We start from the raw sequence: 53,989 nt of genomic DNA, 5'->3' as shown, positions 1-53,989 counted from the left end.
GCCCAATGGCCGAAGTTGGTGTCCCTCGCGCGCGCGACCCCCTCCTGAGAGGCCCGGGGAGAGAGGAACACTCCCCCGGTCGGTGTTCCTCCCCCGAGGCCATCCCCGGATTTCTCGACGGGGGGCCTCGGGGGCGATGGTCAGGCGCGGACGATGCTCGCGTCTGGGTGGGAGGAGAGAGTCATGCGGAGCTCTTCGCTCACGCGATGGTCATGTAATGGGTTGCGGGCGATGACCGCGACCTTCTTATCCGCCGCCGCTCCGACCTCGCGGGCGTGGCCCTGCATGAGTTCGAGGTGCCGTTCGCTGGTGGGAGCAGAAGACCGAGAGCTGCGTACTTGTTCATTCCCCTCCCTCTCCGGCATGTAGCCTTCGTTCATGACTGATGCCCAGGCGACACTTGTTGCTGCTCAGATCGCAGCGATCGTCGCATCAGGCGGGCTGATCTGGTCGGTCGCGAGTTTCTTCATCACTGGACACCAGACGAAGGTGACCGCCGCCCGCGTCAATTGGCAGAGTCGTTTCGAGAAGGCGTACGCGCTTGCCCTGAGCACCGACAACGCTCAAGCACGAACGGGCGCCCTCCTGCTCAAGTCCCTCGCCACAGAAAAGTGGGTAACGGACGAGGACCGGGCAACGGCCGCAAGCGTGATGAGGTCGCTCCCCGCAGAAGTGATCCCGCCTCAGCAGACGCAGTCGATCGTTGCGACAATCACGAACAAGGATCTTGCCGCGTCCGTCACCGGTACCGCTCCAGGCCTCAAGGGTCGGTACGAGCTGTACGAAGACTCAGACGGGCTGCACCGCTGGCGAAGAATCGCCAGCAACGGTGAATTGCTTGCCCTCTCCGCACGGGGTTACCCCACTAAGAACGCTGCGCTTGAGGCTCTCGGGCGAACGCGTGGCCAACCCCTCTAGTCACCACCAGGCGGGGAGCTCCTCGTCGAGTCCCTGCTGATAGCGCTTCCCCCTCTAGGGTGTGAAGCATGGACTGGGGACTCGCTGTCGGCATCCTGGGCGTCGCAATCTCTGCCGTGACGCTCTGGTTCGTGCTACTCGATCGCGCCGAGCGTAAGCGGACCATGAGTCGCGTGTCCTGGAGCTTCGGCGTAACCACGACGGTGCATGAGAGCGCCAATGGACGCCGCGAGCACACCGCGACGTACCTGAGACTCACCAACAGCGGGGGAAGCTCAGGCCAGATCCAGGCATCTGCCCTCGTCGGCGCGACCGTGATCGCCACCGACAATGCGCTCGTTCCGGCCACCGTGCTTCCCGGGAGCCATCACGACTTCAAGATCGACCGGATGCCCGCGTTCCTCACGCCCGACACCTGGGACGCCTGGCTCACACCGGAGAAGCTCACCGGTGATCGGAAGATCGAGACCTTAGCGATGCTCGAGCACACCTCGAGCGACGTCGCCTCGACGATCCGTGAGTACATCGTCGACCGGAAGGTCAGCAATAGTCGCACCGTCGATCCGGCTGACCCGACCCTGCTGGAGCCGGTCGCCTGAGCAGCGATCTGCGCGTATTGCGGTCGGTGTAACTAGGGTGGCTTATAGGGTAGCAAGGAGGTAAACTGCTCTCATGGAAACCCTGACCCCCACTACAGCGCACAGCCGCACGATGCGGATGGACATCCACGACATCGTGCGCGAGCTCAACGCGGCCCTCGGACCGACGCTCGTCGCTGGGCTCGCGGGTTCCAAGGACCGCAAGCTCCCGATCCGCTGGGCCAAGGCTGACGGCCCCGAGCCGCGCTCGGACGCGTCGAACCGTCTGACGTTCGCTCACCGTCAGTGGAGTCTGCTGTCTGCAGCGGACGGTGATCATGTCGCCCGGCAGTGGTTCATCGGTGGAAACCCGCACCTGCGGGAAGACACCCCGATCACGGCGATCCGCGAGGGCCGTCATGGTGAGGTCGCTGACGCGGTCGAGTCGTTCATCGCCGGGACCGCCGACGCGTGACGACTGCGCGGACCTGCTCTGTCACCGGCCTCCGACTCATCTCGGACCCCGGCGCCTACGGCTTCCACGTCGGGAAGAACGACTATCCCGCGCTGTCTGGCGCGCCCCGTGACGCTGCTGCGAAGTGGCGCCAGGCATGGGGTCGCTACGACGTACCCGGTCAGACCTTCTACGTCGCCGAGACACGCTCTGCGGCCTATGCCGAGGTGCTCTCCGGCTTCAAGCGTGCCAACGGTGCGACAGACACGCTCACGAAGGATGCCGAGTTCGCTGGGCTCTCCCTCGAGGAGTACATCGAGGAGATCGCTCGCGAGTGGTCGGAGCGCGACTTCATGGGTCTGGGTGCCATCCCCGCCGGCTGGCGATACGACCGTGGGCTCATCCCCGTGGTGCTCCCCGATCCCGGCTGGCTCGTCGACGTCGAGCACCCCGATTCCATCTCCGTCATCGAGGGTGCGATAGGGCCGCTGCTGGCGAGCTTCAACGTCACGCACCTGACCACCGGCACGCTCCGCAGCGAAGAGCGTGCCGTCACCACCCGCATCGCCGAGCACCTGCACGGCCTCACTCTCGACACCGGCACCACCCCGCTCGGGGTGCACTTCGGCAGCAAGCACGGCGCCGCCTGGTGCAAGGCGATCTGGCTCGATCACCCCGAAGCCCGCGACGTGCTCACCCTGGCCGCTGAGCCGATCCTCGTCACCGACGACGACCTCAAGACTGCAGCGGACCGCTTCCGCATCCGCGTCTTCTGAACGGCGCTCCCGCATGCAACTCGAGATCACCGTCACACCCCGCGAGACGCTCGTGTGGGCGGCGAAGGCTCAGACCGCGTGAGAGCTGCGCCACGAGCTCGAAGAGTCCGGCTATCTTGTGCGCGACGCTGACCCGTTCGAGCTGACCAGCGCCGGCCTCATCCCCGAAGGCGAACACCTCGAGTTCGATCCCGCGCGCATCTTCGACGTCGGCATCGGTCCGAACGCGAACGCGTCCCTGCATGCGCTCGTCGACTCCGGGCACTCGCTCATCTGGCATCGCTGGCAGACGCGGCTCGCACGGAAGGTCTGGGGCGTGCCTGTGGCGATACCGCGCAAGGGTCGGCCGCGCGCTGACGGCATCGAGAGAGCCACCCACTTCAATACGAAAGTGCGCAGTCACTTCGGACTCGGACTCCGCATCTCTCGCGAGACGTACGCGACAATCAACAAGCGCTCATCGCTCCCGCGGTGGCACCGCGAGGACAACCCCGAGTTGTGGGATTCCCTTGACTGGTCGTACGAAGACGCCGAACACCGCTTTCACTCCGACGAATGGTGCGCAGAGCATCGCGAGAGAGCGCTGCAGAACTTCGACCTGAACATGGCGCACTTCGCCTCCCTCGATCGCGAGGAGTTCGAGACTGCTCTGCAGTCGGCTGTCGCCAGCCGGCGCGGCATGGTCGAAGTCACGGACCTTACGAAGTGGGACGGCGTGCCCGGGCTCTACATCATGGTGCTCGACGAGTACTGCCAGGTGTACGTCGGGGTCGCCAACTCGTCGACGGGAATCGCGAAGCGCATCCGCCAGCACTGGACCAACCAGAAGCAGTTCGACCGACTCATCTGGGGTGACGTCACCTCATCGATTCTCTCGATCGACAGCTTTCGGGCCCTCGACACAACCCGCATCTTCGCGGTCAAGACTGACCAGTTCTTCGCCGGTGAGAACCCACTCCTCGAGAAGTTCCCGCGGAAGTTCACGCTGAACCGTGTCATGGGTGGCAGCGACGTCGTCCACCTCGCCGGCTTCCTAGGCGTAGGAGCCGTCATGAGGACGCGCGAGTTCGAAGGTCCCGTCTCCGAGCCGCCGGCGCCATGACCCGCGAGATCCACGCCCTCCGCGACGATGCTGCCGCTTGGTACAGCGACGTGCTCGACGCGGTCACAGCGGCGATCCCGTCATCGGTAGATCGTGCACGTCAAATCCTCGAGCCGATCTCCGGGGAAGTGTGGATGGGCAGCCTCACCCTTCACGGCGTGACCGCTCCCGGCAACAATGACCGCACCTCTCGCCGCGTCGCCGATCGCACGCGCGCCGAGGTGTTCCTCCGTGACGGTTTCCTCTGCACGTACTGCGGCGGCCGCACGATCCCCCGATGCATCCTCGTCGCGATCAGCGACGTGTTCCCCGACGAGTTCCCGTACTACGCCCACTACCGCCGTGGCACTGTGCATCCCGCGTACTGGGCGCTCGCGCCCGAAGCCGACCACGTCCTCGCGCATGCCGGTGGCGGATCAAGCGACCCGCAGAATCTCACGACCCTGCACGCGATGTGCAACACCCGGAAGTCCAGCCTCGCAGCCGACTCTCTGCCGTTGGCCTCCTCGATGCCCGCGCACGATCCCGAATGGGATGGACTGCTCTCCCGATACGCCGACGTCGTCACCATCGGCGAGACGACTGGACGCCGGCACTCCTCGCCTGGATACCACTCGAGCTGGCTTCGCCGCTTCGGCCGAGGTCTCAGCTGACGAGCCACCGGACCCCGACGAACCGCAGAGCGCCGACCGCCAGCTCTGAGGCCCGCAACCTCAGGAACCTCAGTAGCTGCGTGCCCTGCCCCTCAGCGTGATTCCGCGGACCAGTGGCTCCCACCTCAGAAACCTCACAACCGACGAGAGCTACCGCACGCGCGCGATCTTGGGGAACGACACTGTGTCTCCTGCCCTGAGACTCAGCGTCACGCCATCGCTCAAGGTCACGAGCGTCCCGGCGCGGGTGTGCTCGATACGCTCGATCGCCCCGTCGACAGTGACACGGCCGACGTCGGAGGCGCCCAACGTCGCAGCCTTCTTCCGGTTCACCTGCATGGGCGGCGGACCCTCCGGCGCATCAGGAGCGCACGTCTTGCAGCGCCGATACCGACCGACGCCGGCAAGCTGTTCCACGGTCACGTAGGACGCCGCGTAGTAGCTCCGATCCACGCCCTCGACAGGTCCGATCAGTGAGAGCCCGTCCTCATAGGACTCGAGGATCTCGTACCCACCGCGTGGCAGCTCCTCCCGTACATCCCCACGGACCTGATGCTGGATCGTCGGGCAATCCTCGCGGTGGAGTACACGCGGGGGCTCACTGGTGTGGTTCAGAATCAGGCGGACGTCGTCAGGCACAACGTCATCCTCCCGCAGATCGGCTGCTCCCTCGAGGTCTCCCCGCAAAGAGATGCCTGTCGGCTATACGGCCAGGCGCACTCCTCCTTGCGCCCTGATCGTCAGCGGCGACTGACCAGGACGTCTCACCCCGTGCATACACTGATACTTCGGCGGTCTGGACCGCCACGCTCCGAGTCTGACTCCCCACGCGGGTCAGGCGTAGAGGACAACCGAGGCGGATCCAGAGCTGCAGTACCTGTCGAGTCACCTTCTCTCTCATGAGGGCCTCGCAGGCGTGGGGTGCGACGTCCAGAAATGAGTTCGAGATGACCGATTCCATCGGGATTCCTGGTTGTCGGTGTCATCGCCACAACCTACCCGACTACCAGCACCTCGAACAGCACTAGCAGGCACGAGGCCGCAGCGCCGCCGAAATCGTCTGCCAAAAGCCGCTTCCGGCAGACATTACTGGCACCTACTCCGGAGCACGAAGCCTAGCCGCACCAAAACGATCGTTTCCGGCAGGCCAGGCGCGCACCTCTCTGACATCGGTGGTTGCGGGCTGCGCCATTCGGAACTGTGGCCTCTGGGGCGCGGTTCACCCTAGGCTTCGAGGTACCAGGGAGCCAGGGGGATACTTAATGTCGCAGTTCGATCTCAGCAAGGTTGCCGTCGACGCGTACCTGTACGCGTACCCGCTCGTGACGATGGAGTTCACGCGGCGCCAGATGACGAACGTCCCGGACGCGAATACTGCGTTGTTGCGGGCACCGGCGAACCAGTTCGCACACGCCCGGGAATACCCCGCAGCAGAATCCAAGGACGTCGTGCGTTTCAATTTCGACACGCTCTACTCGTTCGCGTGGCTCGATCTCCGAGACGGACCTGTGATTCTGCACACGCCCGATGCGCCTGACCGGTACTACCTCACGCCCATGCTCGACATGTGGACGGACATCTTCGCCGTTCCTGGCAGCCGAAACACCCTCGGTGAAGCTCGCGACTTCCTCATTGCGCCACCCGCGTGGAGCGGCGAAGTCCCCAGCGGACTCGACCTGATAGTCGCACCGACGCCGAACGTCTGGGTCATGGGTCGCACACAGAGCAACGGCCCCGACGATTTCGCGGAAGTCCACCGCATCCAGGACCAGTACGGCATTACCCGTATGGACGCGTACGGCCAAGAATCAGGCACGCCTTCTGCAGCACCCGTTGACCCGAGCGTGGATGATGTGACACCGCCACTGGACCAGGTGAACGCGCTCAGCAGCGTCGAGTTCTTCACACTCTTTGCCGAGTTGCTGAAAGAGAATCCGCCGCACGCTAACGACTACCCAATCCTGCATCGGATGCGCGCCATCGGAATCGTGCCGGGCGAGGACTTCAACCCTGCGGTGCTGGACGATGCTGCTACTGCCGCCGTCTCGGCAGCCCGAGACACGGCCCTGCAGGATCTCGTGAAAGCGATGACCGAAGCCAGCATCGGCATCGTGCGAAACGGGTGGAACTGGGAGCAGTCGTTCGGGACGTACGGCACCTCGTATCGCGTGCGCGCTCTTGTCGCAATGGCCGGGCTCGGAGCAAACCTCCCCGAGGACGCGATCTACCCCAACGCCTTCGTCGACGCTGACGGTCAACCGTTCACCGGGGAGCACAACTACGTGCTCCACTTCGACGCCGGCCAACAGCCGGGCGTGGACGCCTTCTGGTCCCTCACGATGTACGACGGCGACGGCTTCCAGGTCCCGAACCGACTCAACCGCTTCGTGATTCGCGACCGAGACCCACTGAGCATCAACCCTGACGGTTCACTCGACATCTACATTCAGCACGCATCTCCAGGGACCGAGCGCGAAGCGAACTGGCTACCCGCACCACAGGGAGCGTTCGCCCCGATGCTCCGGCTCTACTCGCCGACCACCGAAACCCTTGCCGGAGACTTCACCCCGCCGAAGATCATCAAGAGATAGGCCAACCGAACTACCGTGCGGCGCTGGGTCAACGCCGGTCACGAGCTGACCGAACACCCCCGCCGTATCGGGATTCCGGTGAACGTTAACGGACCCCGTTCCGGGACGCCAGAACGGATCACGCCGGAAACGATCGTTTTTGGCGTGCCTCTGCTTAGTTCGGTGAAGCTCGCTCAGGGCTTCTGGGCTCCCGCCTTCTCTGCAGCGAGATGAATCGTCCCCATGCGCGCCTACTTCGAGTGGACGGGCGACGAGACCCCGAAGATCCCTCACTTCTTGCATGGCGACGGGCTGCACTCGGCCGCGGGGCTCACCTGGTCGATGGAGCTGCCCAACGGCGAGAAGTCCCGCTGCTTCGTGGTCATCACCTGCGAAGCGTGACGCCAGCGGCGAGGTGCATGACCGGATGCCCACCTTCCTGATGCCCGACACTTGGGACGCCGGCTCACGCCGGAGAAGTTCACCGGTGACCGGAAGGTGAAGAGCCTAGCGATGCTCGAGCACACCTCGAGCGACGTCGCTTCGACGAACCGCGAGCATATCGTCGACCGGAAGGTCAGCAACTCCCGGACCGTAGACCCGACGGATCCGACTTTGCTTAAGCGGGGCGCTAAATGGAGACACGGTGCCCGACCCCAATGACAAAGCTCGCCTCACCCGTCTCCTAGAGCTCAGAGCCGACATGGAGGCGCTACGAATCATAGTTCTCGCCGAACACGGAGGAAAAACCTTCACGACCGAAGAGACGCTCGAGTTTCATCCGGCGTTAGGATCTCGTCGCCGAGACCGTGGCGATCAAAGAGCTGATCGAACAGGCGAAGCGTCGCGCCAGCCCGGGGTCATAAGCCTGGGCACCCCGAGGGTGCTTGTGACCCCGACTCGACTTCCACGGAACACGCGGATCCTGTGCGCTCCCGTGGACTCGGTTGGTGGGGCACTTCGGCAATGCAGCATTCATGGACCCATGTCACAATGAGGTCAACCACGAAGCGGACGTCGTCAGCCGCGCCTCTTTCGAGGACCTCGTGGCAGAGCAGAAAGCACCCGATGGGCAAGTTCATCTACGAGAACGGCGTCAAGACCGAGATCGAAGACCGTGCACTGACGCACCTCCAGCTGGTCATCACCGCAAAGCTGCGCCGCGGCGAGCCGTTCCCCTTCACCTGGCGTGAAGACACCAGCGTCGGTGGTGGACGAGTGACCGTGTGGTTGCACGGGGGCAGCTCCCTCGTGTTCAAGTACTTCGGCAGTCGCCAGCCCGCGATCAACCGCGAATGGGTCGACGCCCTCGCGTTCACCGCGAACTCGCCGAGCGGTCTGTACCTCGTTCCCGAGCCAGCCGAGAACACGTCCACTGATCGCATAGCGGTTCCCGCGCAAGCCTGATCGGTCCTCAGGGGGGCGCGGCAGAGGGTCGATCGCTACAAATCGTCGTCGTCGGATGCAAGCCCCTACGCGTGAGACGCCGGGCAGGAGCTACCCTCGCGGGGTGACCGAGACGCGAGTGGACACGAAGACACAGGTCACGATTGACGGATGGTCGTTCCGGTTGCAACCGGATCATGATCTCGGCGACCTCATGGGCCGTATCGAGTTTGCCTCCACCACGGGCCCGTCCTTCGTTCAGCTGCAGGACGAAGAGAGCATGGTGAGTGTGCTGGTGAGCCCTCAGTCCAAGGTCCTCACCACCGTGTCGCCGCGAGAAACGAACGGCATCGGAGACACTCCAGCGTTCGAGCCCACGCTCGCCACGGACATGAGCGACTGGGAGCTGTGATCGCTGCCGGCGGGGTCGTAGGCTCTGACGCGCGAAGTGTCGCTACCCGACCTCGGCTTGAAGTCGTCTCGGAGCAGCACTCGTCATCACAGTGTGGTGAGCCTGTCACCGCGTGCGAGCCCCATCGAGATGTATGCACTGAATCCCGCGCGCTTCGCATAGCGAATACGCCGACGCGCTACCTCGGTGAAGCCGAGCTTTGCGTACAAACGCAGAGCGGGAATGTTTGTGTCCTTGATGTCGCGGAGGATGAACTCGTCGGAGGGCAGCTCCAACACGTGCCGCATGAGCGCGGTAGCGACACCCTTGCCTTGGAATCGTGGAGCCGTTGTGACGAATGCAATCTCGGTGAGTCCCTCGCGGGCGTCGCTGTAGGTTCCCATGAACTGGCTCCGGATGATGCGGTCGCTGATCATCCCGTGGACGGTGCCGAGCACTCGCTGGAGCTTCCGCCGATCGGGCTCGAAGCACTCCTGTCGCCCCTCTGTAACTACGGCGACGGCCGCAGGCTCACTTTCAACCAGCGCGACGTGGAAGCGTTCGAGGATCAGCATGCTCGCGAATGCGTCCGCCAGCACTGCCACGTCCTTCGAGAAGAAGACAAAGTCCTCTGCAAACCCTCGGACGAGAACGTCGGCTATGCGATGCCGATACTCCTCGCCGAGCTGGTCTGCACGCATGATCTCGATCTTCATCGGGGCCCTCCAGTGAGCATTCGCAAAATTAGTCCAGCATCCGGTTCCTGCCCTTTGTCTCGCAGAGCGAGCCGCATCGTCGTCAAGCCTGCGAGCATGGCGAAATAATGAGCGGTCATCCGCGCGGGGTCTCCGCGTGCAATCTGCCCCTCCGCTTGACCCCGCTCCAGGAGGGCAGCAAACGCGTTCCAGAGCATCGCCCGCGTAGCCTGCAGTCGAGGCGTGGTTCCCTGGGGAATATCGGTCTCGACCGCCTGATTGATCACCACGTAGAACTCGGCAGCACCGTCGTCCGACGTGAGATCCGCCAGATAGGTCTCGGTGAACGAGCGAATCATGCTGACGGGATCACCCGGGCCGGAAAGGCCTGCAGCGGCGGCCTCGAGTCCGCGAGCGGCCTGCCCGAGTAGGTGATCGAACAGTTCTTCCTTGCTCACCCAATGCCGATATATAGATCCAACGCTGAGCCCCGCCTCGTCGGCGACCTGCCGGATGCTCGCTGCCGCGAAACCGCTTCGCGCAAACACGCGTACGGCCGCAGTCTCGATGGCGGAGCGCGTCGCGGTGCGCAGCGCACTGTTCTGTGCTTCTGTCCGTGGCATGATGCTCCTTGAAATGAACTTATGTTCACTTTATTGTCATTCGCGCTGCATCGCAACCATCAGTGCAGAAGTGTGCGGGCCGCTGGCGGCCCTCGACAGATCCAAGGTGCTCCCCGGGTTCCTCCCTCACACCACTCGACAGGTGGCTCCCGCGGCCCATGCCACGTCGTGAATGGGACCTGGTGAAGGCTCCATGCTCCGCTGGCACTTGATCAGGCCGGTCTTCTACTTTGCAGACGCACGCGCCCCCGCGATCCCGCTCGAGCACTGCTCAGACGCCGCTCACTTACTCAGCCCCATCTCACTTCAACGTCTGGCCCATTGGCCACGATAAGACCACTTATCCCGGCTATCGGCGCCAACCCCGCGATTGAACTGGGATAAGCGCGTGCTCTGTTTTCCCCTCGAGCGATGCTCGATCTCGTCTACCCACCGGTTGCTTGCGAACGGGCGGGCTGCCTTGGAGAGCGACTGATAGTAGTACTTATGTCAGTCGAGACTCGGTCAGACTCTTCCTAAACCGTGGTGCACGAGCGTGCGCGCGGACGTCGCTTCCGCTGCTCGCAGCGGACGGTGAGTTCGCACATGCTTGACGTGTTAGAACTCGCTGTCATACTCAGGACATCTATGGGGAATCAAACGAGCAACGTTCAGACGGCCGCTAAAACGCAAGCAGCAGTAGACAGCGCGGAGGCGCAGGCTGCCGAATAGGATCTCGTCCCCCTCACACCTTCGTTCATCGCATCCGAACACGGAGCGTACGCGAACGCGATCGTGCACGCCGTCGAGAATCCCCTCGTCCGCAACATCGCCCTTTCGGGCAACTATGGCGTTGGCAAAAGCAGCATTCTGCAGGAGGTGTCAAGGCTCAAGAAAGACGAGGTTGTCGAACTCTCCCTCTCGACACTCGCACCTATCGAGGAGTCAGATCTCGACGACTCGGTGCCCCGCCAGGCCACCACGCCCACGAACCGCATCCAGCAAGAGATAGTCAAGCAGCTCCTCTACCGAGAGGAGCCGCAGAAGACTGTTGGCTCTCGCTTCCGGCGCATCGAGCGGTTCCAACCAAGACGGGAAGCAGTTGTCTCCGTGCTGGTGGGCTTCGTCACCATGATCATCCTCATGATCACTGGGTGGGGCGCCACGGTCGCGCTCACGCTGAAGCCCCTTTGGGATGCCGGGTTGTGGATGTACCTCGTCATCTGGCTTGTTGCTGCTGGAGTCGCGTATCTCGCCCGCTCACTTCTCCACGGCCGCATCCACATCAAGCAGTTTTCAGCCGGTGCGGCTGCAGTAACGCTCGACGAGAAGTCAGTCTCCTACTTCGACCAATATCTCGACGAGATCGTCTACTTCTTTGAGACCTCGAAGTACCGAATCGTCATCTTCGAGGACGTCGACCGCTTCAACGACTCGCACATATTCGAAACGCTCCGCTCACTCAACACGCTGCTGAACGCCGCGCCACAGATCGAGGACAGACCGGTCCGTTTTATCTACGCGATCAAGGACAGCATCTTCGATCGAATCGGCCTGGAACAAGAGGGACGTAAGCCCGACCCCGCAGGCATCGACCTCACTGATCCTGCTCAGGCTGAGATCGTTCGCGCGAACCGCACCAAGTTCTTCGACATCGTGATCCCCGTCGTACCCTTCATCACGCACCGAAGCGCACGCAGTCTAACCACTCAGATTCTGCGCGGCATCGAACACGAGGTATCCGACGACCTCGTCGACCTTGCGGGACGGTTCGTCCCGGACATGCGGCTTCTGAAGAACGTGCGCAACGAGTTCGTGGTGTTCCGCGACCGGATCTTCTCCGGCGATGGCGGGCAGCTGAACCTCAGCGAGACCGATCTCTTCGCGATGATGCTATACAAGAGCACTCACCTCAGTGACTTCGAGGCGATCCGGCTCGGTCGGAGCAACCTCGACTCGCTATATGAGTCCAGCCGTTCGTTGGTCGTTGCGAACGTGGCGCGCATCGAGGGCCAGGTCCGTGTCGAACGACAGCGGCTAGCGAACGCTGGGGACCTCACAACCCGAGCCAAACGACTTGGCGATCGCCTCATCGAGCGCATCGACTTCATCATCCGCGCGGCGCACTTTCAGAAGGCCAACGAGCACTACGAATACGCCAACGCCGTGCGAACGGCGGACTACTTCCGAACGAAGGCGTTCTGGGCGGAGTTCGTCAAGGGCGATGGTTCCACTTCAGTTGTCTGGCGGAATCCGTACTACGGCCAACAAGTGATTACGCTCAGCCGGTCCGACGTTGAGGTATTCCTCGGCTCACTCCGGCAGTCGCCGCGACCTGCGCGAGCGTGGGGCTGCCTCGTCGCCAGTTCTGATCATGCGTCCCTCCGCCACCCGCACGGCGATAGTTCATCCTCAGTCCCGAATCGCTCCGATTCTTTGACAGCGATGTCTGGGAATCGGAGCGTGGTGGCCCGCTCAGGCGTCGCGACCCTTGAGCAAGACGATCGCGGGGATGAGCAGCGCGACCACCCAGACGACGAGGCCGAGCGCCCCCTGCCAGGGCTCGAGAACCCAGAGTCCCTCCGGCGATTCGACCGGCGACCCGGGCGAGGAGAACTCGGCGTAGCCCGGATGTGTGGTCATGGCGCGGCCCAGGTTGAAGGGAAGCAACGCCGTGAGGTTTCTCAACCAGATCTGCGACTCGAGAACGCCGGCCAGCAGGCCGACGGCGAGCGGCAGGACCAGTACGAGGCCGATGGCTGTGGCGATGCCGCTGACCACGTTGCGGAGCAGGGCACCGATGCCGAAGGCCAGGAGTCCGATCAGCACGAGGTAGACGAGGCTGCCGACCATGGAAGCCCAGTAGTGCGGGTCGTCCAGACGTACGTCGATTCCGTTCGCAGCGAGCAGCGCGATGGAGAACGGAATCGTGATGGCCAGCGCCAGTGCGCCGATCACGAAGGTGAGGGCAGCGAACACCAATGCTTTGGCGAGAAGGGCGGATACGCGTCGGGGAACCGCCGTGAAAGTGGATCTGATCATCCCGGTGCTGTATTCGCCCGCGATCACCAGCACACCCAGCACGCTCACGACGAGCACGTTGACGTCGGTGCTGATGTTCACGACGTTCACTCCGGCGGCCTGCTGGCCGATCTGTGCGACCTCTCCGTCGAACCACGCGAAGCTCGTCGAGGACGACATCTGGATTCCCACCCCGACGGCGATCACGACCAGGACCGCGTACGTCCACCACGTGGAGCGGATGCTGCGGAGCTTGATCCACTCGGAGCGGATGGTGCCCCCGAAGCTGACGTCGTGCCCGGTGGCGGTGAAGATCGGGGTGGTCGTGCTGAGGCTCATCGGTCGCCCTCCGGACGGGTCTGCGTGGTCGTGAATTCGAGGTCATCGCGCGTGAGGTCCATGTAAGCCTCCTCGAGCGAGGTGGTGACCGGCGTGAGCTCGTAGACCGCGATACGTGCGTCGGCGGCGATCTCGGCGATGCGCGGTGCGGGAATGCCGGTGACCGCGAGCTGGTCGTCGTCGACGGCGGTGACGCCGGCACCCTGCGCCGAGAGGAGCGCACCGAGGCGTACTGCGTCGTTCGCGCGCATTCGCACCATGTCGCCGGACGCTTGGGCGAGGATCTCGTTGATGGGCGCATCGGCGAGGACCCTCCCCCGGCCGAGCACGATCAGATGGTCGGCAGTCTGCGCCATCTCGCTCATCAGATGCGATGACAGGAAGACCGTGCGGCCCTCCGCGGCGAGCGCGCGAGCGAGACCGCGCACCCACACGACGCCCTCGGGGTCGAGTCCGTTGACCGGCTCGTCGAGGATCAGCGTCGCCGGGTCTCCGAGAAGTGCGGCCGCGAGCCCGAGGCGCTGCCCCATACCCAGCGAGAAGCCGCGCACGCGCTTGCGCGCCACCGTATCGAGACCCGTGAGCCCGATGACCTCGTCGACGCGCTTCGCTCCGATCCGGTGCGTCGCCGCCATGGCGAGCAGGTGGTCGCGGGCGGTGCGACCCGGGTGCACGGCCTTCGCTTCCAGGAGGACTCCCACCTGGTGCAGAGGTGCGCGATGGTCCTGATAGCGCCGCCCGTTGACCGTCACCGTGCCGGCGGTCGGATGGTCCAGCCCGACGATCATGCGCATCGTCGTCGACTTTCCCGCGCCGTTCGGGCCCAGGAATCCGGTCACCCTGCCCGCGGCGACCGAGAACTCGATGCCGTCGACGGCGGTCTTCGGTCCGTAGCGTTTGGTCAGGGACTGAGCATGGATCACGAGGGAGATTCCCTTTCTGCGAAGAGTGGTCTGCATCAGTCGACACGGTGTTCAGGGAACAGGGTCAAGCCGAGGCTGCCTGGAGGGTGATCTCCATTCCACCCGGCGGGGCGAGACGGGAGCAGTGCTCGCTTGTCACGACAGAAGGTGACACGGTGTCACTACCGGGAAGCTCGGGGGCGGCGAAGGATCGTAAACATGAAAGCCTTCGATCTCCTCCTCAACGCAACGGTCGCGTTCTCCGCCGCGGTGTTCCTCGCGTACCTCGGGTTGCTGTGGGACTTCGGACTCTTCACCACGCTCCCGGCGGGGATCACGGGATTCTTCTTGGACCGTCCGGTGTTGCAGTACGTGGCTCTGGCGCTCGTGGTCGGCGCGCTGATCGCGAAGGTTCCGGTCAGGAAGGCGATAAGACAGCAGCATCCGGCGGAGAAGGGATAGTTATCGACAGCGACAGATCGACGAAGGCGCCCGCGATTCCGCGCATGCGCCGCATCGTGATGGGCTCGGTGATCCTGGCCATCGCGCCGCTGTCGGTGATCGGCGTCGTCCTGACGAGCACCTCATGGTGGGAAGCTCTGTTCCTCGCCCTCACGCTCCTCTTCACGACGACGCTCATCAAAGAGTGGCGACTCGACGGGTACACCCCTCGCGCGGTGTTCCTCTTCGTCTTCGCCGGCGCGGCCTATCTCTATGGCGCGTTCTCCGCGAACAGCCCGATCAGCTTCATGCCCTTCGCCCTCGTCGGCGCACTCCTGGTGATGAAGGTCAGGACGCATCGCGTGTGGGCGGTGATTCTGCTGGCGACCGGTGTGGCGGCACTCGGCGCGGCGGCACTGCTGACGAACCCCCTGACTCCCGCATTGGTGATCCAGTTCGTCGTCATCCCCGCCCTCGGAACCCTGTACATCGCCGCGGTCGTCTTCGTGGGCGAGCTCGCGTGGAGGCTGGTGCGGGAGGCGGAACGCGCGAAGGAGATCGAGTCGGCGCTCGCAGTCGCCGAGGAACGCGCGCGCTTCGCGGGCGATCTCCACGACATCCAGGGCCAGTCGCTGCACGTCATCAAGCTCAAGGCCGCGCTCGCCCAGCGCCTCCTGAACCAGGATCCGGTGCAGGCGAACGCCGAACTCGCGGAGATCCGACAGCTGGTCGACGACACGATCGCCAAGACCCGCGAACTCACGTATGCGCGGTACGAGATCGATCTGATCGCCGAACTGGAGAACACCCGGGCCCTCGCCGAGGCATCCGGCATGCGGGTCAGCATCCGCCCCGATCTCGACGGCGACGTCGAGCCGCACCCGCTCCTCGCCCACACGCTCCGGGAGGCGACGACCAACCTCCTCCGCCATGCGGACCCGACCTGGGTCACGATCACCGCGAGTCCCGTCGGAGTCGAGATCTCGAACGACGGCGTCCCCGCCGCCGACGAGATCCATCCGCGCGGTCTCGCTCGGCTCGCACGCCGGATCACGGATGCCGGCGGCGAGCTCGACTTCGCACAACAGGATGACATCTTCACGGTCCGCGCACGGATGGCTCCCCGTGTCGCTGTGCCTGAGGCCGCAGGCGCCGACGAAGGAGAGCGACGATGACCGAGGGCGACAGCATCCGGATCGTCCTCGCCGACGACGAGCAGCTCCTGCGCTACGCGCTCGGGGCGCTCTTGTCGCTGGACGGCGTGATCACCGTCGTCGGGGAGGCGGCGGACGGCGCCGAGGCCGTGACGGCGGTGCTGCGCGAGCGACCGGACGTTCTCGTGATCGACCTCGAGATGCCGGAGACGGACGGCCTTCACGCGGTCGAAGCGATCCTGCGTGATGCTCCAGACCAGAAGATCCTCATGCTGACGCGGCACGCGCGGCCCGGTGTGCTGCGGCGAGCGCTCAAGGCCGGCGTGCGCGGGTTCATGAGCAAGTCGGCGGACCCGGAGCTGATCGCTGACGTCATCCGTCGCCTGCACGAGGGCGGCCGGTGGATCGATCACGACATCCTCGAGGCATCGGTCATCGATGACTCCCCCCTCACCGAGCGCGAACTCGACGCGCTCCGTGAGACGCAGGAGGGGCACTCGATCAAGGAGATCGCCGCGCGGCTTCACCTGGCTCCCGGCACGGTGCGCAACTACCTCTCGAGCGCGATGCAGAAGACGCATACGGCATCGCGGCAGGATGCTGCGCGCAATGCCCGGGCGCGGGGCTGGCTCTGAGAACCGAGATCTCGCCAGGAAAGACCGTGACGTCACGTCGGGGTCAAGGCGGGAGTTTCGCACCCTCGGATGCTGCGACCCTCGCCAGCGCGATGGCGGGGCCCCTCGTCGTCTGCTCCATTCTCGCGCTCACAGCGCGCAGATGGCCGTATCGACGAGATCGCGCAGGCGCTGCTCCGCCGCCGCTTCTGTTCCGTTCTTGGTGACGACGATCGCGGCCGCACGGCCGTCCTCCGTGGCGGCGACCCGGCTCACGGTGCCCGGCGCGTCACCGCCGTGCCCCCAGGCGGTCACTCCGCAGCTCAGCTCGAAGGCGATGAGACCGAGGCCGTAGGCCGCTCCCGGCCAGATCGAGTCGGCCGGAATCGTCTGCTGCATCTCCGCGAGAAGAGACGCGGGAAGGAGTTCTCCCTCGGCGAGCGCCGAGAAGAACGTCGTCATATCCTCGGCCGTCGAGACCATCGCGCCGGCGGCGTGCGCCCACGAAGGATCGAAGACGGTGTAGTCGGTCGGCGGATCCGCGAGCGGGATGTAGCTGTGCGGGTGCTTTCCCCGGATCTCCTCCTCTCCCTGCTCCGGGAAGTAGGTGTAGTCCAGCCCGAGGGGCTCGAGCAGACGTCGTTCGAGCTCTTCCGCGAACGGCCGTCCGGCGACCGTCTCGACGAGGAGACCGGCGAGGATGAAGTTCGCGTTGCTGTAGCTCAGCGCCTCTCCCGGCGCGTTCTCGACCGGATGCGTGAAGGCGAGATCGAGCGACGCCCGCGGCGAGATGTAGCGATGCTGCCAAGAGATGAGGTTCTGCCCGATGTCACCCGACATGTCGGGGAGTCCGCTGGTGTGCTGCAGCAGCTGGCGCACGGTGATCTCCGCTCCCGTCACGTCGGGGTGGCGGACGACGCCGGGAAGGTACGTCTCCACCGGCTCGTCGAGCGAGACGAGGCCCTCATCGACGAGCTGCAGGACGATGACGGCGGTGAATGTCTTCGTGCTGCTGCCGATTCGCACCTGATCTCCGGCGCGCGCCTTCTTCGTCTCGCCGAGCTCGAGCACTCCGGACGCCAACGTCTTCACGCGGTCGCCTTCATCCCGGACGGCGACGAGCGCGGCAGGCCACCCGTCGAGCTCCATGGTCTCGGCGAGGGCGGCACGCACGGCGGAGGTGGGCATCGAGGCTCGCGCCGACGATCCGGCGACGACACCGCTTCCGGCGATGAGCCCCGCAGCGGTCAGGGCACCGAGAATCCTTCGATATCGCATGTTCATCTCTCTGTCCGGAATGTTCGCCGACTCCGCATAGCAGCCGAGTCCTGTGGTACCAGAAGACACCGTGTGGTGAGCACAGGGTCAAGTCCCAGCTGGCGACCGCCTTGACCCTGTGGTGGGAACAGGTTCTTGACTGAGGACAGCCGCCGTGGCCTCCGGAAGAAGGCGAGAACCAGATGACCGGTATGGGGCAGGAGTTCCTGCTGGGTCTCGCCGGGGTCTCGGCGACGCTCTTGGGAACGTTCATCGTGGGGGTGTTCTTCTACATCGACTCCGCCACGCATCGCCGCTTGGCCGGTTCGGAAGCGACCGACATGTACCTGCGCAGCGCCACCCGATGGGTCTTCACCGCGTATTCGATTCCGCTGTTCGTGCCCTTATTCCTGATCGCGATGGAGCCGTTCTGGGGAGCCATCGTCTTCGCTGCCCTCGGCCTCCTTCTGACCCTGCTGACCGTCGGAACAGGGCGTCGCATCCTGGCCGGGGGCAGAGCCGGGACGTCGGGCGCATTCTGGGTCAACGAGTGGATGACGAGCGCAGCTCTGCTCGCAGCGATGATCCTGCCGTGGGCACTGGGCGGCTGGGTTCCGGAACCCTCCGACTTCGCCCCGTCCCTGCTCCTCCTCCTCGGCTCCGGATTCGCCAGCACGGCCGCGCTGGTCATGGCGCAGTTCGACGCCACCAGGGGTAAGTGACCCTCGCGGGCGGCGTCACCCTCGGATGACGGCACCCTCGACATCTCGAGGACGCACGGGGTGCTCGCTGAGTATGGAGATGCGATTGAAGGCGTTGATCGTCACCGCGACCCACTCGGCTGCCACGAACGTCGGCTCTCCCAGAACCGACAGCGCACCGGACAGATCCGCCGTCGACTCCTCCGTGAGGGGAAGCACCGTGGCGGCCTCGGCCACCGCGAGGATCGCCTTCTCCCGCTCGTCGAACAGCGAGCTCTCCCGCCACGCGGGGAGCATGTCGAGCTTCTGCTGAGGGATCCCGGATTGCCGGGCCTCGCGGCAATGCAGATCCAGGCAGAAGGCGCACGCATTGATCTGAGACGCCCGCACCTTGATGAGCTCGGACTCCTGCGCCGCGAGGCCGCGCTGCGCCGCCGCCTCACGTATTGCCGCGGAGAATGCGACGGCCGCCGCCCACGCGTCGGGCATGACCTTGTCCACGTACGGTCGCATGTGACTCCTTCTCGGCGAATGTCTCTCACTCGTATGTCGCCATACCAGTATCGGCGCAGTCAACTCCCTGTTGTCAGCACATGGTCAAGGTCGGCGATCCTCGCCGGCGGAGTTCCCCTATCGCTTTGACCCTGTCGCGGGAACACGGTGTTCCCTGCTGAGCATGAGCCGATCGAGCAACAGCTCTTCACCAGAATCCGTCCGGGCGAAGCGTCGAGCGCGCGGAGGGTGGCGCGCCGCTCCGGAGGTGGCCATCATCGCAGCACTCGCGGCGGTGCTCGCGGCCTGCACAGCACCGGGCGGGGTGCCGGCGGACGACCCGCGCAGCACGCCGATCCCGGCACTCGAGCAGTTCCACACCCAGGAGCTGGCATGGGAGGACTGCGCCGACTACGCCATCACCGCTCAGGATGAGAAGTACTTCCCGCTCGTCCCGGAGGCCGAGTGCGCGCGGATGCTGGTCCCGATGGACTACACAGATCCGGATGGAGACACGGCATCCGTCGCCGTGGTGCGGGTACCTGCACGGGGCGAGTCCAAGGGTTCGCTCTTCTTCAACCCCGGCGGCCCCGGCGGCGCCGGTCTGCTCGGCACGATCGGCGCATCCTCGCTGATGACGAAGAGCGCGGTCACCGAGAGCTTCGACCTGATCGGCTTCGACCCCCGCGGTGTCGGGGCGACAGAACCCGCGATCGACTGCAAGCTCACCGACGGCTCCGCTGAGGGTGAGGACCTGCTCGCGAGGATCGGCTCCCCGATCCCGACCCTGACCGAGGATGACACGAAGGAACTCGCCGACCGGTGCGCGGAGGGCTCCGGTGGCATGGAGGCCCTCGCGAACGTGGGCACCCGCACCACGGCGAAAGACATGGATGTGCTGCGCGCGGTCCTCGGAGAGGACCAGTTGAACTTCCTCGGCCAGAGCTACGGCACTCGGCTGGGCGCGATCTACGCCGAGGAGTTCCCCGAGAACGTCCGGGCCATGATCCTCGACGGCGCCTTCGACCCGGCCCTCGGCTCGCCGGAGCGGCTGCTCGCGTCCTACGGCGGATTCCAGGGCTCGTTCGAAGACCTCGCCTCGTTCTGCGCCACCCAGGCAGACTGCCCCCTCGGGACCGATCCGAGGGGATGGACCGCTGCCCTCCAGAGCATCCTTCGTCCCCTCGTCGACAACTCCGTGCCGGCGGGTGACACCGAACTGAACTTCGATGCGGGGCTCGGGGGCGTACTGGCCAGCTTCTACAGCCCCGACCTCTGGCCGCTGGCGATCGAGGGGCTGCGTGAGGTGCAGCAGGGTCGCGGCGATCAGCTGCTGCAGCTGGCGACCGGCATCGCCGGCATCTCCGACGAGGGGCAGAGCTCGAACATGACCGACGCATCCCTCGCGATCAACTGCGCCGATGAAGACCTGCCCGACGCGGACGAGCTCGCCCAGCTGCGCGAAGACACCTATGCGCAGGCGCCGATCATGGACCCCGGCACGTCGGTTGACGATCCCACACGCGACAAGTGCGCGGACTTCCCGGTCACGGGCGAGCTGGGCATCCCCTACGCACAGGACATCGAAGGCCTTCCGTCGACATTGGTCATCTCGCTGACGGGCGATGCGGCGACGCCGTATGAGGGAGCCGTCGAACTCGCGAAGACGCTCGAGGGAACGCTCCTGACGGTGGAGGGCGAGGGACACACGGTGATCGGCAGGGGTGTGAGCGCCTGTGCCGACGCGATCGCCGCCACCTATCTCCTCGACCTCGAGCTCCCGGAGAACGCGCCGGACCTGACGTGTGCGGCAGAACAGTGACCCTTGACCGTGTTGTCACCACAGGGCCTTGAATGAAGCACCATCACTCGACGAAAGGCATCCGATGACCGTGCAGCTCAGCCACCCCGAAGGTCTCCTCGAGCAGGAGGAGTACTCGCCGGTCGCCAGCGCGATCGGAACTCGACTGGTACTGCTCGCCGGGCAGGCATCCGTCACACCGTCCGGGGCGGTGACCGCGACCGACCTGGCAGGACAGGTCCACACCGCACTGCAGAACGTCGCCGTCGGCGTTACCGGAGCCGGTGGCTCCGTCGCCGACGTCGCTCGGCTCACGATCTACGTCGTGGGCTGGAGACAGGAGATGGCGGAGCCGCTCTTCGACGGCCTGGCGCGAGCCCAGGCATCGGAGGGATATGCCACACCGCTGCCGCCGATCACCGTGATCGGCGTGCAAGCGCTGTGGACCCCGGAGCTGCTGGTCGAGATCGAAGCGATGGCCGTTCTGCCCTGAACTGAGGGCAGCGTCGCATGCGCTCACGGCGAGAACGCAGATGGCGCGAATGCATAGCTATGAAAGGATGCTGACAGGAGAGGCGCGTGCCACTCGACACGGAGGTGGACCAGTGGATGATCCGCACAAGGTGGTCGTTCTCGTGCTCGAGGGTGCGCTGCCCCTCGACGTCGGAATCCCCGCAGAGGTGTTCCACGCTGACACCGGCTTTCCGTACGAGGTGTCCGCCTGCGGCGTCGTCGCGGGAACCGTCCCCTCGAACGGCGGCTTCGGATATGCGGTCCCGCTCGGGCTCGAAGCGCTGAAGGATGCCGACACGATCATCGTCCCCGGATACGCGCCTCCAGGGAGACCGATCCCGGCAGAGGTGTGCGAGGCGCTCCGCGACGCAGCGTCTCGTGGCGTGCGCATCGCTTCGATCTGCTACGGCGCCTTCGCTCTGGCGGATGCCGGCCTGCTTGACGGCCTCCGTGCGACGACGCACTGGGATGCTGCGGAGAAGCTCGCGAAACGGCATCCGCAGATCGCCGTGGAGCCGAACGTGCTCTTCGTCGATGAGGGATCGGTGCTCACCTCCGCGGGGGCAGCCGCGGGCCTCGACCTCTGTCTGCACATCGTCCGCTCCGATCTGGGTGTCGGCCCGGCGAATGAGATCGCGCGGGGACTCGTCACTGCGCCGTATCGCTCAGGCGGACAGGCCCAGTACCTTCCGAAGACCGTGGACGCCTCTCAGGGCGAGACGCTCGCGGCGACCAGGGAATGGGCGCTGATGCAGCTCGCCGAGCCGCTCACGATCGCCGAACTCGCCGCGCACGCACGGATGTCGGCGCGCACGTTCCTGCGACGGTTCGCCGAAGAGACCGGTACGACACCTCTGCAATGGATTCTCCGCGCGCGAGTCGACACCGCCCGGGAGCTGCTCGAGAGCACGCGGATGCCCGTCGACCAGATCGCGGATCAGGTGGGCCTGGGCACCGGGGCGAACCTCCGACTGCACTTCCGCCGGTTGCTGGACACGTCGCCCTCCGAGTATCGCGCCACCTTCGCGGGACGGAGCTGACCCCGCGGAGGTGACGCAGCAGCTCAGGCCTGCGCGGCCACCCCGTCGACGAGCACTGCGCGGTAGGTCGCGCCGCGGAAGCGGTCCTGCGCCACCTTCTGATACGCGTCGCTGAAGTACCACTTCTTCGCCGACTCCCGGTCGGGGAACTGCAGAACGACCACGCCCTCGATCGGAGGGCCCTCGAGAACTTCGTGGGGGCCGTAGTCGACGAGGGCGGTGACGGGGTGTCCCTCGAAGGTGCCGTCGGCGTGTGCCGCATAGCGGTCGAGGGCCTGCTGATCCTCGGTGGTGTCACGCTCGAACACGATGTACGCGGTCATGCTGCCGAACCTTCCTCTTCTGAATGCGCCGTGCGCGCGGGAAGCGAGACAGTCGTGCCGGCCACATCGATCGCGACCTTGCCGTGGAGCACGTACGACCGCCTGTTCTCCAGGAGCTCATGGGCCTCACCCACCCGATCGAGAGGGAGGATCGCACCGACGACGGGCTTCACGAGTCCCCGCTCGACGAGGGCGGTCAGCGCATCCAGCTTCCCGCGATTCTGCCGCGTGAAGACGAAGTGATAGGCAGCGTTCACCCCCCACGCCTCGATGAGATTCTGCGGCTGCGCGATATCGACGATGGTCACGACCCGTCCGTAATCGGCGAGTGCGAGGGGACTCCGGGTCAGGGCGTCGCCGCCGATCGTGTCGAGGACCACGTTCACACCCTGCCCCTGGGTGATGTCGGCGACCGCGTCGACGTCGTCCGTCGCGGCATAGTCAAGTGCGACGTCCGCGCCGAGAGAGCGCACGAAGTCCAGATCAGCGGCCCGCGCGGTGGTGATGACCCGCGCGCCGATGGCCTTCGCCACCTGGATGGCGATCGAGCCGACCCCGCCGGCTCCGCCGTGGATCAGGATCGTCTCGCCGACGGTGAGCTGCGCACGAGTCACGAGCGCCTCCCAGACGGTCCCGCCGACGAGCGTCAGGCTGGCCGCCTCGAGGTGGCTGATGTTCGCCGGCTTCCGGCCGACGAGGTCGACATCGGCGACGTGCTGCTCTGCGTACGATCCCGGGCCGCCGAAGATCTGAGGGGTGTAGTACACCTCGTCGCCGACACGGAATTCGGTCACGTGGGAGCCGATCTCCTCGATCACGCCGGAGATGTCGTGGCCGGTGATCGCCGGCAGGGGCACATGATCGGGGTAATCGCCTCGTCGGATCTGGAAGTCGAGGGGGTTCACGGCTGTCGCATGGACACGGACCCGCACCTGGCGCGGTCCGACAGGCGGCACGGGAACGTCTTGCAACTCGAAGGCGTCGGCTCCTCCGAAGCGGGTGAGCACGACGGCTTTCATCTGATCGGTCATCTCTGGTCCTTCCGACTCGGGGCGAATGATGAGCCGCGACGGTGAGGCATTGACCCAGTGTGGTCGTCGGGGAGTCTCTCCACCAGTGGCGAGAATGCCAGTATCCGCGAGGATAACGCCATGCTTTCCATTCGCGATTGACCCGGTGCTCACCACACGGTCTTCAGTGGTCGTACCGGTACTTCAGCAGACCGCGAGGGAGCGAACGAGAGGCAGCACCATGACGGAAAACCGACGGGAGAGAGTCGCCATCGTCACGGGCGCGGGAAGCACTGCGGGGATCGGATTCGCATCAGCGCGTCTGATCGGCGCCGCAGGAAACCGCGTAGTGATCACGTCGACCACGGATCGCATCTTGGATCGCGTCGCGGAACTGCGCGATGTCGGCATCCGCGCAGAAGGCGTAGTCGCAGACCTCACCGAGCAGGCCGGAGTCGACGCGGTGGTCGCGCGCGCGACAGACGCTTTCGGCGACGTGGACATCCTCGTCAACAACGCGGGAATGACCGCCGTGTCCGACTCCCACGGCTCAACTAGGGGCGGAGGCGGGTTCCTCGGCCACTGGCACGCCTCGCTCGATCGCAACCTGACGACGACGTTCCTGATGACGCGCGCGGTCACGGGGCTCATGGAGTCGTCCCGTTACGGCCGCATCGTGAACGTGTCGTCGGTGTCGGGACCCGTTGCGGCGTACCCCGGCGATACGGCCTATCACGCGGCGAAGGCGGGCATCGTCGGATTGACCCGCTCGACAGCGATCGACCTGGCGGCGGCGGGTATCACGGTGAACGCCGTCGCTCCAGGTTGGATCGACACCGCGTCCGCCTCCGAGAGAGAACGCCGCATGGGCAAGGCCACACCCGTCGGTCGGTCCGGCACCGCAGAGGAGGTCGCGTACGTGATCGCGTTCCTCGCCGGTGAAGGGGCGTCCTATATCTCGGGGCAGCTCATCACCGTCGACGGAGCCAACTCCATCGCCGAGGAGCGCGGGCGGTGACAATTGCCCTTGAGTGTGTGGCAGGAACAGGGGCTTTGCTGGGAAGGTCCGTCCGAACGAAGGGATTCCTGATGACTGTCCATCACCGCACCGTGCTCGTCAACGGCTACGAGGTCTTCTACCGGGAAGCGGGTCCCGCCGAAGCACCCGTACTGCTCCTGCTGCACGGCTACCCGACCAGCTCGCACATGTTCCGGCATCTGATCCCCGCCCTCGCCGGCGACTACCGGGTGATCGCGCCGGACCACATCGGATTCGGGCGGTCGGCGACGCCGTCACTCGACGAGTTCCCCTACACGTTCGATGCATTGACCCAGGTCACACGCGGGTTCCTCCGCGAGGTCGGCGTCACCCGCTACACCGTGTATGTGCAGGACTACGGCGCCCCGATCGCGTGGCGCCTCGCGCTCGCCGATCCGGATTCCGTCGAAGGAGTCATCTCGCAGAACGGCAACGCCTACGAGGAGGGCTTCGTCCCGGAGTTCTGGGCGCCTATCTGGGCGTATCACGACGATCCCTCTGACGAGAACGAGCGCGCGTTGCGCCCGGCGCTCGAGCGGGAAGCCGTCGAATGGCAGTACCTGCACGGTGTGCCCGATGCGACCCTTGTCGACCCCGACGCGTGGGAGCACGACCTCGCCCTCCTCGCCCGACCGGGAATCGATCGCGCACAACTGCATCTCTTCGGCGATTACGAGAACAACCGGGCGCTCTACCCGTTCATTCAGGAGTGGCTGCGCACCAGCGGAGTGCCGGTGCTCGCCGTCTGGGGCCGCAACGACGAGATCTTCGCCGCGGCCGGCGCTGAGGCCTTCCGGCGGGACTCACCCGACGCGCGCATCGAGCTCCTCGACGCCGGGCACTTCGTGCTGGAGTCGAACCTCGACGACGTCGTGCGGATCATCCGCGACTGGTTGAGCACCCGCGCAATCTGAGTCGCGAGCGCTCGGCCCATCGAAGTCATGGCACGATGACCACGACTTTGCCGCCGCCCGCGGCCAGCTCGTGCGCCTTGGCGATGGAAGCGAGTGGGAGCACCTGATCGACGCGCGGCGAGTAGAGGCCCCGGTGGCCGAGATCGGCGGCGCGTTCGAGAAGAGCCGAATCGTTGACAGCATCCACGGCACGGATGCCGAGCTTCGAGGCACCGCCCTTGTCGGCGACGGTGACGACGCGCGCCGCGTCCCCCACGATCGCGAGCAGCTCGGGAAGCGACGGCGACGGGGCGGCGTGCAGCGCCGCGTGCACTCCGTCAGGCGCCAAGGCGGCGACACGATATGACACGGTGTCACCTGTTCTCATGACACCGGCGCACTACTCGCTCGATGAGGGACGGAGTGTGATGGATGCATGACCACTCCGCAGACCTCCATCGTCCATCCCGAGCGCGTGCGCTTCTGGCGACGACCCTTCCGGGTCGTGCGCGAGAACATGCGCGTCTACCTCATCCTCAACGCGGCGGCCTACGGCCTCGCCCTCATCGGGTTCGTCGCCGGGCTTCTCTTCCCCGACCTCGTCGCTGCCAAGGCCGCCGGGCTGGAAGCGGACGGCACCGGCGAACTGGTTCGCTGGCTCTTCAACACTCCCCCGCTGTTCGCCCTGGCGATCCTCGGCGTCAATGTCTTCCGCCTGAGCGCCCTGACCATCGTGCTGCCCTCGCTCATCGTGCCGTTCGCCGGGCTCGCGTTCTTCGGGTACTGGGCGGTGACCACCGGAATCACGATCGTCCAGACCACGCCCGCGGGATGGGTCGCCATGATCCCGCATTCCCTCACCTTCGCGATCGAGCTGCAGGCATACATCCTCCTCCTACTGGGCGCGTTCCTGATCGGCAAGTACTGGCTGCTCCCACGCACCGCGCCGGCGAAGAACCGGCGCCAGGGCTATCTGCGTGGCCTCCGCCAGCTGGGCCTGCTCGCGCTCCCGGCGCTCGTGCTGCTGATCATCGGCGCCGTCTGGGAGGCGTACTCGCTGCGCTACCTGGTGGGTCCACTCGGGCAGCTGCTGCTCTGAGACGCGCACCTGCGCGCCGTCCCGGCCGCCCTGCGCAGCACCTGAGAACCGCGCCGTCAGGCCGGGTTCCGGCATCCCGCCGCTTCAGGGCGCGGCTGAGGAGGATCTTCCCGATCGCCGCCGCGATGAGCAGACCGATCGCCACGTGCTGCAGAGCGCCGGCGCTGAGGAAGAACCCGGACACTCCCCAGGGGAGCGTCTTGAACAGACCGAAGTCGAAGTAATGATATCCGACGTATGCGAGGAACAGCATCGCGGAGAGAAGGATCACGGCGTTGAGGACGAGGTTGAGGATCTTCATGCTGCCAGCCCGCTCAGCCCAGTTCGGCGATCGCCTCGCCGATGAGGTCGGCGACGGCTTCCGGGTTCGAGACCATGACCGAGTGCGACGCGCCGTCGATCTCGACGGTCTTCTTCGAACCCGCCCGATCGGCCATGAACCGCAGCCCCTCGGCGGGGATGTTCTTGTCTCCGGTGCCGAACATGAACCACGACGGAAGCCTCTTCCAGGCCGGCGTCACCGACGGCTGAGCCTCGCCGAGTGCGAAGTCGCGGATGGGGCGCTGCGTCGCCGCGGCGATCCGAGCATCCTCGATGTCCACGTCGGCCGCGAACTGGTTCGGGAACAGTTCGCGGTCGACGACGAGGTCGTTGGTGCCGTCTTCGAGCGGATAGGCGCGAACTGTATCGCCGAGGGTGCTGCCCTCGAACTGCCCGGTCAGTCCGAGCGCCGTCTCCCCCTGGTCGGGAGCGAACGCGGCGACATAGACGAGGCCCTTCACCGCATCGCTCCCCACGGCGGCTTCGGTGATCACGGCGCCTCCATAGGAGTGACCGACCAGGAGCACGGGCCCGCCGACCGACTCGACAGCGCTGCGCACGTTGGCGGCATCGGTTGTCACGCTTCGCAGGGGATTCGGCGTCGCGAACGCGGAGACTCCACGCTTCTGCAGGGCGCGGATCACACCGCTCCAGGTCGACGATTCGGCGAAAGCGCCGTGGACGAGGACGACTGTGATCTCGGTCATGAGTTCTCCTTCGAAGGGCTGCGCGAGGCAGAATGCAGCCATGGAACACCGTGTTGCTGCCACATGGTCAACTCCTACTGCGAACCGAGGCGGGTGGTTCGTTCGCCGCGACACGAACGCTTGACCATGTGGCAGCAACATGATGTGAAGTGACCTCATGACGAACAACGACGGTCAGCACTGGTTTCAACGCTGCAGCAAGTCCGCGCAAGAGTGGCTCCTCCACAACCCCGGGATGCCCCTGACCACAGACGCCATGGACGCCGTGATCGGAGCCGGTGGATCGCTGGTCCGTCGGTCGGCATCGGGCGACCCGCAATCGGAGGTTTACTATCTTCACCCTTCCGACAGCGCCTATCTCGTCGAGCTGCGAGCGGCCGGCGTCGCGGTGGGTAATCGATAGACCGGGGAAGTTCCCGAGTCGATCACGCGGCGGGGTCGTCGGTTCCCGAAGCCAGGACTCCCGAGATGAGCAGCTGCACGAGGGCATCCGCGTCGTAACGGGGGTCGGCGGCCGCACCGATGCAGAGATTGCCGATCCCCTTGAGCACGCTGTACGCATCCACTGAGTCCGCCGCCTGCGCTGGATCGAGCGCAGCGTCGAGGAGCGAGCCGCAGACCGGAACCAGACGGTCGACGAAGTAGGTGTGCAGGGCGCGGGCGTCTGCGCCCGTTCCCTGCAGGGCGCCGGCGAGGCCGTGCTTGGTGACCAGGAAGTCGACGAACAGCGCGACCCAGGCTCGAAGCGCCGCCTCGGGCGTCGCGCTCTCTGCCAGCAACCGGGGGCCGGCATCGGCGCACGCCTCCACCTGATGCCGATACACGGCGACCACGAGGTCGGGCCGCGTCGGAAAGTGCCGGTAGATCGTGCCGACCCCGACGCCGGCGCGCGCCGCGATCTCCCGGACCGGCGCATCGACACCCGATTCCACGAAGACGGATGCTGCAGCGTCGAGCAGCAGCTGAGCGTCACGGCGCGGTCGGCCCACCTGGCGTCCGGCGTCCCCGATCTGTTCGTCCGACATGAACTCTCTTTCCGCGCGCACCATCGACTTGCATTACGGATCACCGTTCCGTAATGTTATGGATCGTTGTTCCGATATCAGTATCGCAGGTCAGTCAGTCCGGAAAGGCATTTCATGAGTTCCTCTGTCGCGCACACCCTCGACGCCATCCTCGGCGCGGGGGCTCCGGTCGTGTCGGTCGCCCCCGTCGAGCTCTCGGCCCCCGGCCGCCCCGTCCCCCTCGAAGTGCGAGTGTCGGCACCGGCATCCGGCACCGACCTCCCGATCGTGCTCTTCTCGCACGGCAACGGATGGAACCTCGACGGCTACGCACCACTCACCGCCTTCTGGGCCTCCCGCGGCTTCGTCGTCATCCAGCCGACCCACCTCGACTCCCGACGGAACGGGTTCGGGTTCGACCATCCGGTCTTCCCTTCGATCTGGACCGAGCGGATCTCGGATCTCACCCGTATCCTCGACCAGCTCGACGCCATCGAAGCGGCCGTACCGGGCCTCGCCGGCCGGATGGACCGCAGCCGAGTGGCAGCGACCGGACACTCCTGGGGCGGACAGACTGCTCAGGCCCTGCTCGGTGCGCGGATCCTCGACGAGACAGGAGAGCTCGGTGACGACATGTCCGACAGTCGTGTGAGTGCGGGCATCCTCTTAGCGGCGACCGGCCTCGCAGGCGATGACCTGCACCCGTTCGCGCAGGCGAACTTTCCGTTCATGCGTCCGTCGTTCGCTGAACTCACCACACCGACCCTCGTCGTGGCGGGCGACCACGACCAATCGAAGATGTCGAGCCGCGGACCCGACTGGTTCACCGACGCCTACACGCACAGTCCGGGTGCAACCGACCTCCTCACCTTCTTCGGTGCCGAGCACGGACTCGGTGGGATCGTCGGCTACGAGGTCGCGGAGACGACGGACGAAGACCCGCAGCGCGTCGCCGTCATCCAGCGACTCAGCACCGCCTACCTCCGAACCGCGCTGCACGTCGATGAGAGCAGCTGGCCCGCTGCCCGCGCCGCATTCGGCGACGGCGTCGAGCCGATCGGTCGGGTCGAGAGCAGGCGCTGAGCGCTGCAGCGCCGCGACTCGTCACGTCAGGGTGCGGCTCCGCCAGGGATGCACCACTCCGGTGGGGACGATGACGACGGGGCGCGACTGGTGGCGGGCAAGCCTGAGCGCGACCGAACCGTTGAGGAATTCGCGAACGGCCGCGCCAATCTCGTCCCGACGGGTCCCGATCACGATCATCGATGCTTGTGTCCGCTCGGCGAGATCGTGCAGTGCCATGGCGGGGTCGCCGACGCGCTGGAGAACCGTCCAGCGCGCCGGCGAGTCCGTCAGAGCCAGGTCGGCCTCGGCCTGGACGACGGCAAGATCTCTTCGGCCGCGCCGCAATGCTTCGCTGACCGCCGTGCCGGGAGCGGCGCCGTCCGGATCCAGAGCGTCGATCACTCGGCTCGTGTCGATGTGGGCTACGATGAGCGGCACACCCGTCGCCACCGCGAGCGCGCTCGCGTGTCGCAGGACTGCGGGGTCCCCTCCGGGAATGTGCCCCACGATCACTGCACCGTCATACTCGGGCGTCACGATGTCGTCCCTCTCATGTCTTCGGGGCGCTCGACGCGGATCCGCTCCACCGCGCGCGCATCCTCCTCATCCACGCGGTGCGCTTCGGCGAGGATGTCGTCGATGCTTCCTGCCGGGATGACCACCGCGCCGGCGGTATCCGCATAGATGTAGTCCCCGGGGACGATCGTGACGCCGCCGACCTCGACCGCGACGTCCGCTGCGTACGGCATCACGATGTTCCCGCCCCACTGCGTCGCCTCACCGCGGCACCATGTCGGGAACCCGTATTCAGCCAACTGGGCGAAATCACGCAGGCGCCCGTCGGCGAGCACACCCGCGATCTCATGCTGATCTCCACGGGAGAGTTTCGTTCCCCCTCCGTGGGATGTCTCCGGGTATCCACCACTGGAGAGCACCAGAACCCGGCCCTTCGGGGCCGAACCCAGGGCTCGGTAGAACAAGTGCGCGAAATCCGTCGGGGGAAGATCGTCGCGGTAGGGCATGAAGGCCATGGTCGCCGCCGGACCGAACAGTGCCCGGCTCGGGTCCGGACTCGTCAAGGGCAGGAGGTGGGCCCGGTGCGGGTGGATCCGTCCCATCGCATCCACCAATGCCGCGCATCCCAGTTCTGCGGCTCGAGCGGCGCGGTCGCCGTCGTCGTCGTGAGCTTTCATTCGGACCGTTCCTTCGTCAGTGACTCATGGGGTGCTCGGTCGCGTGACAGCGCCGGCGGCGACCGGGTGCGACGGACGTGGTCCCATCGGCTCGGATCGTCTTCCAACATGTCCCTGTCCCAGCCGCCGTGTTCCGCGGCGGCCTGGTACGTGCCGTGCAGGAAATCGAGCACCGCGCCATCCGGATCCTCCGCGTCGACCACCGCTTCGTACGGCAGCAGGAACTGACCGTTCTCGACGCTGTAGTACGCGCCGTCCACACCGATCGGGCGCTCCGCGAAGCCCTCGGGCTCCGGGTAGGCGTACGCGTAGAACGCGCCCTGGTCTCCCCCGCCGGGCCAGAACCCGCAGCTGAAGAGCTCCTTCGAGTACCCCTCCACCATCACCCAGTCACCCACGTTCGGTGCACCGCCGGGATGCTCGGGCGCGTCTCTGCCCGAGAATCGGGTGCAGGCGAGGTCCATCGACCCCCAGAAGAAGTGGACAGGGCTGACCTTGCCGACGAAATGCGACCGGAACTCCTCCATGATCCGATGCGCCTGCATCAGCTGCTCCCAGAACAGGCGAGCCGCAGCCGGGTCGTAGGACGCGTGCTCGGTGTCCTGCGCGAACGGGATCGCGGGTTCGACTTCGTTGGGCCCGGACGAGATCTCCGCGTCGATGCCCAACTCGCTCAGAGCGCGGAGAACCCGGGTGTGGAATCCCGCCACCGGCACCGCCTCCAGCCGGATGGTTCGCGATTCGCCGTCACTGCTGCGGAGCCGGAGCCGATGGTCGATGAAATCGAACTCGAGATCGAACAGACGTCGACCCGCGGGGATGCTGCCGGTCGCCAACCCCCGAGGGGTGACGTAGAGCGTCACCTGCCACCAGTGGTTCATCAATGGCGCATGCGCGAGTCGCACTTTGCCCACGATCTGCGTCCACATGTGCAGCGTGTCGCGAGTCGCCGTCCAGTCATCGACTCTCAGCCGCGGCCAGCCCGTGGTCGCCATGGTCGTGTCCGTGCTCATGTTCTCTCCGTCCCGGTCAGCGGTATTCAGGGTTGTACTGGTGCGGGGAGCAACCCGCCTCCCACTCGCTGCGGCGGTTGCCGTATGCGGGAACGCCTCCCGCGCTCTTGAGCATGGCCGCGAGGTGCAGCAGGTTGTACGTCATGAACGTCGTGTTGCGGTTCGTGAAGTCGTTCTCCGGGCCGCCCGACCCCGGATCGAGGTAACCCGGTCCGGGTCCGGCCTCGCCGATCCAGCCAGCGTCGGCCTGCGGCGGGATGGTGTAGCCGAGGTGCTGCAGGCTGTAGAGCACGTTCATCGCGCAGTGCTTGACCCGTCCTCGTTGCCGGTGATCAGGCAGCCCGCCACTCGGCCGTAATAGGCGTACTGGCCCGTGTCGTTGAGCTGAGCGGAGCCGCCGTAGAGCCGCTCGATCACCCGCTTCATCACCGAGCTGTTGTCGCCAAGCCAGATCGGACCGGCGAGGACCAGGATGTCGGCGGTGAGCACCTTGCGAGCGATCTCCGGCCACTCATCGACATCCCAGCCGTGCTCGGTCATGTCGGGCCATACACCCGTCGCGATGTCGTGGTCGACCGCGCGGATCTCCTCGACGTGCGCGCCATGATCGCGCATGATCTGGCTGCTGATGCGGATCAGCCCATCCGTGTGGCTCGGCTCGGGCGACCGCTTGAGGGTCGCGTTGATGAACAGCGCCCTGATCCCTTCGAACCGCGGCATCGTCGCACCGTCATCCGAACTCGTATCGATCATCAGAGACACCTTCCTCGCGCCAGCGGACCGGCTCGCCTGTCAGTGAACCCTGTGTTCTCAGAACACGGTCAAGCGCGAGGTGTCGGTCTAGGGGGGAAGAAGACTCTTCAACTGTCGGCGAGAGGTGATGCTCAACTTCCGGAAGATACTGCGCAGGTGTGCATCGATGGTCCGTTTGCTGAGGAAGAGCTCCGTGCCGACCTCGCGAGACGTCGCGCCGGTGGCCACCATCCGGGCTATCTGCAGTTCGTGCGCGGTCAGCGCGTCTGTGGGTCGATCCGAGCCTCGGCGCGGGTTCTCGCCGGTGGCGAGCAGTTCGCGAGCGGCGCGCGCGGCGAAGGCACCGGCGCCCATCTCGGTCAGCGAGTCGTGCGCGATGCGGAGCTGCTCGCGCGCATCCTGACGTCGTCCACTCCGTCGCAACCATTCGCCGAAGACGAGGTGCGAGCGAAAGAGGTCGCCTTTCACACCGGAGGCGGACAGCTGTTCGATCGATTCCCGATAGTGCGCTTCGGCGCTGTCGTCGGTGGCGACCAGAGCCCGCGAACGCGCGGCCAGCCCGAGTGCCCAGGGCGTACCGCTCGCCTCCGCACGCGCGCAGAACTCTTCCAGCGCCGACTCCGCGAGCTTCCGCTCGTCGGCGCGAACGGCTGCTTCCACGAGCTCGGGAAAACTGATGCCGCTGTTCGAGAACTCGTGCGTCCCGGTGGCTCGAACGGAGGCCTCCACCGCGGCGGGGTAGCTCCCTCGGCCGTTGTGCAGGACTGCCAGCGCGTAGTTGGCGGTCGCGGTCAATGTGCCGCCGTTTCGCGTTCGCGCCCGCTGGCCGCATTCGGCGTAGAGACGTGTGGTCTCCGCCTCCTGTCCGCGCCAGGCGGCGACGATGAGGCGCGCGTAAGGCTGCGCCACCGCGCCTGTCGCGTGCGAGATGGCGGCGCCCTCCTCCGCCAGTTCGCCCGCCTGTCGAAGGTCGCCGCAGAGCGCCAGGGTCGCGGACAGCGCCGCCAGCGCGCCCGGCAGCGTGGTCAAGGCGCCAGCCTCTCTCGCGAGGCGAACGTTGCGTTCGGCGAGCATACGCACGATCTCGTCGTCGAAGACCGCGGCCGCCGCTCGGGCGGCCGACCACATCCATCGTCGACTTCCCATCTGGCCGATCGCTTCGCCGTCGAAGCCGCGGTCGCGAAATGCCTCCACCGCGCGTCGCACCACGGGCACGCCGGCGGCGTACCCGTCGGTGAAGGCGACGACGAGTCCGTCGAGCAACTCATCCGCGGGCGAGGGCCGATCGGGCGCCGGCGGCGCCGCGAGAGCAGCCGCAGCGACCTCCTTCACCCCTCGCTTCTCGCCGGATCCGCCGATGATCATTGCCGCGTCCAGTGCATGCAGGTATGTCTCTCGGGCGAGCGAGGCGTCCAGCGGCGCGAGAGTGCGGGCCGCGTCCAGCAGCATCCCCGGTGCGTCCCTCCCCTCCGTGCGGTGGAATGCCAATCGTGCCCGGAGCAGCTCGAGCCGAGCGCGTTGCAGATCGTCGAGCGGTCCCATCTCAGCGATCGCCGCCAGCGTCAGCGCCGCGTCGAACGCCCCCGCGTCATGCTTGGCGTGCGCTGCCTCGAGAGCCCGTCTCGCGCGGGCGACGGGTCGGGGGGAGATCTCCGCCGCGCGTTGGAGGAACCCGGCCGCGGCCGCCGCACCACCCCGCGCGAGCGTGCGCGCGGCCGAGAGCTCGAGCTCGGTCGCGGCGCCCTCATCCACGTCCGCCACTGCCTCCGCACGATGCCAGGCGTGACGGTCGGGGTCCACCCGCTCGTCGGTCGCGGCTGCCAGCGCCGCGTGGATGCGGCGCCTCTTCGCCGGGGCGGCCGCCCGGTACACCGCTGAACGCACGAGCGGATGACGAAACGACACGCGTGCGCCGATCTCCAAGAGCCCCGAGGCTTCGGCCTCTTCGCCCGCCGCGTGACCGGTTCCGAGGATGTCCAGCGCCCGCCAGAGCAGTCGGGCATCTCCGGTCGGATCGGCTGCAGCCACCAGAAGCAGTGTCTGAGCATCGGCCGTCAAACCTGCCGATCGTCGTCGGAACGTCTCCTCGACGCGTCGCGGTACGCCGGCGACCCCCGGTGACTCGAACCCGCCGGCCCACTCCGCCGACCTGATGTTCTGCGGCAGTTCGAGCAGCGCGAGAGGATTCCCTCGAGCCTCCGCCAGGATTCGATCGCGCACAGCATCGTCGAGCGGTGCGTGAACACGCTCGTCCAACAGCATCCGCGCGTCGCTGTCGACGAGGCCCGCGAGGCGCAGCTCTGGTTCGAGATCGGTGAAGGCGAGAACCTGGCCGACAGCGACATCACGCAACGCGAAGACGACGGCGATTCGTTCCGCCTTCAACCGCCGGACCACGAACGCGAGCACGCCGGCTGACGCCTGGTCGAGCCACTGTGCGTCGTCGACGAGGCAGAGCAGGGGGGTCCCCTCGGCGACCTCGGTCAGGAGGTTCAAGGTGGCGAGTCCGACGAGGAAATGATCCGGGGCGGCGCCCTCGCGAAGGCCCAATGCGACCTCGAGGGCTGCCTCCTGTGGTGCGGGAAGCGCGCCGACGCGATCGAGCATCGGCTCGCAGAGCTGGTGCAGCCCAGCGAAGGCGAACGGCGTCTCGGACTCGACCCCTGTGCACTTCTCCACTCGGAATTGCGATGACGATGCCGACTCGCGAGCGTAGCCCAGCAGCGCGCTCTTCCCGATACCGGCCTCCCCGCGCACGACGAGTGACCTGCTGCGTCCGTTTCTCGCCGAGTCCAGCAGGTCTTCGATAACCGCGCGCTCCGCGCGACGCCCCCAGAGCTTCGTCAGGGTCTGCTCCCGCCGGGTCCGTCCGTGCCTGTCCTTGAAATAGGGTACCCGGGCACCGGCACCCTGTCTGATCTGCACGGGCTCCGCCGCAGTCGAACTAGGCAACTTCCGCCGACGCGAGTGGAAGCGCGGCGGAGCGAACCTGATGACATGGAAGCGATACGAGGGCGGGCCTCCGGCGGAGGAGCGTCAGGAGATGCCATTGCATGGAGTACGCGCGAACTCGCAGACCTGGCCGGAACGACCCTCAACACCGTTCGGCACTATCACTCGCTCGGTCTCCTGGATCCACCCGAACGCAGTCGCAACGGCTACAAGCAGTACCAGGTCACGCATCTCGTCAGGCTCTTGCAGGTGCGTCGCATCGCCGAGCTGGGGGTACCTCTCTCGAAGCTCGAAGCCGCCCGCCGTGACAGCACCGGGCTAGGGGCGGAGCTTCGGCAGACGGACGCCGATGTCGCAGCCGAGATCGAGCGCCTGTCCCGCGTGCGGTCCGATATCGCCGCGATACTGGACGTTCGAGCTCCCGTCGACGCGCCTCGAGGCTTCGAGGCCTTCGCCGCGAGGCTCTCCGAGTCGGACCTCGCGCTCATCCACATCTGCAGCCGCGTATACAGCGCGAGCGGATCATCCCGCCTAAGAGAGATGGTCGCGGAAGAACCCCACGCTCTGAGGCGGGAATTCGACGCGTTGGCGTGCGACGCGGACGAGGCCACGCGGCAGCTCCTGGTACGCCGGATGGTCGCTGAGACCTCGAACTGGCGATGGGCTGAAGCTCTTTGGTCGTCGGAAGAGTTTCGATCCCCTGACCTCGCTCGGGAAGAGGCTCGGAGGACGGTCGTCGCGTCGGTGAACGAGTTCTACAACCCCGCCCAAGGCGATGTGCTCCGTCGCATCTCCTCGTCTCTGCGAGACGCACCCCTCGAACACCGAAGCCGACCCGGCGATGCCCCGTCGCTCTTCGACGTCGTCGCCTGACTCAGAGAGGACGCCGGACTGCGAGGCGACTCACGACACGCGCAGCGGCTTCAGTGCCGTCGTCCACGATTCGAGCTGGTCGAACAGCGTGTCCGCCGCCGCATCGTGATGCGGGGCAGGAGTGAAGGTCGAGTAGTTCTCGAAGTCGGTTGCGAGGGAGAAGCTGAGCTGTTGACGCACATGGGCCATCTGCAGTTCGCTGGCGATTGCGCGGAGGTGCTCGATCGCTCGGGCGCCGCCGACGCTGCCGTAGCTGACGAAGGCGGCTGCCTTGTTGTTCCACTCGCCATAGAGGTAGTCGATCGCGTTCTTCAGCACGCCCGAGATCGAATGGTTGTACTCGGGCGTGACGAAGATGTACCCGTCGTACTGGGCGATCTTCTGCGCCCACTCCTTGGTGTGCGCGTTGGCGTACTGCCCCATTGCCGGCGGCAGGGCCTCGTCGAGGTGCGGGAGCGGGAAGGCAGCGAGGTCGATGAGCTCGTAGGCGACGTCGCGACTCTCGGCGCGGTCGAGCACCCAGCGCGCGACCGCCTCGCCGTTGCGTCCGGGTCGCGTGCTGCCGAGGATGATGCCGATGCGGATGCTGCTCATGTTCGTCTCCTGAGGGCGATGGCTTCGAGCGGAACGCTCGCTCCCTGCAGTCGACACCATGTCTCAGGAACCGAGTCAACCCGCCCACCACAACGTTCATGTCGGGGGTTGACTAGGTCCTGGGAACACAGTCTTGAGTGATACGGAGGCGCACACCTTCATCGGCGCCCCCGCATCGAGAACGTCGAGAATGACGTCGAGCACACGAGAGACTCTCATGACCCGCGAACTCACTGACGCCACAGGATCGACAGTATTCATCGAGTTGGTCGACAGCGCGCGGATTCGGTCGTATTCGATCCGCCTCGCCTCCGTCTCCTCGCCTGCCGGCCGCGCGGACTTCCTGGAACCCGAGTCCGACGAGGCCGTTCGAGTCTTCTTCCACACCGAAGTCGACCCCGAGTTCAGCGGGCGCGGTCTGGCGACTCAGCTGATCCGCACTGCTCTGGGAGACGCGATCGAAGAGAACATCGTCGTAGTCCCCGTGTGCCCGCTCTTCGCCGCCTACCTGCGCAAGCACGGCGCGGCCTACCTCGCGGAGGGAGGGAGGTTCCGCGTACCGCGACGAGCGGATCTGGCACTCGTCAGCCAGGCTGCGCGGGCCGAACGATGAACTGCCGCGTTCGGCGGACGACTGCCCACTCCGCAAGAATCCTTCCCCACTGAAACAGAGAGCGACAACGCCATGGCACAGACCAACACGGCCGTCGAGTATCACCGTGTACTCGTCAGCGACAAACGCCGCATCGGGCGCGGCATCCTCGCGCTCGTCCTCCTCATCGGCGGCATGCAGGCATTCATTTTCGGGCTCGGAATCGTCGCCGTCCTGATCGATGCAGCGATCGGGACAGAGTCCCGGGCCGGATACACCCCGCTGCTCAACGCCGTCGGCGCGTTCTCGGTGGCTCTGCTCATCCCGTGGAGCATGCTCATCCAGCGCTGGCTGTACGGGGTGCGGGGCGGGTCTCTGTCGTCGGTTCTGGGGCACTTCCGCTTCGATGTCTTCGGCCGTGCCCTGATGATCCTGCTCCCCGTGACCGTGGTGGTGCAGATCGTCTACTACTGGGCCCCGTTCCCGCAGACCACCTGGGCATGGCACGAGCTGCTCGTGCTCGTCGCCACCGCCCTCGCTCTGACCCCGTTCCAGGCCGCGGGTGAGGAGTACGGCTTCCGCGGACTCATCCTCCGCGTCGTCGGCAGCTGGACCCGCAACGCCCGTCTCGGACTCGTGCTCGGCATCATCGTCTCCAGCGTGCTCTTCGCCCTGGTCCACGTCTCCACCAGCGGTCTGTTGAACGTCTGGTATCTCATCTTCGCGGTCGGCACTGCCTGGATCACCTGGCGGACCGGTGGGCTGGAGATCGCCATCGTGCTGCACGCGGTGTTCAACACGACGCAGTTCGTGATCGATGCCGCCCTGCAGATCGATCCGACGGTCGCGACCGACCGGTCCGCCGGCGCGATCGATGCGAGCGTCCTCATACCCGTACCGCTCATCATCGGGGCTGTCATCGTGGTGGCGATCCGCACTCGCCGCAGCGGAACCGCCCTGACGGCGGGATCTGTGCACGACAGTAGCGCCACCTGACGACGCGGCCGGTTCACGTGGGCGGCACGTGAACCGGCCATCGATCGGCTCCCACGGTTCGCGGCGTCTGCAGTGACGATCACATGCGAGCCGTCAGGCGATCCTCGCTGGCGGATGCGAGAAGCAGCCTCGGCACGACGTCGATGGAGCCCGCATCGGCGAGGTGCTCTTCGGAGACGACGGATTCGGGGTCGATCAAGATCACGCGGCACCCGTCGATGATCAGCCTTCGGGCGAGTTCCATCAGCATCCGCTGTGCCACATCGTCGATCGACGACACCAAGGTCAGGTCCAGAGCCACAGTGTGTTCGCGCGGAGATGTGTCGGCCACTTCGCGCACGATCCGCTCAGCGCCGGCGAACCGGATTCCGCCCTGCAACTGGACGACTCGCATCACGTCTGCGCCGTCACCGACGATGCGATGCGAGCGGACGACTGCTCGCGCGGCCGGAGGGACGGACATCAGGTGCAGTCCCATATCGGAGGAGAACCGGTCGAACAGCTTCACTCCCCGAACGCTGTTGCCGTGCCGATCGAGACGTGGGGAGAACGTCGCGATGCCCACCTGACCGGGAAGTGCACCGATGAGACCGCCGGCGACGCCGCTCTTCGCCGGGATACCGACCTGCGTCACCCAGTCCCCGGCCGCGTCATACATGCCACAGGTCGCCATCACGCTCAGCACCTGGCGGATCACTGACTCGTCGACGATCTGCTCGCCGGTCAAGGGATGACGTCCGTGGTTCGCCAAGGTCGCGGCCATCATCGCCAGATCTCTCGTCGTGACCAGTACCGAGCATTGACGGATGTACCCATCGACGACAGCGCGCGGGTCTTCTTCGAGAATGCCGTAGCTGCGCAGCATGTGAGCGATCGCGAGGTTCCGGTGCGCACTCTCCATCTCCGAGGAGCACACGGACTCATCGATCATCAATCTCCGGCCCGCGAAAGCGGAGAGACCGTCGATGACGAGCTGCGTGCGTTCGTGCGCATCTCCGCCAGGCGGTCCGATGAGAGCATGCGTCGCCAGTGCGCCCGCGTTGATCATCGGGTTGAACGGTCGACCCGTCCCCACCTCGAGAGAGATCTGATTGAACGCCTCACCCGAGGGCTCCACACCGACTTTCCCCAAGACCTCGTCGAAGCCTCGCCCCGCTAGAGCGAGCGCATAGACGAAGGGTTTCGAGATCGACTGGATCGTGAAAGGCACGTCGACGTCTCCCGCCCCATGAACCGTTCCGTCGGCCATGGCGAAGGCGGCGGCGAGATTCTGCGGTCGTGCGTTCGCGAGCTCCGGAATGTAGTCCGCCAGAGAACCGGATGTATCGGATGCCACATCCTGAATCGCGTCGGTCAGATAGTCCGATACCAGGGAGCCGATCATGCGGAGACCTCCCCTCGGGCGTCGTCGCTCACGCGCGCTGTCGCTTCTTCTTGGCGCGTTCCACCAACCAGACCATGACCACCACCGCGACATTCATCACCATCAGGATGAGGACCGCGGCGCCGGGGCCGGCGCCCACTCCTCGGTCGATCGTCGTCGACTCGCCCCCGGCGAAGAGGGCGTTCACGATGCCGACGAGCAGATTGTTCGCGACGTGGAAGGCCATGGCCGCTTCGAGACCCCCGCTGAGGAGACCCATGATCGTCGTGCAGGCGGAGAAGACGAACAGGTAGCTGACGAGCCACGGATCCAGCGTCACGTGAACGGCGGTGAACAGCACACCCGAGACGAGGATGCCGAAGATGACGGCGAGGCGGGTGTTGCGGAACCAGGATCCGGCGGCCGGGATCAGCACGCCGCGGAAGGCGATCTCCTCCCCCGCGGACTGCAGGGGAACGCCGACGAGACTGACGAGGATGATGGCAATCGTCGTCGCTCCGACGGCGAACGCGCCGCGTCCCATCGAGCTGGGCGCGACGAGCGAGGTGACCAGGGTCACCAGCCCGACGAGGACGGCGGACCCTAGCAGATAGATGCCGACTCGCCGCCAATCGAAGGCTCGACGGTGGCGGAACACGGCCCGCCACGACACCTTGGCCATGGCGGCCACCAGCATCGTCATCAGCACGGCGGTGATCGCGGTGCTGATGCCCGTCGCGGCGATCGAGAGGGGGGTGAGAGAGGGCCGGTTCGGATCAGCCGGCCCTTCGATCGCGACGACCCCTTGGAAGACGATGATCTGGACAAGGAGAAGCGTCACCGGGATCGCGATGAGGACGATGATCGACTTCCACCGCGCCATGCGGAAATGGACGCCGAAGGGACGATCGGGAAGGGCACCGGAAGCGACAGACCGGTCTTCTCGGTCGGTCGGAGCATTGTTTGTCGTCATAGCGTCAGCCCACACCATGTCGGTGGGACACAGTCAAGACGCACGCACCCAGGTCCTCGCCGCACCTCGTGCTCTCGAATCACGCCGAGGCTCGCGCCAGGACGGTGTTCTTCCACGGGTCGTCGAAGGCGAGCGTCGCGCCGTCGTCGCGCACGGCGACCCCGTGATGGCGCAGCCGCTCCCCCAGCTCGCCCAAGTCGTCCGCGCCCGGCAGCTGAAGGTCGACACGACCGAGCCCGAGCGACGGCATCCGGGGTCCTGCTCCTCGCGAGTTCCAGACATTCATCGCCATGTGATGGTGGTATCCGCCGGCGCTGACGAACAGCGCCGACCCCTGATAGGCCGCCGTCTCGTCGAAGCCCAGCGCGTTCACGTAGAAGGCGCGAGCGGACGCGACGTCTCCGATCGACAGGTGCACGTGTCCGACGGATGCCGCCTCCTGAGCCGTGCCGCCGGACGCGGCCTCTTCGGTGAGGTGCTCCCGGAGGAAGGCATTCGGGTCGAGGAACAGTGAGCCCATCTCGATCTTCCCGTGGGTCCACGACCACTCGGTGCGCAGGCGGTCCCAGTACAGTTCGACGCCGTTGCCCTCGGGATCGGTGAAGTAGAACGCCTGGCTCACGAGGTGGTCGGCGCTGCCGGAGAACGTATGCGCCGCCTTGCTCGCCACCGAGTAGACGGCGGCAGCGAGCGCCGCCTGCGACTCGAACAGGATGGCCGTGTGGAAGAGCCCGGCCGACCCCTGCGGAGCGTGACGCAGAGCCGGGGTGTGCTCGAGCACGACGATCGGGCGGCCCGCGCGGCCGAGAGTGACGGTGTCGCCCTCGGCCGCGAGGACCTGCAGCGTGACCACATCGCGGTAGAACTTCGTCATGCCGTCGAGATCGCCGACGAGCAGCGTCACCGCACCCATGGCGGTGCCGTCGGCCAGGTGATCGGATGCCGGGGCCAAGGCGCTCATGCGACCTCCTGCTCGACGGTGTGGGTCATACCGGTCAGTTCCTTCAGCTCGTCGACGGCGACGTTCGCTCCGAACGCCGGCTTTCCGGGTTCAAGGCCCGCACCGGCGGAGAGGTTTCCGATGATCAGCGGATCAAAGCCCCATCGGTCGATGAGCGCCGCGACGGTCGCGAGGTCGTCCGGTGCATCTCCGGCGAGAGCGATCGCCTTGCGTCCGTCCGCTCCCGACTCCCGCGCCTCGTCTTCCAGGTCGTGGTACCCCATGTGGTTGAACGCCTTCACCACCCTCGCGCCGAGCAGGAACTGCTGCACGGCCTCACTCGACGAGACTCCCGCCTCGAGCACCGTGTCGCGCGGGCCGTCGACCTCCCACCAGTGGTTCATCGCATCGACGACGAGCGTGCCCACCAGATCGTTCACCGGCAGCGCCCAGTACTTGCTGAGCGGCAGCGCGAGGATCACGACGTCCGCTCGCCGGGCCGCTTCATCGGCGCGCACCGCGGTCGCACCGGGAGTGAGCACTTCGGTCGACAAGGAGATCTTCGCGGGATCTCCCGAGCCGGCGATGAGCACGCAGTGACCGGCGGCGAGCGCCAGCCGCGCCAGAGCTGTGCCGACCTTGCCCGCGCCGAGGATGCCGATGGTCTCCGTGGCGCGCGTCATCGCACGACCTCCGGCACGTGTTTCTCGGCGAGGAGCTCGCGGACGCGCGGGATGACCTGTGTGCCGTACAGCTCGACCGAGCGCAACCGTGCGGATGCCGAGACCGTGCCTGCTGCGGAGTAGATCATGTCGAAGCGGCCGACGTCGAGGGTGCGGATCGACCGCGCGATCTTCTGCGCCACCGTCTCGACCGAGCCCACGTACATCGACCCGTCGACGACCTCGGAGTCGAACTCCTCCCGGCGGATGGGCGGCCATCCGCGGTCCGCGCCGATGCGGTCGCGGATCACCCGGTAGCCCGGGTAGAACAGTTCCTTCGCCTCCTCGTCGGTCGCGGCGACGAAGCCGGGCGAGTGCATTCCCACCGGCAGTGCGGGCTGACCGAGCTGTTCCGCGGCCTTCCGGTAAAGGTCGACGTACGGCGCGAACCTCTCCGGCTTCCCGCCGATGATCGCGAGCATGAGTCCGAAGCCGTAGTGCGCCGACCGCAGCACGGATTGCGGCGATCCGCCGACCCCGACCCACGTCTTCAAGCGCCCGGATTCCGTCTTGGGATGCACGTCCGCGTCGCGGAGTGCGGCGCGGGTCGTGCCCTCCCAGGTGACGGGCTTCTCGTCGAGGAGACGGTGGAAGAGGTCGATCTTCTCCTCGAACAGCAGCTCGTAATCCTTCAGGTCGTAGCCGAAGAGCGGGAACGACTCAGTGAACGAACCGCGGCCCAGGATGACCTCGGCGCGTCCGTTCGACAGCGCGTCGACCGTCGCGAACCTCTGGAAGACCCGCACCGGGTCGTCGGACGACAGCACCGTCACGCCGGACCCGAGGCGAATGCTTTTCGTCGCGGTCGCGATGCCGGCGAGCACCGTCTCCGGGCTGGAGATCGCGAACTCGGGTCGGTGGTGCTCGCCGACGGTGATCGCGTCGATCCCGGTCTCGTCGGCCAGCATCGCCTCGTCGACGACGGCACGGATAGCCGCAGCGGGGGACATCACATCGCCCCTGTCGTCCAGCGGCAGGTCTCCGAAGGTGTCGATGCCGAACTCGATGGTCGACGGTTCGCTGTTCACTGTTCTCTCCCATGGGTGTCTAATTGACATCTACATCATTCCAGAAGTGATTCACGTGTCAATTAATTCCCGAAGGGGGAGGGCGATGGGCACACCTCGACGCGGTGAGCTTCCCACGAGCGAGCAGTTCGCCGTCTGGCGTTCCTACATCCAGACCGTCGAGATCCTGCGCGCTCGCGTGCAAACAAAGCTCCACGCCGATTCCCGGCTGTCCGAAGGCGACTACAAGGTGCTGCTCGAGCTCAGCGACGCCGAGGGGAAGTCACTCCGTTCGTCCGAGCTCGCTGCCCGCATGGAGTGGGAGCGCAGCCGCGTATCCGGTCAGCTCGGTCGCATGGAGAAGCGCGGGCTCATCCGACGTGAGCCGTGCGTCGACGATGCCCGCGGGTCGCACGTCACCCTGACCGAGGAGGGCGCTCGAACCTTCCGAGCGAGCACCCTCCCCCACTTGCAGGCCGTGAAGACCTATTTCGTCGATGCCTTCACCGACGAGCAGCTCGCCCGCATCGACGAGACCACCGCCGCGCTCCGCGCGCATCTCGATCTCCCGCCGCTGCCCGGCCCGGCCGAGCGATGCGGGCCTGGTTCGGAGGCGAGGAGTTGACTGCGTTCCAGGAACACGGTCTCAGATGGTGCTGACGTGAGCGCGGTCCGACACCGCGCTGGAGGAGGGACGGCAGCAGATGGCGTGGAGCACGCGAGAGCTCGCCGAGCTCGCCGGAACGACCCTGAACGCCGTTCGTCACTACCATCGCGTCGGAATCCTGGATGAGCCCGACCGCACGAGCAACGGGTACAAGCAGTACGAGGTGAGACATCTCACACGCCTGATCCTCATCCGCCGGCTCCGCGACATGGGCGTTCCGCTCGACCGGATCGAACAGGCCAGTTGCCCCGACTCGACTGAAGCCGCGCTCGGAGCGATAGATGCAGAGCTCGCGGAGAACATCGACCGGCTTCAGCGATCTCGGTCCGAGATCGGTGCGATTCTGCGTGGATACGCGAACGACGGTGCTTGACCCGGTCGCAGCAACATGGTGTCCACTGACCGTGAGCCGGAGAACGGTCCGGTCGTGAGGAAGGAGAAGGACATGGCGATGACGCCTGTGCAGTTCGGGGTCGACAGCTTCGCAGATGCGATGACCGATCTCTCCGGTCGGGTGCTCAGCGACGCCGAGACGCTGCGTCGCACCGTGGACCAGGGCGTCCTCGCCGAGGAGGTCGGACTCGACTTCTTCAGCGTAGGAGAGCACTACCGATCGGACATGCTCGACTCCGCTCCTCCCGTCATCCTCGCCGCCATCGCCGGGAAGACCTCTCGGATCCTCCTCGGCACGAGCGTGACCGTGCTGTCGACGCAGGACCCGGTTCGCGTGTTCCACCAGTACTCGACACTAGACGCGGTGTCGGGCGGACGAGCCGAGCTGGTCGTGGGCCGCGCCTCGACCATCGACTCGTTCCCGCTGTTCGGGTTCGACCTCACCGACTATGAGAACCTCTTCGAGCAGAACCTCGAACTCTGGGTCAAGCTCATGCGGGAGCATCCGGTCACGTGGTCGGGCACCACCCGAGCGACGCTCGAAGCGCAGACCCTCTATCCGCGTGTCGAGGGCGGCTCGCTGCCCACGTGGGTCGGCGTCGGCGGCAGCCCCGATTCGGTCGTCCGGGCCGCTCGTCACGGCCTTCCGCTCATGATCGCCATCATCGGGGGGAAGCCGACGCGATTCGCCGGACACGTCGAGCTGTACTACCGGGCCCTCGCGCAGTTCGGTCGCGAGCAGCTCCCGGTCGGACAACACGCCATCGGGCACATCGCGCCGACGGATGAAGAGGCCGCCGAGGCGTTCTGGCCCGCGTGGGAGACCACGATGACCCGCGCCGCCGGGGAGCGGGGATCGCGTCCGCCGACGCTCGAGTCATACATGCACGAGGTCGAAGAAGGAGCCTTGATGATCGGCTCACCCGAGACGGTTGCCGCGAAGATCGCCGACTGCGTGCGCGCGCTCAATCTCAGCCGGTTCGATTTCAAGTACGCCCTGGCCCCTCTCCCCTGGGAGCACGGCAACCGGTCGATAGAGCTGTACGGGCGCGAGGTCGTCCCTCGCGTGCGCGAGATGCTCGGCGACTACGCCCCGGCCGAGCGGGTGTCGACGTATGCGGAGGCCGACTCATGACGCCTCCGCGCACGCTCATCCTCGGGGCCACAGGTGCCGTCGGAGGCCGGCTGGCAGGACTCCTCGTGGAACGCGGCGCCGAGGTGACCGGTCTCGTCCGCACTCGCGATCAGGAGAAGAGCCTGGAAGATCGCGGCATCCGGAGCATCCTCGGCGACCTGTCGACGCTCACCATAGATGATCTCGCCGCCGCTTTCGTCGGTCAGGACGTCGTCGTCTACAGCGCTGGTTCCAACGGCGGAGACCGAGACGTGACCGATGCCATCGACGGCGACGGCGTCGACCGAGCAGCCACGGCCGCCGAACGCGCCGGCGTCCGCCGCTTCGTCCTCGTCTCCGTCATGCCGGAATCGTGGCGCGAACGAGACCTCGAAGACGACGTCGAGTACTACTTCGCCGTGAAGAAGCGTGCGGAGGTCGCGCTCACCGGCCGGGATCTGGACTGGCTGATCCTCCGCCCCTCACTGCTCACCGACGACGAAGGGCGGGGCCGGATCTCTCTCGGCCCCGCCCAGCTCCATCGCAGCATCTCGCGTGAGGACGTCGCGGCAACCCTGGCCGAGATCGTGCATCAACCCGGCCTGCGGCGCCGGATCCTCGAGGTCGACCAGGGTGAGACACCGATCGTGGAGGCCGTACGCGGCAATGTCCCCGACTGAGCGCTCAGACCTGGTTGGTGCCGCCGTCGACGTAGAGGTTCGATCCGACGACGTAGCTGCTCTGCTCGGAGGCGAGGAAGGCCACGACAGCGGCCGCCTCATCGGGGTGGCCCATCCGGCCCTTCGGCACGGTCGCGGCGACGTGGTCCTTCATGGCGCGGGCGGTCTCTTCGTCGCCGAAGGCGGCGGTGCCGCCGGGCGTCTCGATCCAGGCGGGCGAGACGACGTTGACACGGATACCCCGGCCCTTGAGCTCGGTCGACCATGTGCGCGCGAACGAGCGGACCGCCGCCTTCGATGCCGCGTAGGCGCCGAAGGCCTCCATCCCGCGGTCGGCGGCCGTCGAACCGATCAGCACGATCGACGCGCTCTCGTTCAGGAGCGGCAACGCCTTCTGCACGGTGAACAGGAGCCCCCGCGTGTTGACTGCGAACGTCTGGTCGAAGTGCTCTTCGGTGGTCTGCTCCAGTGTCGCGAAGGACCCCACGGCGGCATTCGCAACGAGGACGTCGATGCCGGCGCCGCGTTCCTGGACGGCTGCGTAGAGCCTGTCGAGCGCATCGAGGTCGGACACGTCGCCGACCACCGCGGTGGCCCGATCAGCCCCGATCGCCTCGACTGCGGCTCCCAGCTCCGTCTCACGTCGACCCGTGAGGAACACATGCGCTCCCCCGCTCGCCAGCTGCCTGGCCGTGGCGAGACCGATCCCGCTACTGCCGCCGGTGATCACTGCCGTCTTGCCCTCGAACTGACCCATGACGCTTTCTCCCTTGTCCTTGTTCCTGCCTGACGAATCCATCCTGATTCGTGCGGGAGTACGATCGCTCGTTGGAAATCCTGATCTCTTTATCAATCGTCCAGGAGGACATGATGCTCGGATACGGTGACCCGGTCGCCGACGCGATCGGACTGTTGCGCCCTCGGACCGTCATCGGTCCGAGCCTGCGTGCCTCCGGCGAGTGGGCACTGCGTTTCGGAACGTTCCCCCACGTGCGCATCGGCGGTCTCGTCACCGGCTCCTGCTGGCTGATCCTCGAAGGGCACGAACCTGTCCGACTCGAGCAGGGAGACACCTTCCTGCTCGGCAACCCGCCGGCGTACCGGCTGGCCAGCTCTCCCGACGCCGACCCGCGCCTCGCCGAAGAGGCGTGGGCCGCCGGCGCCGAAGACGATGTCGTGCACCTCGGTGCCGACTCCGAGGAGGACCTCTACCTCTGCGTCGGGCACATCGCGTTCGACGAGGACAACGCGTCCCTGCTCATCGACCTGCTGCCACCGCTCGTCATCGTCCATGCTTCGGATCCGCGAGGCGCACGACTGGCGCAGCTGATCGACATCCTCGCGAACGAGGTGGGCGACAGCGCCGCCGGTGGCCCGCTCGTCGAGAATCACCTCGCGCAAGTGCTGCTCGTGCACATGTTGCGCGTGCACGCGGGGCAGACCGATCGGCCGACGGGGTGGTTGAGCGCGCTCAACGAAGACGGGATCGGAGCAGCGCTCCGCGCCGTGCACGCCGACGTGGCGTACTCGTGGACGCTCAAGGAGTTGGCCGACATCAGTCACATGTCCCGATCGGCCTTCGCGCAATCTTTCAAGAGCCACGTCGGGGTTCCGCCGTTGGAGTATGTCACCCAGTGGCGGATGAGTCTCGCACGCGATGCGCTCGCTCGCGACACGATGCCGATCTCGGACCTCGCCTGGTCGACGGGCTATCTCTCCGAAAGCGCGTTCAGCACCGCTTTCCGTCGCGTGGTCGGCTCCTCGCCCGCGCAGTTCCGCAAGGCGGCTCGGCAGTCGGTGAACGCATGAGTCCGCCGCGACCGCGTGTGCGCGAAGCCGGGCGCCCATTCGACACTATGGCGTGGCACCACTGTCAAGGCTGTGAAGAGTCGCCGATCGAGAGCCGAGACGATCGGTAAGGAAGTGCGGACTCTGAACGATCCGGAGTACTTCCCCGCGAAGGCACGATGGTTCCTGGCCGCGAACCCGTCGGCAGCAGACAGAGCCCGCACGTCGGGCAGGAAAGGAAGAAGTCATGTCCGATTTCGACATCCGGGAGTTCTACGGCCGATACGTCGACGTGATCAACGCCCATCAGTGGGATCGGATCGGCGAATTCATGGCCGACAAGATCCTCTCTCACGGTCAGACCGTGACTCGCGAGCAGGGCGTCGCCGCGTTCGCGAGCATCACCGATGCGATGCCCGACTATCAGGTCGAGGTGCTGAAGCTCACCATCTCGGGCGACACCGTCGGCAGTCACGCTCTCACCCGCGGTACGCCGGTGAAGGAATGGCTCGGAGTCGCCCCGACAGGCAAGGCGATCGAGATCGATGAGGTGACGGTCTACCGGATCAGCGACGGCAGGTTCACGCAGATGTCCAACGTCTGGGACATCGATGCCCTCCGGGAGCAGCTGGAGAGCTGACTGGACGTTGACCATGTTCCGGGAACACGGTCTTGCATAAGAGCATGTCCGTGTTCGACGAAGACGATGCCGACGCGCTCGGCATGCTCGGCGATGCCGACGACGGCACGATGCCCCGCCGACAGAAGCCCGGAGACGGCCGTCCGCTCGCGCCTTTCCGCTGGTGGCACCTGGTGTCGGGTCGGAAGCTGTTCTCGTTGGCGGTGCCGCGGCCGGGCGCGCCGGACGTGGTCTATGCGGTGGATGTGCGGACCGACGACGACGGCGACCCTCGTGCCCATCTCTACCGCGACGGAGCGCACGCCGTCGTGTCGAAGCTGCCGGCGAGGTTCGCCGTCGAGGGCGGCGTGATCCAGGTAGCGGTGGGCTCCTACGGTCTCCGACGGATGCACTACGTCACGCCCGACCGATCCGAGCGGCGCCTCACCCCGCACCCGAAATCGGCGATCGGTCGCCGCCTGCAACTCGAGCAGGTGCATCCGGTCGCGAGCCGCTGGATCGCGGCCACCGCGATCGTCTTCCTGGTCATCGGCGTCGGGGTGAACGTCCCTCAGCTGGTGCAGGTGATCTCCGAGATCCCACCCATCGCGGAGCGCCTCGGAACCTTCGTCTCGCCCATTCAGCTGCCGCTGTGGCTCAACATCACCCTCGGAGCCGGTGCGGCGCTGGCCAGCATGGAGCGTGGCCTCCGCCTCCGTTACCACTGGGCCCTCGACGGCCTCGGCAATTGAGTGACCGGGGAGAGCCTCTCTGAGAGAGGTCCTCGAACGCTGCACCACGGATGCACCACGCCCCACCCCACACACGAAGAAACCCCCGATTTCTCGGGGGTTTCCATGGCGGTGACGGTGGGATTTGAACCCACGGTAGGGGGTTACCCTACACAACTTTTCGAGAGTTGCACCTTCGGCCGCTCGGACACGTCACCGCGGACTAGCTTACGACAACCCGGGCCACGGCGCGAATCGAGCAGTCAGGTGAGTTCCGACGCGGGCTTTTGTCCGGTACGCTCCCCGTCGGCCCTCAAGCCCCCTGGTTAGGATGGCCTAAGGCAACGGGCACGGAGGGGACGCAATGGGTTTCATCAAATCAGAGGCGCTGGCTGAGACTGGCTATGTCGTGCTCGACGACCATGACCAGGCATCCGACCCCGCCGAGTGGCTCGATCTCGAGTACATCGGGTGGCGCTCGTCGGGAGTCACGCGCTTCGCCCCGCTCGCGAGCTATGCCGGCGCGATCGAGTGCAACGGATTCTGGAACCACACCCCTCCTCGCACCGATAAAGACGGCGTGTGGGTCGAGTCGCAGGTCGCGATCGCCCCGACCCTGCAGCGGCGTGCGCTCGAACCCGGCGCGGGAGTCGGCCGCTGCCGCGTGATCGAGCTGCAGCCCAACGAGTACGCGGATGCCGTCTACAACCTGCACCAGGACGACAACAATCGCCTCAACGAAGAGGGCACCGGTTGGGTCGTGCGCGGCTACTACAACCTCTCGGACGACACCGACTCGCTGCTGCTCCTGCGCTCCGACCGCTTCGACCCCGCGACCGAGATCCGCCTGCCGCTGCGCAAGGGTTCCCGCATCATCGTCGACACCCAGCGCTTCTGGCACGCGGTCTGGCACCGCGGCACCGCCCCGCGCTACGCCCTGATCACGTCATGGACGTCTGGTCCCGAGCTCGATGCCTACATCGAGGCCAACCACGGAGACCCACGCCCCGCTACCGTCGATCTCGACCCGCAGCTCGTCGACGACGCGCAGGTCGAGCTGCACCGCCGCATCGAAGAGCGCCGCCGCGTCTTCGAAGCCCAGGGCATCGTGATGGAGCCGCGCGCCGACCTCAGCGTCTGACCCCGGCCGCTCGCCCCGTTTCGTCTCGTCGCTGCGCTCCTCGCTCAGCGACCGACGGCCGTGCGCCCGTCTTCGAGCCGGACGACCCGATCGACCGTCCCTGCAGGCGGAGCGACGTGCGAGATCAGCAGCACGGACTGCTCCCCCGCCGCCTGCAGCAGGTCACGCAGCAGGGCGTCGGATGCATCGGGGTCGACCCCGGCCGTCGGCTCGTCGAGCACGAGCACCGGGAAGCCCCGCAGCAGAGCACGAGCCAGAGCGATGCGCTGCGCCTGACCTCCCGAGACGAGGCCGCCGCGGTCGCCCACCCGCGCATCGAGTCCCCCGCGCTCGCGGACCCACGAGCCGAGTCCCACTCTGTCGAGCGCGGCGAGCAGCTCGTCGTCCGTCGCCGAGTCGCGGGCGAACAGCAGGTTCTGCCGAATGTCCTCGTCGAACAGCTGCGGGCTCTGCTCGCACAGCCCGATCGTGCGACGAAGAGCAGGGCCTGACAGCGCGGCAGCATCCCTGCCGCCCACGGAATACTCACCCTCGACACGCAGGAATCCGACGAGTGCAGCAGCCAGCGAGCTCTTGCCCGCCCCGCTCGGCCCCGCCATCAGCACGCGCTCCCCCGGTTCCAGGTCGAGGTCGACCCCCCGCAGAGCAGGCGATCCGCCCGGCCACCAGGCGCGCACACCACGCAGTCGCAGCGTCGGCACACCGTCGATCTCGGCATCCTCGCCGTCGTCTGACCGCAGCTCGGCGGGCATCTCGGAGGGCAGCACGTCGACGATCCGCTCGGCGCTCGAGCGCACGCTGCGCCAGGATGCTGCGGCGATGGGCACCGCACCGAAGACCTCGAACACGACCATCGGCACGAGCACGGCGACCGCGAGCCACGGGCCGTCGATCGCCCCTGTCGAGAGACCGGGAGCAGCGACAGCGAGCGCCCACACCGACGCGGCACCCGCGACGGCCGAGACCACTCCGGCGGCGATCGCCTGCGCGAGCGAGGCCCTGCTGACGGCTCGGCGAAGGTCGGCATCCGCCTGTCGCACCCGCTCACGGGCCTGCGCCTCGGCACCGTACGCGAGCAGCACGTCGAGCGCACCGAAGTAGTCGGTGAGCGCCGCCGACAGGTCACCTCGCCGTCGGGAGACGGCGGCCTCTGCCCGGGATCCGAACACCCACCCCAGCCCGATCGCCGCGGCGGCTGCGATCACCAGGCACGCGGCGAGCGTGAGCGCGGCCGGCACAGACACGAACAGCAGGAACACGACCGCGCCGAGCGCCACGAGCCCCGACACCGCGAGCGGCTGCACCACTCGCAGCGGCAGATTCTGCAGATTCTCGACGTCGTCGACCAGAGCCGACAGCACCCGTCCGTGATCGGTGCGACCGAGCCCGGCGGGCGACAGGGGGGTGAGGCGGCGCACCATGTCTGCGCGAGTGGATGCCAGCTGGCGCAGCGCCGCATCATGTCCGCTCAGGCGCTCGAGGTAGCGGGTGACTGCGCGCGACACCGCGAAGAACCGCACACCCACCACCGCGATCGACAGCGGCACGAGCGAGTCGACGATCGAGGCGCTGACGATCAGCCAGCCGCTCACGGCGAGGAGGCTCACGGCGGCGCCCGCCGACAGGAAGCCCCAGATCGCGCCGGGCAGGAAGCGACGCAGCGGCGGCTGCGCGAGACGGAGGATGCCGTGCACCCGCGCCGCGATACCGGGGGCACTCATACGCTCACCCCCAGCTCGACGACGTGGTCGGCGATCGCCCTGGCCGTGCGGCGGTGCGAGACGAGGAGGATGGTGGCACCGGCATCCGCCCGTTGGCGCAGCGACGCCCAGAGCCGCTCTTCGGTGTCGGGGTCGAGTGCGCTAGAGGGCTCATCGAGTGCCAGCACCGCATCCGGGCGCTGCGCCTGCCGATACAGCGCTCGCGCGACGGCGACCCGCTGCGCCTGTCCGCCCGAGAGCCCGCTGCCCTGCACACCCAGCTCGAGCGCCGGGTCGAGGTCGTTCGCGCACGCCTCATCCAGGGCACGGCGGATGCCGTCGGCATCCGGTGCCGGATCCCCCAGCGCCACATTCGCGGCGATCGTGCCGCGACTCAGCTGAGGGCGCTGTCCGCTCCAGGCCAGCCACTCCGACGGCGCGCGACCTCGCACATCGACTCCGCCGACCGCAGCCGAGCCTTCGAACTCGACCGCGCCGCGCAGAGCCGCGAGCAGACTCGACTTGCCTGCGCCGCTCGGTCCCTCGATCACCGTGATGGTTCCCGGCTCGGCTGTGAACGAGACCGGCGGCAGCTCGCGCACACGCAGGTCAGTGACGACCAGGTCTCGCGCGTTGCCCGTGCGCAATTCAGCATGAACGCGGCCGAAACCAGCGCTCAGTTCTTCTTCCGGCACCGAGCCGACGTTTCGTGCTGAGTTGTGAACGCCGGCCTCCCGAGCCCCGGCCGCATCGAGCACCTCGAACACGTCCTCCGTCGCCGCAACCCCCTCAGACGCCGCATGGAACTGCACGCCCACCTGGCGAATCGGCAGGAAGGCCTCGGGCGCGAGCAGCAGCACGAACAGACCGACCTCGAGCGACAGGTCGCCCGAAAGCAGGCGGAATCCGACGGCCACCGCGATCAGCGCCACGGCGATCGAGGCCAGCAGTTCCATCGAGAAGCCCGAGAGAAACGAGAACCGCAGCACCTTCATGGTCTCGCGGCGGTATTCATCGGACGTCTGCTCGATCTGCGCGGCCGCGCGACGCTCTCGTCCGAACAGGCGCAGTGTCGAAAGGCCCTGCACGGTGTCGGCGAAGCGCGCGGCGAGCCGCTGCAGCGTCTGCCACTGCTTGCGCTGCACTGTGCGGGTGGCGATGCCGATGAGGATCAGGAACAGCGGGATCAGCGGCAGCGTGATGATCGCGGTCAGCCCGCTCGGCCAGTCCTGCCACCACATCACTGCGACCAGCACCGGCGTCGCGACGGCGGTGAGCACGAGCTGCGGGATATATCGGGCGAAGTACGCGTCGAGAGCCTCGA

The 53,989-nt window shown here is 66.4% G+C and carries 58 protein-coding genes, 1 tRNA gene and 3 pseudogenes (1 of these 62 running past the window's edge); 34 read left to right on the top strand and 28 right to left on the bottom strand.

Features of this window, described 5'->3' with window-relative positions:
- Positions 1–140: 140 nt before the first annotated feature.
- Positions 141–380: a hypothetical protein gene (locus ACLKOY_RS14135; RefSeq protein WP_436454214.1), complete on the bottom strand. Its 240-nt coding sequence runs from the start codon at positions 378–380 to the stop codon at positions 141–143.
- Here ACLKOY_RS14135 and ACLKOY_RS14130 point away from each other — a divergent pair.
- From ACLKOY_RS14130 to ACLKOY_RS14105, 6 genes are all read left to right on the top strand, one after another.
- Positions 379–918, top strand: coding sequence for a YegP family protein (locus ACLKOY_RS14130; protein WP_436454213.1), 540 nt, complete (start codon positions 379–381; stop codon positions 916–918). The two genes, ACLKOY_RS14135 and ACLKOY_RS14130, sit on opposite strands and share 2 nt — an antisense overlap.
- Positions 919–986: 68 nt before the next feature.
- Positions 987–1,517 (top strand): hypothetical protein, encoded by a 531-nt coding sequence (locus tag ACLKOY_RS14125; RefSeq protein ID WP_436454212.1) that lies wholly within the window; start codon positions 987–989, stop codon positions 1,515–1,517.
- Between the two features lie 73 nt (positions 1,518–1,590).
- Positions 1,591–1,971, top strand: coding sequence for a hypothetical protein (locus ACLKOY_RS14120; RefSeq protein ID WP_400341450.1), 381 nt, complete (start codon positions 1,591–1,593; stop codon positions 1,969–1,971).
- Entirely contained in the window at positions 1,968–2,726 is a 759-nt protein-coding gene (locus tag ACLKOY_RS14115) for a hypothetical protein (protein WP_436454211.1), read from the top strand. Before ACLKOY_RS14120 ends, ACLKOY_RS14115 begins: the two co-directional genes overlap by 4 nt.
- A gap of 118 nt (positions 2,727–2,844) precedes the next feature.
- Positions 2,845–3,828 carry a hypothetical protein gene (locus ACLKOY_RS14110; RefSeq protein ID WP_436454210.1) on the top strand — a complete coding sequence of 328 codons (984 nt, stop codon included), beginning with the start codon at positions 2,845–2,847 and terminating at the stop codon, positions 3,826–3,828.
- The gene (locus ACLKOY_RS14105; protein WP_436454209.1) at positions 3,825–4,481 is read left to right on the top strand and encodes an HNH endonuclease; all 657 of its coding nucleotides are present in this window, start codon (positions 3,825–3,827) and stop codon (positions 4,479–4,481) included. The genes ACLKOY_RS14110 and ACLKOY_RS14105 overlap by 4 nt, the downstream gene beginning before the upstream one ends.
- Before the next feature lie 150 nt (positions 4,482–4,631).
- Here the strand turns inward: ACLKOY_RS14105 and ACLKOY_RS14100 are convergent, their stop codons facing one another.
- Positions 4,632–5,120 (bottom strand): hypothetical protein, encoded by a 489-nt coding sequence (locus ACLKOY_RS14100; RefSeq protein ID WP_436454208.1) that lies wholly within the window; start codon positions 5,118–5,120, stop codon positions 4,632–4,634.
- Positions 5,121–5,743: 623 nt separating this feature from the next.
- Here ACLKOY_RS14100 and ACLKOY_RS14095 point away from each other — a divergent pair.
- The 4 genes from ACLKOY_RS14095 (at position 5,744) to ACLKOY_RS14080 (ending at position 8,849) form a co-directional block, all read left to right on the top strand.
- Positions 5,744–7,072, top strand: coding sequence for a DUF1254 domain-containing protein (locus ACLKOY_RS14095; RefSeq protein ID WP_436454207.1), 1,329 nt, complete (start codon positions 5,744–5,746; stop codon positions 7,070–7,072).
- Positions 7,073–7,294: 222 nt separating this feature from the next.
- Positions 7,295–7,453, top strand: a complete 159-nt coding sequence (locus ACLKOY_RS14090) for a hypothetical protein (RefSeq protein WP_436454206.1) — start codon at positions 7,295–7,297, stop codon at positions 7,451–7,453.
- Between the two features lie 666 nt (positions 7,454–8,119).
- Positions 8,120–8,458 (top strand): DUF7882 family protein, encoded by a 339-nt coding sequence (locus tag ACLKOY_RS14085; RefSeq protein ID WP_436454205.1) that lies wholly within the window; start codon positions 8,120–8,122, stop codon positions 8,456–8,458.
- 103 nt (positions 8,459–8,561) lie between these two features.
- Complete coding sequence (locus ACLKOY_RS14080) at positions 8,562–8,849, top strand: hypothetical protein (RefSeq protein WP_436454204.1); 288 nt, start codon at positions 8,562–8,564, stop codon at positions 8,847–8,849.
- Positions 8,850–8,935: 86 nt separating this feature from the next.
- Here the strand turns inward: ACLKOY_RS14080 and ACLKOY_RS14075 are convergent, their stop codons facing one another.
- Complete coding sequence (locus ACLKOY_RS14075; RefSeq protein ID WP_436454203.1) at positions 8,936–9,544, bottom strand: GNAT family N-acetyltransferase; 609 nt, start codon at positions 9,542–9,544, stop codon at positions 8,936–8,938.
- Positions 9,541–10,146, bottom strand: a complete 606-nt coding sequence (locus ACLKOY_RS14070; RefSeq protein WP_436454202.1) for a TetR/AcrR family transcriptional regulator — start codon at positions 10,144–10,146, stop codon at positions 9,541–9,543. The genes ACLKOY_RS14075 and ACLKOY_RS14070 overlap by 4 nt, the downstream gene beginning before the upstream one ends.
- A gap of 711 nt (positions 10,147–10,857) precedes the next feature.
- On the opposite strand from ACLKOY_RS14070, the pseudogene ACLKOY_RS14065 reads away from it, so the two are divergent.
- Positions 10,858–12,438: pseudogene (locus ACLKOY_RS14065) on the top strand (YobI family P-loop NTPase); the annotation flags it as partial.
- Positions 12,439–12,600: 162 nt separating this feature from the next.
- Here the strand turns inward: ACLKOY_RS14065 and ACLKOY_RS14060 are convergent.
- Both ACLKOY_RS14060 and ACLKOY_RS14055 read right to left on the bottom strand, forming a co-directional pair.
- On the bottom strand, positions 12,601–13,485 hold the full coding sequence (locus ACLKOY_RS14060) for an ABC transporter permease subunit (protein ID WP_436454201.1): 885 nt from the start codon (positions 13,483–13,485) through the stop codon (positions 12,601–12,603).
- The gene (locus ACLKOY_RS14055; RefSeq protein WP_436454200.1) at positions 13,482–14,408 is read right to left on the bottom strand and encodes an ABC transporter ATP-binding protein; all 927 of its coding nucleotides are present in this window, start codon (positions 14,406–14,408) and stop codon (positions 13,482–13,484) included. The genes ACLKOY_RS14060 and ACLKOY_RS14055 overlap by 4 nt, the downstream gene beginning before the upstream one ends.
- Before the next feature lie 198 nt (positions 14,409–14,606).
- Here ACLKOY_RS14055 and ACLKOY_RS14050 point away from each other — a divergent pair, with 198 nt between their 5' ends.
- From ACLKOY_RS14050 to ACLKOY_RS14040, 3 genes are read left to right on the top strand one after another with little or no spacing between them, the layout of a single operon-like run.
- A complete protein-coding gene (locus ACLKOY_RS14050) occupies positions 14,607–14,849 on the top strand; it encodes a hypothetical protein (RefSeq protein ID WP_201471029.1) in 243 nt (80 codons plus the stop codon).
- Between the two features lie 44 nt (positions 14,850–14,893).
- Positions 14,894–16,003: a sensor histidine kinase gene (locus tag ACLKOY_RS14045; RefSeq protein ID WP_436454199.1), complete on the top strand. Its 1,110-nt coding sequence runs from the start codon at positions 14,894–14,896 to the stop codon at positions 16,001–16,003.
- A complete protein-coding gene (locus tag ACLKOY_RS14040) occupies positions 16,000–16,617 on the top strand; it encodes a response regulator transcription factor (RefSeq protein ID WP_363574183.1) in 618 nt (205 codons plus the stop codon). Before ACLKOY_RS14045 ends, ACLKOY_RS14040 begins: the two co-directional genes overlap by 4 nt.
- A 129-nt stretch (positions 16,618–16,746) precedes the next feature.
- On the opposite strand, the gene ACLKOY_RS14035 is transcribed toward ACLKOY_RS14040, so the two are convergent.
- Complete coding sequence (locus ACLKOY_RS14035) at positions 16,747–17,874, bottom strand: serine hydrolase domain-containing protein (RefSeq protein ID WP_436454198.1); 1,128 nt, start codon at positions 17,872–17,874, stop codon at positions 16,747–16,749.
- A 182-nt stretch (positions 17,875–18,056) separates the two neighbouring features.
- Here ACLKOY_RS14035 and ACLKOY_RS14030 point away from each other — a divergent pair, with 182 nt between their 5' ends.
- The gene (locus ACLKOY_RS14030) at positions 18,057–18,575 is read left to right on the top strand and encodes a hypothetical protein (RefSeq protein ID WP_201471025.1); all 519 of its coding nucleotides are present in this window, start codon (positions 18,057–18,059) and stop codon (positions 18,573–18,575) included.
- A gap of 15 nt (positions 18,576–18,590) precedes the next feature.
- Here ACLKOY_RS14030 and ACLKOY_RS14025 read toward each other — a convergent pair whose 3' ends face one another.
- Complete coding sequence (locus tag ACLKOY_RS14025; protein ID WP_363574179.1) at positions 18,591–19,067, bottom strand: carboxymuconolactone decarboxylase family protein; 477 nt, start codon at positions 19,065–19,067, stop codon at positions 18,591–18,593.
- 247 nt (positions 19,068–19,314) lie between these two features.
- Between ACLKOY_RS14025 and ACLKOY_RS14020 the strand changes: the two genes are divergently transcribed.
- The 3 genes from ACLKOY_RS14020 (at position 19,315) to ACLKOY_RS14010 (ending at position 22,400) form a co-directional block, all read left to right on the top strand.
- Positions 19,315–20,868 (top strand): alpha/beta hydrolase, encoded by a 1,554-nt coding sequence (locus ACLKOY_RS14020; RefSeq protein WP_436454197.1) that lies wholly within the window; start codon positions 19,315–19,317, stop codon positions 20,866–20,868.
- Positions 20,869–20,932: 64 nt separating this feature from the next.
- Entirely contained in the window at positions 20,933–21,340 is a 408-nt protein-coding gene (locus ACLKOY_RS14015) for a RidA family protein (protein ID WP_436454196.1), read from the top strand.
- Between the two features lie 112 nt (positions 21,341–21,452).
- Complete coding sequence (locus ACLKOY_RS14010; RefSeq protein WP_236571320.1) at positions 21,453–22,400, top strand: GlxA family transcriptional regulator; 948 nt, start codon at positions 21,453–21,455, stop codon at positions 22,398–22,400.
- A 23-nt stretch (positions 22,401–22,423) separates the two neighbouring features.
- Here ACLKOY_RS14010 and ACLKOY_RS14005 read toward each other — a convergent pair whose 3' ends face one another.
- Together ACLKOY_RS14005 and ACLKOY_RS14000 are read right to left on the bottom strand one after the other, a co-directional pair.
- On the bottom strand, positions 22,424–22,723 hold the full coding sequence (locus tag ACLKOY_RS14005; RefSeq protein ID WP_436454195.1) for a DUF1330 domain-containing protein: 300 nt from the start codon (positions 22,721–22,723) through the stop codon (positions 22,424–22,426).
- The gene (locus ACLKOY_RS14000) at positions 22,720–23,754 is read right to left on the bottom strand and encodes a zinc-dependent alcohol dehydrogenase family protein (protein ID WP_436454194.1); all 1,035 of its coding nucleotides are present in this window, start codon (positions 23,752–23,754) and stop codon (positions 22,720–22,722) included. The genes ACLKOY_RS14005 and ACLKOY_RS14000 overlap by 4 nt, the downstream gene beginning before the upstream one ends.
- Positions 23,755–23,974: 220 nt before the next feature.
- On the opposite strand from ACLKOY_RS14000, the gene ACLKOY_RS13995 reads away from it, so the two are divergent.
- Both ACLKOY_RS13995 and ACLKOY_RS13990 read left to right on the top strand, forming a co-directional pair.
- Positions 23,975–24,751, top strand: coding sequence for an SDR family NAD(P)-dependent oxidoreductase (locus ACLKOY_RS13995; protein ID WP_436454193.1), 777 nt, complete (start codon positions 23,975–23,977; stop codon positions 24,749–24,751).
- 71 nt (positions 24,752–24,822) lie between these two features.
- Positions 24,823–25,686, top strand: a complete 864-nt coding sequence (locus ACLKOY_RS13990; protein ID WP_436454192.1) for an alpha/beta fold hydrolase — start codon at positions 24,823–24,825, stop codon at positions 25,684–25,686.
- A gap of 25 nt (positions 25,687–25,711) precedes the next feature.
- On the opposite strand, the pseudogene ACLKOY_RS13985 reads toward ACLKOY_RS13990, so the two are convergent.
- A pseudogene (locus ACLKOY_RS13985) lies at positions 25,712–26,029 on the bottom strand (NADP-dependent oxidoreductase); the annotation flags it as partial.
- A 72-nt stretch (positions 26,030–26,101) separates the two neighbouring features.
- On the opposite strand from ACLKOY_RS13985, the gene ACLKOY_RS13980 reads away from it, so the two are divergent.
- Complete coding sequence (locus ACLKOY_RS13980; protein ID WP_436454191.1) at positions 26,102–26,764, top strand: hypothetical protein; 663 nt, start codon at positions 26,102–26,104, stop codon at positions 26,762–26,764.
- 314 nt (positions 26,765–27,078) lie between these two features.
- Here the strand turns inward: ACLKOY_RS13980 and ACLKOY_RS13975 are convergent, their stop codons facing one another.
- The gene (locus ACLKOY_RS13975; protein ID WP_436454190.1) at positions 27,079–27,792 is read right to left on the bottom strand and encodes an alpha/beta fold hydrolase; all 714 of its coding nucleotides are present in this window, start codon (positions 27,790–27,792) and stop codon (positions 27,079–27,081) included.
- Positions 27,793–27,949: 157 nt separating this feature from the next.
- Here ACLKOY_RS13975 and ACLKOY_RS13970 point away from each other — a divergent pair, with 157 nt between their 5' ends.
- On the top strand, positions 27,950–28,195 hold the full coding sequence (locus ACLKOY_RS13970; protein WP_436454189.1) for a hypothetical protein: 246 nt from the start codon (positions 27,950–27,952) through the stop codon (positions 28,193–28,195).
- Between the two features lie 22 nt (positions 28,196–28,217).
- Here the strand turns inward: ACLKOY_RS13970 and ACLKOY_RS13965 are convergent, their stop codons facing one another.
- The gene (locus tag ACLKOY_RS13965; RefSeq protein WP_363574158.1) at positions 28,218–28,817 is read right to left on the bottom strand and encodes a TetR/AcrR family transcriptional regulator; all 600 of its coding nucleotides are present in this window, start codon (positions 28,815–28,817) and stop codon (positions 28,218–28,220) included.
- A gap of 114 nt (positions 28,818–28,931) precedes the next feature.
- On the opposite strand from ACLKOY_RS13965, the gene ACLKOY_RS13960 reads away from it, so the two are divergent.
- Entirely contained in the window at positions 28,932–29,879 is a 948-nt protein-coding gene (locus tag ACLKOY_RS13960) for an alpha/beta hydrolase family protein (RefSeq protein WP_436454188.1), read from the top strand.
- A 21-nt stretch (positions 29,880–29,900) separates the two neighbouring features.
- Here the strand turns inward: ACLKOY_RS13960 and ACLKOY_RS13955 are convergent, their stop codons facing one another.
- From ACLKOY_RS13955 to ACLKOY_RS13935, 5 genes and pseudogenes are all read right to left on the bottom strand, one after another.
- Positions 29,901–30,368 carry a universal stress protein gene (locus tag ACLKOY_RS13955; protein ID WP_436454221.1) on the bottom strand — a complete coding sequence of 156 codons (468 nt, stop codon included), beginning with the start codon at positions 30,366–30,368 and terminating at the stop codon, positions 29,901–29,903.
- A gap of 26 nt (positions 30,369–30,394) precedes the next feature.
- Positions 30,395–31,054 (bottom strand): RraA family protein, encoded by a 660-nt coding sequence (locus ACLKOY_RS13950; RefSeq protein ID WP_436454187.1) that lies wholly within the window; start codon positions 31,052–31,054, stop codon positions 30,395–30,397.
- Positions 31,051–32,067, bottom strand: coding sequence for a DUF5996 family protein (locus ACLKOY_RS13945; protein ID WP_436454186.1), 1,017 nt, complete (start codon positions 32,065–32,067; stop codon positions 31,051–31,053). Before ACLKOY_RS13945 ends, ACLKOY_RS13950 begins: the two co-directional genes overlap by 4 nt.
- Before the next feature lie 16 nt (positions 32,068–32,083).
- Positions 32,084–32,820 (bottom strand): annotated as a pseudogene (locus ACLKOY_RS13940) (flavodoxin family protein).
- Positions 32,821–32,907: 87 nt separating this feature from the next.
- On the bottom strand, positions 32,908–35,745 hold the full coding sequence (locus ACLKOY_RS13935; RefSeq protein WP_436454185.1) for an AAA family ATPase: 2,838 nt from the start codon (positions 35,743–35,745) through the stop codon (positions 32,908–32,910).
- A 72-nt stretch (positions 35,746–35,817) separates the two neighbouring features.
- Here ACLKOY_RS13935 and ACLKOY_RS13930 point away from each other — a divergent pair, with 72 nt between their 5' ends.
- Entirely contained in the window at positions 35,818–36,645 is an 828-nt protein-coding gene (locus ACLKOY_RS13930; RefSeq protein ID WP_201471006.1) for a MerR family transcriptional regulator, read from the top strand.
- A 30-nt stretch (positions 36,646–36,675) separates the two neighbouring features.
- Here ACLKOY_RS13930 and ACLKOY_RS13925 read toward each other — a convergent pair whose 3' ends face one another.
- Positions 36,676–37,239 carry an NADPH-dependent FMN reductase gene (locus ACLKOY_RS13925; protein WP_201471005.1) on the bottom strand — a complete coding sequence of 188 codons (564 nt, stop codon included), beginning with the start codon at positions 37,237–37,239 and terminating at the stop codon, positions 36,676–36,678.
- 217 nt (positions 37,240–37,456) lie between these two features.
- On the opposite strand from ACLKOY_RS13925, the gene ACLKOY_RS13920 reads away from it, so the two are divergent.
- A complete protein-coding gene (locus ACLKOY_RS13920; RefSeq protein ID WP_201471004.1) occupies positions 37,457–37,852 on the top strand; it encodes a GNAT family N-acetyltransferase in 396 nt (131 codons plus the stop codon).
- Between the two features lie 72 nt (positions 37,853–37,924).
- A complete protein-coding gene (locus ACLKOY_RS13915; protein WP_363574140.1) occupies positions 37,925–38,827 on the top strand; it encodes a type II CAAX endopeptidase family protein in 903 nt (300 codons plus the stop codon).
- A 79-nt stretch (positions 38,828–38,906) separates the two neighbouring features.
- On the opposite strand, the gene ACLKOY_RS13910 is transcribed toward ACLKOY_RS13915, so the two are convergent.
- From ACLKOY_RS13910 to ACLKOY_RS13890, 5 genes are all read right to left on the bottom strand, one after another.
- Positions 38,907–40,211 carry a glutaminase gene (locus ACLKOY_RS13910; protein WP_436454184.1) on the bottom strand — a complete coding sequence of 435 codons (1,305 nt, stop codon included), beginning with the start codon at positions 40,209–40,211 and terminating at the stop codon, positions 38,907–38,909.
- Positions 40,212–40,239: 28 nt separating this feature from the next.
- A complete protein-coding gene (locus tag ACLKOY_RS13905; protein WP_436454183.1) occupies positions 40,240–41,163 on the bottom strand; it encodes a CPBP family intramembrane glutamic endopeptidase in 924 nt (307 codons plus the stop codon).
- Positions 41,164–41,242: 79 nt separating this feature from the next.
- Positions 41,243–42,124: a VOC family protein gene (locus ACLKOY_RS13900; RefSeq protein WP_436454182.1), complete on the bottom strand. Its 882-nt coding sequence runs from the start codon at positions 42,122–42,124 to the stop codon at positions 41,243–41,245.
- Positions 42,121–42,786 carry an NADPH-dependent F420 reductase gene (locus ACLKOY_RS13895; RefSeq protein ID WP_201471000.1) on the bottom strand — a complete coding sequence of 222 codons (666 nt, stop codon included), beginning with the start codon at positions 42,784–42,786 and terminating at the stop codon, positions 42,121–42,123. Before ACLKOY_RS13895 ends, ACLKOY_RS13900 begins: the two co-directional genes overlap by 4 nt.
- The gene (locus tag ACLKOY_RS13890; RefSeq protein ID WP_436454181.1) at positions 42,783–43,883 is read right to left on the bottom strand and encodes an LLM class flavin-dependent oxidoreductase; all 1,101 of its coding nucleotides are present in this window, start codon (positions 43,881–43,883) and stop codon (positions 42,783–42,785) included. Before ACLKOY_RS13890 ends, ACLKOY_RS13895 begins: the two co-directional genes overlap by 4 nt.
- Before the next feature lie 55 nt (positions 43,884–43,938).
- Between ACLKOY_RS13890 and ACLKOY_RS13885 the strand changes: the two genes are divergently transcribed.
- The 4 genes from ACLKOY_RS13885 to ACLKOY_RS13870 all read left to right on the top strand — a co-directional run bounded on the left by ACLKOY_RS13885 (position 43,939) and on the right by ACLKOY_RS13870 (position 46,686).
- On the top strand, positions 43,939–44,457 hold the full coding sequence (locus ACLKOY_RS13885) for a MarR family winged helix-turn-helix transcriptional regulator (RefSeq protein WP_436454180.1): 519 nt from the start codon (positions 43,939–43,941) through the stop codon (positions 44,455–44,457).
- Positions 44,458–44,536: 79 nt separating this feature from the next.
- Positions 44,537–44,872, top strand: a complete 336-nt coding sequence (locus ACLKOY_RS13880) for a MerR family transcriptional regulator (protein ID WP_201470997.1) — start codon at positions 44,537–44,539, stop codon at positions 44,870–44,872.
- Between the two features lie 72 nt (positions 44,873–44,944).
- Positions 44,945–46,027, top strand: a complete 1,083-nt coding sequence (locus ACLKOY_RS13875) for an LLM class flavin-dependent oxidoreductase (protein WP_436454179.1) — start codon at positions 44,945–44,947, stop codon at positions 46,025–46,027.
- Positions 46,024–46,686, top strand: a complete 663-nt coding sequence (locus ACLKOY_RS13870; protein WP_201470996.1) for an NAD(P)H-binding protein — start codon at positions 46,024–46,026, stop codon at positions 46,684–46,686. The genes ACLKOY_RS13875 and ACLKOY_RS13870 overlap by 4 nt, the downstream gene beginning before the upstream one ends.
- Before the next feature lie 4 nt (positions 46,687–46,690).
- Here ACLKOY_RS13870 and ACLKOY_RS13865 read toward each other — a convergent pair whose 3' ends face one another.
- Entirely contained in the window at positions 46,691–47,443 is a 753-nt protein-coding gene (locus ACLKOY_RS13865; protein WP_201470995.1) for an SDR family NAD(P)-dependent oxidoreductase, read from the bottom strand.
- A 71-nt stretch (positions 47,444–47,514) separates the two neighbouring features.
- Here ACLKOY_RS13865 and ACLKOY_RS13860 point away from each other — a divergent pair, with 71 nt between their 5' ends.
- The 3 genes from ACLKOY_RS13860 to ACLKOY_RS13850 all read left to right on the top strand — a co-directional run bounded on the left by ACLKOY_RS13860 (position 47,515) and on the right by ACLKOY_RS13850 (position 49,845).
- Positions 47,515–48,495: an AraC family transcriptional regulator gene (locus ACLKOY_RS13860; RefSeq protein ID WP_236571318.1), complete on the top strand. Its 981-nt coding sequence runs from the start codon at positions 47,515–47,517 to the stop codon at positions 48,493–48,495.
- A 226-nt stretch (positions 48,496–48,721) separates the two neighbouring features.
- On the top strand, positions 48,722–49,114 hold the full coding sequence (locus ACLKOY_RS13855; RefSeq protein WP_201470994.1) for an ester cyclase: 393 nt from the start codon (positions 48,722–48,724) through the stop codon (positions 49,112–49,114).
- A 44-nt stretch (positions 49,115–49,158) separates the two neighbouring features.
- Positions 49,159–49,845: a hypothetical protein gene (locus ACLKOY_RS13850; protein WP_236571317.1), complete on the top strand. Its 687-nt coding sequence runs from the start codon at positions 49,159–49,161 to the stop codon at positions 49,843–49,845.
- Between the two features lie 106 nt (positions 49,846–49,951).
- On the opposite strand, the gene ACLKOY_RS13845 is transcribed toward ACLKOY_RS13850, so the two are convergent.
- Positions 49,952–50,042: transfer RNA gene (locus tag ACLKOY_RS13845), tRNA-Ser, on the bottom strand.
- 146 nt (positions 50,043–50,188) lie between these two features.
- Between ACLKOY_RS13845 and ACLKOY_RS13840 the strand changes: the two genes are divergently transcribed.
- A complete protein-coding gene (locus ACLKOY_RS13840) occupies positions 50,189–50,965 on the top strand; it encodes a hypothetical protein (RefSeq protein WP_436454178.1) in 777 nt (258 codons plus the stop codon).
- Positions 50,966–51,009: 44 nt separating this feature from the next.
- On the opposite strand, the gene cydC is transcribed toward ACLKOY_RS13840, so the two are convergent.
- The gene (cydC, locus tag ACLKOY_RS13835; RefSeq protein ID WP_436454177.1) at positions 51,010–52,686 is read right to left on the bottom strand and encodes a thiol reductant ABC exporter subunit CydC; all 1,677 of its coding nucleotides are present in this window, start codon (positions 52,684–52,686) and stop codon (positions 51,010–51,012) included.
- Positions 52,683–53,989: the 3' portion of a thiol reductant ABC exporter subunit CydD gene (gene cydD, locus ACLKOY_RS13830; protein ID WP_436454176.1), read on the bottom strand. The gene runs 361 nt beyond the window's last position; 1,307 of the gene's 1,668 nt are visible here — the last part of the coding sequence; the start codon falls outside the window, past its right edge; the stop codon is at positions 52,683–52,685. Before cydD ends, cydC begins: the two co-directional genes overlap by 4 nt.

Source organism: Microbacterium sp. K2 (assembly GCF_051365005.1).
In the GTDB taxonomy this organism is placed as follows: domain Bacteria; phylum Actinomycetota; class Actinomycetes; order Actinomycetales; family Microbacteriaceae; genus Microbacterium; species Microbacterium foliorum_B.
Note: the sequence above shows the minus strand (reverse complement) of the source record. Positions and strands in the feature narration are given on the sequence as shown.

What these genes read in the sequence shown, in the direction of transcription:
- ACLKOY_RS14070 (WP_436454202.1), bottom strand. Translation starts at nt 10,146, where the DNA reads ATGCCACGGACAGAAGCACAGAACAGTGCGCTGCGCACCGCGACGCGC.
- ACLKOY_RS14060 (WP_436454201.1), bottom strand. Translation starts at nt 13,485, where the DNA reads ATGAGCCTCAGCACGACCACCCCGATCTTCACCGCCACCGGGCACGAC.
- ACLKOY_RS13875 (WP_436454179.1), top strand. Translation starts at nt 44,945, where the DNA reads ATGGCGATGACGCCTGTGCAGTTCGGGGTCGACAGCTTCGCAGATGCG.
- ACLKOY_RS14025 (WP_363574179.1), bottom strand. Translation starts at nt 19,067, where the DNA reads ATGCGACCGTACGTGGACAAGGTCATGCCCGACGCGTGGGCGGCGGCC.
- ACLKOY_RS13910 (WP_436454184.1), bottom strand. Translation starts at nt 40,211, where the DNA reads ATGATCGGCTCCCTGGTATCGGACTATCTGACCGACGCGATTCAGGAT.
- ACLKOY_RS13990 (WP_436454192.1), top strand. Translation starts at nt 24,823, where the DNA reads ATGACTGTCCATCACCGCACCGTGCTCGTCAACGGCTACGAGGTCTTC.
- ACLKOY_RS13975 (WP_436454190.1), bottom strand. Translation starts at nt 27,792, where the DNA reads ATGACCGAGATCACAGTCGTCCTCGTCCACGGCGCTTTCGCCGAATCG.
- ACLKOY_RS14045 (WP_436454199.1), top strand. Translation starts at nt 14,894, where the DNA reads ATGCGCCGCATCGTGATGGGCTCGGTGATCCTGGCCATCGCGCCGCTG.
- ACLKOY_RS14105 (WP_436454209.1), top strand. Translation starts at nt 3,825, where the DNA reads ATGACCCGCGAGATCCACGCCCTCCGCGACGATGCTGCCGCTTGGTAC.
- ACLKOY_RS13880 (WP_201470997.1), top strand. Translation starts at nt 44,537, where the DNA reads ATGGCGTGGAGCACGCGAGAGCTCGCCGAGCTCGCCGGAACGACCCTG.
- ACLKOY_RS13980 (WP_436454191.1), top strand. Translation starts at nt 26,102, where the DNA reads ATGACCACTCCGCAGACCTCCATCGTCCATCCCGAGCGCGTGCGCTTC.
- ACLKOY_RS14040 (WP_363574183.1), top strand. Translation starts at nt 16,000, where the DNA reads ATGACCGAGGGCGACAGCATCCGGATCGTCCTCGCCGACGACGAGCAG.
- ACLKOY_RS13890 (WP_436454181.1), bottom strand. Translation starts at nt 43,883, where the DNA reads ATGTCAATTAGACACCCATGGGAGAGAACAGTGAACAGCGAACCGTCG.
- ACLKOY_RS13950 (WP_436454187.1), bottom strand. Translation starts at nt 31,054, where the DNA reads ATGAAAGCTCACGACGACGACGGCGACCGCGCCGCTCGAGCCGCAGAA.
- ACLKOY_RS13960 (WP_436454188.1), top strand. Translation starts at nt 28,932, where the DNA reads ATGAGTTCCTCTGTCGCGCACACCCTCGACGCCATCCTCGGCGCGGGG.
- ACLKOY_RS14050 (WP_201471029.1), top strand. Translation starts at nt 14,607, where the DNA reads ATGAAAGCCTTCGATCTCCTCCTCAACGCAACGGTCGCGTTCTCCGCC.
- ACLKOY_RS14120 (WP_400341450.1), top strand. Translation starts at nt 1,591, where the DNA reads ATGGAAACCCTGACCCCCACTACAGCGCACAGCCGCACGATGCGGATG.
- cydC (WP_436454177.1), bottom strand. Translation starts at nt 52,686, where the DNA reads ATGAGTGCCCCCGGTATCGCGGCGCGGGTGCACGGCATCCTCCGTCTC.
- ACLKOY_RS14035 (WP_436454198.1), bottom strand. Translation starts at nt 17,874, where the DNA reads ATGCGATATCGAAGGATTCTCGGTGCCCTGACCGCTGCGGGGCTCATC.
- ACLKOY_RS14075 (WP_436454203.1), bottom strand. Translation starts at nt 9,544, where the DNA reads ATGAAGATCGAGATCATGCGTGCAGACCAGCTCGGCGAGGAGTATCGG.
- ACLKOY_RS14000 (WP_436454194.1), bottom strand. Translation starts at nt 23,754, where the DNA reads ATGACCGATCAGATGAAAGCCGTCGTGCTCACCCGCTTCGGAGGAGCC.
- ACLKOY_RS14095 (WP_436454207.1), top strand. Translation starts at nt 5,744, where the DNA reads ATGTCGCAGTTCGATCTCAGCAAGGTTGCCGTCGACGCGTACCTGTAC.
- ACLKOY_RS13920 (WP_201471004.1), top strand. Translation starts at nt 37,457, where the DNA reads ATGACCCGCGAACTCACTGACGCCACAGGATCGACAGTATTCATCGAG.
- ACLKOY_RS13865 (WP_201470995.1), bottom strand. Translation starts at nt 47,443, where the DNA reads ATGGGTCAGTTCGAGGGCAAGACGGCAGTGATCACCGGCGGCAGTAGC.
- ACLKOY_RS13930 (WP_201471006.1), top strand. Translation starts at nt 35,818, where the DNA reads ATGGAAGCGATACGAGGGCGGGCCTCCGGCGGAGGAGCGTCAGGAGAT.
- ACLKOY_RS13965 (WP_363574158.1), bottom strand. Translation starts at nt 28,817, where the DNA reads ATGTCGGACGAACAGATCGGGGACGCCGGACGCCAGGTGGGCCGACCG.
- ACLKOY_RS14125 (WP_436454212.1), top strand. Translation starts at nt 987, where the DNA reads ATGGACTGGGGACTCGCTGTCGGCATCCTGGGCGTCGCAATCTCTGCC.
- ACLKOY_RS14030 (WP_201471025.1), top strand. Translation starts at nt 18,057, where the DNA reads ATGACCGGTATGGGGCAGGAGTTCCTGCTGGGTCTCGCCGGGGTCTCG.
- ACLKOY_RS13840 (WP_436454178.1), top strand. Translation starts at nt 50,189, where the DNA reads ATGGGTTTCATCAAATCAGAGGCGCTGGCTGAGACTGGCTATGTCGTG.
- ACLKOY_RS13900 (WP_436454182.1), bottom strand. Translation starts at nt 42,124, where the DNA reads ATGAGCGCCTTGGCCCCGGCATCCGATCACCTGGCCGACGGCACCGCC.
- ACLKOY_RS14085 (WP_436454205.1), top strand. Translation starts at nt 8,120, where the DNA reads ATGGGCAAGTTCATCTACGAGAACGGCGTCAAGACCGAGATCGAAGAC.
- ACLKOY_RS14130 (WP_436454213.1), top strand. Translation starts at nt 379, where the DNA reads ATGACTGATGCCCAGGCGACACTTGTTGCTGCTCAGATCGCAGCGATC.
- ACLKOY_RS13855 (WP_201470994.1), top strand. Translation starts at nt 48,722, where the DNA reads ATGTCCGATTTCGACATCCGGGAGTTCTACGGCCGATACGTCGACGTG.
- ACLKOY_RS14005 (WP_436454195.1), bottom strand. Translation starts at nt 22,723, where the DNA reads ATGACCGCGTACATCGTGTTCGAGCGTGACACCACCGAGGATCAGCAG.
- ACLKOY_RS13895 (WP_201471000.1), bottom strand. Translation starts at nt 42,786, where the DNA reads ATGACGCGCGCCACGGAGACCATCGGCATCCTCGGCGCGGGCAAGGTC.
- ACLKOY_RS14015 (WP_436454196.1), top strand. Translation starts at nt 20,933, where the DNA reads ATGACCGTGCAGCTCAGCCACCCCGAAGGTCTCCTCGAGCAGGAGGAG.
- ACLKOY_RS13915 (WP_363574140.1), top strand. Translation starts at nt 37,925, where the DNA reads ATGGCACAGACCAACACGGCCGTCGAGTATCACCGTGTACTCGTCAGC.
- ACLKOY_RS13925 (WP_201471005.1), bottom strand. Translation starts at nt 37,239, where the DNA reads ATGAGCAGCATCCGCATCGGCATCATCCTCGGCAGCACGCGACCCGGA.
- ACLKOY_RS13885 (WP_436454180.1), top strand. Translation starts at nt 43,939, where the DNA reads ATGGGCACACCTCGACGCGGTGAGCTTCCCACGAGCGAGCAGTTCGCC.
- ACLKOY_RS13945 (WP_436454186.1), bottom strand. Translation starts at nt 32,067, where the DNA reads ATGAGCACGGACACGACCATGGCGACCACGGGCTGGCCGCGGCTGAGA.
- ACLKOY_RS13870 (WP_201470996.1), top strand. Translation starts at nt 46,024, where the DNA reads ATGACGCCTCCGCGCACGCTCATCCTCGGGGCCACAGGTGCCGTCGGA.
- ACLKOY_RS13970 (WP_436454189.1), top strand. Translation starts at nt 27,950, where the DNA reads ATGACGAACAACGACGGTCAGCACTGGTTTCAACGCTGCAGCAAGTCC.
- ACLKOY_RS14090 (WP_436454206.1), top strand. Translation starts at nt 7,295, where the DNA reads ATGCGCGCCTACTTCGAGTGGACGGGCGACGAGACCCCGAAGATCCCT.
- ACLKOY_RS13905 (WP_436454183.1), bottom strand. Translation starts at nt 41,163, where the DNA reads ATGACGACAAACAATGCTCCGACCGACCGAGAAGACCGGTCTGTCGCT.
- ACLKOY_RS14135 (WP_436454214.1), bottom strand. Translation starts at nt 380, where the DNA reads ATGAACGAAGGCTACATGCCGGAGAGGGAGGGGAATGAACAAGTACGC.
- ACLKOY_RS13995 (WP_436454193.1), top strand. Translation starts at nt 23,975, where the DNA reads ATGACGGAAAACCGACGGGAGAGAGTCGCCATCGTCACGGGCGCGGGA.
- ACLKOY_RS13850 (WP_236571317.1), top strand. Translation starts at nt 49,159, where the DNA reads ATGTCCGTGTTCGACGAAGACGATGCCGACGCGCTCGGCATGCTCGGC.